The sequence below is a fragment of the Comamonas guangdongensis genome (genome assembly GCF_041079535.1).
Classification (GTDB): Bacteria; Pseudomonadota; Gammaproteobacteria; order Burkholderiales; family Burkholderiaceae_C; genus Comamonas; species Comamonas guangdongensis.
Window position 1 is genome coordinate 1 of sequence record NZ_JBFYGN010000033.1, and the last position, 46,615, is coordinate 46,615.

The window sequence follows — 46,615 nt, forward strand, 5'->3', positions numbered from 1 at the left end:
ATCTCATCCTTCGAGCAGATTGCTTTTCTGCAGCGGCTTTACCGCAACCAACTGCCTTTCCAGGTCGAACATCAGAGACTGGTGAAGGATGTGATGATCAACGAAGCAGGCCCTAACTGGATACTGCGCGCCAAAACGGGCTGGACCGGAACAATCGGTTGGTGGGTGGGTTGGGTGGAGTGGCCCAGCGGCCCCGTCTTCTTCGCCCTGAATATGGACACTCCGAACAGGCTCGGCGACCTAGCCAAACGCCAGAGCATTGCGCGCAAGGTTCTGCGCTCCATTAACGCGCTACCTACTGCGCCATAGATTCCGACTCCGGAGGCGCAAGCCCACCAGAGTTGCGTCTAGAAGAGAGCTTGCGGACTTTCTAGCCTCCGCTCGCGAGGTCCAAAGGACGCTAGGGCAAACACTGGAGAGGCCTTGGGAAGGTCGGGGCCTGGCCGAATGCTGCCAGTTGGCTCAAGCAAGCTTCCCCAAAAAATCGATGCAGGTGTTCAGTTGACGTGGAATGCGCACCAAGTGCGATTCACATAAAGAAAGCGCCGACCTTGCCGCCGGTGCTTGGATTTTGAGGCGTTGCCTACCAGCCCCAGACCAGGCTTTTGGCCACCCAGCCGCTTTGGCCGTTGTCGCGTTGCACCTGGACCCAGCCGCCCTGTTTTTTCAGCGTCCGCAGCAGCTCGTGCTGCTCGAGCCGGCCCACGCGGCCATGCTTCGGACCGGGGCCGGAGCGCAGATTCGCGGAACGCGCGGTCACCATCATATGCGGGGCCTTGCCGGTCAGCGGCGCGTGGACCCAGCCCAGCGTGGCCTCATGGTCCTTGACGCGCAGCCACTGCCCCTGGCGCTGGGTGATCTGCAGCGGATAGCCCCGGCTCAGCTCCCATAAGGTGGCGGAGCGGGTGCTGGGCTTCTCGCGCACGTTCACGCTTTTGCCCTTGATGCTGACGAATTCCCGGGCCTGAGCGACGGCTGGCAGCAGGCTGGTGCTGAGTGCGCCCAGCGCGATCAAGGCGGAGGTGGCGGCTTTGGTTGCGGCGTTACGGATCCAGTGGGCTGTGCGGCGTTGGTTGCAAGGCACGGGGCAGATTCTCCTTTTCTTGGCTTAAAACAGGCTGTAACCCTTATCGGACTTGCGTAGCTAGCTATGGTTCCTGTAGAAAGCTGACAGGGGCTGAACACCAGGCAGCCCGCAAAGGAATGCCATGACCCAGCCACCGAGCGCTTTATTGACCGCCTTGGCCGCAGCGGCCCTGCTGACGGCCTGCCAGAGCGGTGCGTCCGCTAATTTTTCGGCCGCAACGCCTGCCGTCCCGGCAGCTGCAACAGCCGTGGACCAGCAGACGCCGGGCCGGCAACTGCTGGCCGCCGCCGCACAGGGCGATGCCGTTGCCGTGCGCAATCTGCTGGCCGGCAACGCGCCTGTCGATGTGCAGGACGCCCAGGGCAATACCCCGCTGCTGCTGGCCACGGCGGCCAACCATATCGAGGTGGCACGGTCGCTGCTGCTGCATGGGGCCAGCCCCAACATCCAGAACCAGATGCAGGACAGCGCCTATCTGCTGGCCGGTGCCCAGGGCCGGCTGGAGATTGTGCGCATGACCATCTCCTATGGGGCAGACCTCAAGAGCACCAACCGCTATGGCGGCACGGCCCTGATTCCGGCCTGCGAGCGCGGCCATGTGGAAACGGCCCAGGCGCTGATCGCCGCCGGCGTGGATGTGAACCATGTCAACCGGCTGGGCTGGACCTGCTTGATGGAGGCCGTGGTGCTCAGCGACGGCGGGCCTCGTCATCAGTCCATCATCAAGGCCTTGATTGAAGCCAGGGCCGATCTGAATCTGCCCGACAAGAATGGAGTGACGGCGCTGGCCCATGCACGCCAGCGCGGGCAGGTGGCCGTGGTGCAGCTGTTGCAGGCCGCCGGCGCACGCTAGCAGACCTGCCGAAAGCGCTTGCCGGCTAAACGCTGGCGGCTACGGCCGCAGAATTCAAGCGCGTGCCGCGACGGCGCGCTGCTGCAGATTGCGTGTGGCGGCCGCCACCACAAAGGTCAGCACCAGGGTGGGCAGGGCCGCGCCCATGGAGCTGTTCAGCAGCGGCAGCAGGTGGTAGCAGGCGATGCCCAGCAGCCAGAGGGCAACGGCATCCCAGCGCACGGCGGGAGCGTTGTGCATCAGCTCCTGCGCGTTGCCGCCAAAGGCCAGCCGCCCCAGCATCACGCCGAACAGCGGCACAAAGCAGGAACTGAGCAGCAGCAGAAAAGGCTCGAGGCTGTGCATGGGCAGCACCAGCGCCAGCGCCGTGCACAGCGCGGCAATCAGCAGGCCCCAGCGCCGTATGCTCCAGGCCGGCAGCATGCTGTGGGCCGAGATGGCGGCCGAATAGGCGTCGCCATAGGCATTGTCCACTTCGTCGATCAGGACCAGGGATAGCGCGATCAGGCCGCCCTGGGCCAGCAGCAGGGCCGTGACCAGATCTTCGCTGGGCAGGGTCAATGCCACCAGCATGCCCAGTGCATAGCACCAGATATTGGCGACGGCAAAGCCGGTCCAGGTGGCGGTGAGCGCAGCCTTGCCGCTCTTGCCGTGGCGTGCGTAGTCGGCGACCAGCGGCAGCCAGCTGATAGGCATGGCGATCACCAGATCCATGGCCGAGAGCATGCTCAGGCTGCCGTCGCCCTGGCGGCTCGCCAGCGTGGCCAGACCCTGGGCGCCGGCCATGGCCAGAAACTGCCAGCTCAGCCACAGCAGGGACAGCACCACCAGCGGCAGCGCGATGCGCGAGACCAGGCGGCGCACCAGGGTGACCATGGAGCCGCTGATCAGCAGCAGGATGATGCCGCCCCAGAACAGCGTGGCCAGCCAGGGCCAGTAGGCTGCGGCCATGGCACCGCTCTGGCGGCCCAGGGCCACGCTAGCGTCGCGCATCACGACCAGCTCGAAGCTGCCCCAGCCCAGCAGCTGGACGATGTTGAGCACGATGGGCAGGCGCGCGAAGCGGCGGCCGTAGACGCCGTGCATGAGTCCGGCACTCGACAGGCCGCTGTCGCAGCCGAGCTTGGCGACCCAGCCCAGCAGGCCCGCACCCACCAGCGAGCCCAGGGCGATGGCCGCCAGCGCCTGGGTGGGGCTGAGCGCGGGCAGCAGATAGGCACCCATCTGCATGACCAGCAGGCCCACGCCCAGGCTGAACCACAGCGAAGCATGGTCGTGCCAGGCAAAGACGCGGTCGCGCGCGGCAACCGGGGCCAGGGCCTGGTTGGCAGGTTTGGAAGAGGATGAGGTCATGAATGCTGATGGGGTGGAGGTGGCGGCGGTTGGGGCGGGCTGTCCGCCCGGGCAAGGCCTGGCCGATTAAAGCATCTTGTGGCTCGCTTAGGCGGCGTCTGCCGAGGGGGCCGGCCAGGGCGGGCGGCAGGGCCGGGATCTCCGAAGGGGTGGGAGAGCTTTCGCCGCAGCGGCGGCCAGCGGGGATGGGGGGCCGGACGCTAGTTTCGGGTAAATACCTTGTTGGGTGTCGCTGAGCTTACATATAAATTGATCAAGCTACAAATTGACACGTTGGCGCAGGGTCTGGGTCTTGATTTGCTATCAGGAGGCGTACGGAATGGATCGCTTGAAAATCTCCACCCGGCTGGCGCTCGCATTCATGGCCATGATGGCCTTGATGCTGGTGCTGGGAGCCGTGGCACTTCTAGGATCGGCCGCACAGCGTGCGGCGCTCACCGAGATCACCCAGAGCCAGATCCCCATCATCCGGGTCCTGAACAATGTGACGGATGGCGTCAACGAGCAGGTGATCCAGTTCCGCAATCTGGCACTGTTTAACACGCAGAAGATCCAGACTTCCGCGCGTGCCGGCATCCAGAAGGCCCGCGCCCAGGTCCTGGCCGAGATCGAATCGCTGCAGCAGCTGATGCACACGGGTGACGGCAAGGCCCTGCTGGAAGAGCTGAAGCAGCGGCGGATGGCTTTTCTCAAGCTCGGCGATGAATATCTGGCGCTGCTTGACCAAGGACGCAAAGATGAAGCCCTGGCAATGCTGGAGAACCGCTTGCGTCCCACCCAGCTCGAATATCAGCGGGTCATCAGCGACATGCTGAGCCACCAGACGCGGATCTCCGAAGCCGCCAGCCAGCAGGCCGAGGCCGCTGCGGAGACCTTGTGGCACGAGGTATGGGTCGCGAGCGCGATCGCGGTGGCGCTGGCGATTTTCCTGGCCGTCGCGATCACCCGTTCGATCACCCGGCCGCTGGCTCAAGCCATGGTCGCTGCCGACCGGATCGCGGGCGGTGACCTGAGCGGCCAGATTGACGTGAGGTCCAAGGATGAGGTGGGCCAGCTATTGGGCGCGATGCAGCGCATGCAGCAAAGCCTGGTCACGACGGTGACCATGGTGAGGCGCAATGCCCAGGGCGTGGCCTCTGCCAGTGCCCAGATCGCCGCGGGCAACCATGATCTGTCGGGCCGCACGGAGGAGCAGGCCAGTGCGCTGGAGCAAACCGCGGCCTCCATGGAACAGCTGGGGGCCACCGTCAAGCAGAATGCCGACAACGCGCGTCAGGCCAATCAGATGGCGCTGAGCGCATCCTCGGTCGCGGCCCAGGGCGGCGAAGTGGTCGCCGAAGTGGTGGCGACCATGAAAAGCATCGATGAAAGCAGCAGCCGGATCGCCGACATCATCGGCGTGATCGACAGCATCGCCTTCCAGACCAATATCCTGGCCTTGAACGCGGCCGTGGAAGCCGCGCGGGCCGGCGAGCAGGGCCGGGGGTTTGCGGTAGTGGCGAGCGAGGTGCGGGCCCTGGCCCAGCGCAGTGCGGATGCGGCCAAGGAGATCAAGCAGCTCATCGCGACCAGCGCCCAACGGGTGGGGCAAGGGTCGCAGCTCGTGGGTCAGGCCGGCGGGACCATGAGCAATGTGGTCGCAGCCATTCGCCAGGTGACCGACATCATGGGCGAGATCAGTGCCGCCAGCCATGAGCAGAGCTCTGGCATGGCGCAGATCGGCGAGGCCGTGACGCAGATGGACCAGACCACGCAGCAAAATGCCGCGCTGGTGGAGGAAATGGCCGCTGCGGCCAGCAGTCTGAGCCATCAGGCCCAGTCGCTGGTGGAGGCCGTGGCGGCCTTCAAGCTGTCCGAACACGAGCCGGCCGGCCATGCCGCGGCTGTGATGTCCGCCGTCGGCAGGAGCAAACCGGCCGCAAGGCCGGCCTTCGGGGCCGCGGCAAGCGCCAGGCCTGCCGGTCGGCGCGGTCCCTCTGCCATCGCAGGAAAGCCTCAGCCTGCGGCGCAGGCTGATGGTGCCTGGGAGAGTTTCTGACCGGTCGGCCGGTTGAGAAGCCGGCCGCCTAGTCCCGATCGGGCGCGCCCAGCGGGAAGAGGTGGCGATAAGGGCGGGCCTCGTCCACGGCGCGCGCCACCGAGGGGCGGGACAGCAGTCTGGCCCTGTATGCAGCCAGCTTGGGCAGGTGCTCGCCGATAGGGTGTACCCAGTCGGCATAGAACAGCGCCGGCGCGGCCGCGCAATCGGCGATGGTGAATCGGCCGCCGCTCGCCCACGGCCCCGCAGGCAGGCGCTTCTCCAGCCAGAGGTAGCAGCGCTCGATCACGCCATGCGCATATTCCACGCCCGTGGGATCCCGGTCCGCCGGCGTGCGCAGGGCATTGCCGACGATGCGCTGCACCTGTAAATGCACATAGTCGTCGAAAACCTCGGTCAGCATGCGCGCCTCCAGCGCTTCATGCCTGTCCAGCGGCACCATGGGCTCGCCGCGGCCGTGAAACAGGTCGAAATACTCTATGACCGCATTGCTCTCGACGATCTCCCTGTCGCCATCGACCACGGCGGGGAACTGCCCCGTGGGCGTCAGCGTGCCGATGCGGGCCAGGTTCTCGGGATGATCGGGGCCCAGCATCCGGAACTCGAAGGCCACATCGCGCTCGTAGGCTGCGATCAGCGCTTTCCAGGTGAAGGACGACAGGGGGTGACCGTAGAGTGCAGGCGTCATGGATCGCTCCGGTGGCTGGCGGGACGCTGGCCATCATACTCAGGGCGTGCCGCCCTGTCTGCGAGAAATTCGGGCCGTGGCAGTCGCTAGCCGAAAAGCCAAGCCATGGCCCGGGCTCGTACCGAAGCCGAGAATCCCGCGGAGCAAAAAAAAGCCCGCACAAGGCGGGCCGGGTGATGGTCTGACCAGCGCTTTGCAGTGCTGGTGTTAGATCATGTTACTGGATTTTTGCGCTCTTGCGCAGCTGATCCTGGAATTGCTGCAGCTTTTGCTGTTGCAACTGTTGCACGATCTGGGGCTTGACATCTTCGAATTTTGGCAATTCGGCCTGGCGCTCGTCGTCCAGGCGGATGATGTGCCAGCCGAATTGGCTCTTGACGGGGGTGTCCGTCATCTCGCCCTTCTTCAGCTTGACCAGGGCTTCGGTGAACTCGGGCACGTAGTTGTTGGGGTTGGCCCAGTCCAGATCGCCGCCGCGGGCACCCGATCCGGGGTCCTTGGATTCCTTTTGGGCGATGTCTTCAAACTTCTTGCCGCCCTTGATTTCGGCAATGATGGCCTTGGCGCGGTCTTCGGACTCGACCAGGATGTGGCTGGCCTTGTATTCCTTGCCGCCGTTGGCCGCCACGAACTTGTCGTATTCGGCCTTGGCTTCGGCATCGGTCACGGCGTTCTTCTTCTGGAAGTCCTCGAACAGCGCGCGGATCAGCACGGTCTGGCGTGCCAGTTCCATCTGCTGCTTGTAGGCGTCGGTGGCTGCCAGGCCGCGGCGGTTGGCTTCCTGCATGAAGACTTCGCGGGCGATGACTTCGTCCTTGATCATCTTGTCCATCTCGGGCGTGACGGGCTGGCCGCTGGCTTCGATCTGTGCCTTCAGAGCGTTCACGCGGGCCGTGGGCACGGCCTTGCCGTTGACGATGGCCACATTCTGTGCCGAAGCGGACAGGGCTGCAGCGCCCAGGACGGCGGCGGCCACCAGACGGGCCAATTGCTTTTGATTCATGCTCATTCGAATAGAGATTGAGAAAGGTGAATTAGATTTCTTCCCATACGCAACAGGCTCCGTGAAGACGGAGCCTGAAGTCATAGAACTTCAATGGCGATGGCATGAACACCTTGGTCAATGAAGTCATGCAACGCATCATACACAAGGCGGTGGCGCGCTACACGGGTTTTTCCGTCAAAGCCGGCGCAGGCAATGCGGATGCGGAAATGGGTGCCCACGCCGCTGTCGTTGGCGCCGGCATGGCCTGCATGCTTGTAGCTTTCGTCCAGCACTTCGAGCTGGGTGGGAGCCAGGCGCTCGCGCAGCGCGGCGGTCATGGCTTCGGCAGTGATGGCGAGACTCATGGCTGCTTGCCCTCCGAGTCTGCGGGCCGTTCTTCCTGGGGCAGGTAGCGGCTCATATAGATGGCCTGGGCAATCACGAACACCACCATCAGTCCCATGCCGCCGAACAGCTTGAAGTTGACCCAGCTGTCGGTGTCGAAGTGGTAGGCCACCCAGAGGTTGAGTGCGCCCATGAGGGCAAAGAAGGCCGTCCAGGCCCAGTTGAGCTTGAGCCAGATGGCGTCCGGCAGCTGCAGCTGCGCGCCCATGACCGAGCGCAGCAGGTTTTTGCCAAAGCCCAGCTGGCCGATCAGCAGCGCGCCGCCCATGAGCCAGTACAGCACCGTGGGCTTCCATTTGATGAAGCTGTCGTTGTGCGCGAGCAGGGTGGCGCCGCCAAACAGCACGATCACGCCCAGGCTCACCCATTGCATGGGCTCGACCTTGCCGTGCTTGAAGCGCAGATAGGCGATCTGCGCGATGGTGGCGACGATGGCCACGGCCGTGGCGGCATAAATGCCCCAGACCTTGAAGGCCACGAAAAACAGAATGATGGGGAAAAAATCAAGCAGCAGCTTCATGCGTGGAACAGTTGTGGATTCCATGACCTGCGTGCCGCACATGCGGGTGCAGGCCCAAAGACCGCATCATGCACCAAAGCGCTGCCCCTACAGAGGGCAAAGCCTTGTGCTGCGGACGGGATCAGCTATCAAAGAAAGCAGCAATACCGGCCCGGGCCGGGCAAGACCGTTGAAATCCGCTTCGGCCTTGTGCCGGCCTGCAGCGCCAGCCCTTATTCCTGAGGCTGGAAATCCAGCGAGGCCGAATTTATGCAATAGCGCAGGCCGGTATCGCTGGGGCCGTCGGGAAAGACATGGCCCAGGTGGGCGCCGCAATTGCTGCACACGGTTTCGGTGCGCACCATGCCGTGACTGCGGTCCACGATTTCGGTGATGGCACCGGGCACGGCCTGGTCGAAGCTGGGCCAGCCGCAGCCCGCATCGAACTTGGCGCTCGAGTCGAACAGCTTGCTGCCGCAGCAGATGCAGTGGTAGCTGCCATCGGCCCAGAACCGCTCGTACTTGCCGGTAAACGGGCGCTCGGTGGCCGCATGGCGCGTGACCTGAAAGGCCGCGGGCTCGGCCCCCTTGTCCTGCAGCAGGGCTTGCCATTCTGGATCGGATTTCTGGACGGGAAAGCTCATGATGAACAGCTGATTTCGATGGAGGAAGCCCAGTCGGGCGGGAGTCCGGCCCAGTCGGCGTGGTCCGGGTGCGGGTCATAAGGCGCTTGCAGCACGGCCAGCATCTGCTGCACCGGCGCGAAGTCGCCTGCCTGGGCGGCGCGGATCACGGTCTCGCCCAGATGGTTGCGCAGCACGAAGCGCGGATTGGATTTTTGCATCAGATCGACCGCCTGTGCTTTATCCACTTGCGCCAGCTGCTCCGAATAGGTGAGCGACCAGGCATCGAAGGCGGCGCGGTCGAGAATGATGTCGCGCAGCGGCTCGAAATCGGGCCGGGCTTCCTTGGCCTGTGCCACCGCATCGGTCAGGCGCGTGAAGAAGATGGTGTAGTCGACCCGGTTGTCGGCCAGCAGCTGCAGCAGCGGGTTGACCAGCAGCGCAAAGCGGCCTTGCGTGGGCTCCGTGTCCGGCGCATTGGCGGGCAGGCCCAGCTTGGCCAGCATCTGCGCTGCATAGGCGGCGGGAAACACGCTCTTGTAGGACTCCAGGGCCGCAATCGTCAGCTCCTCGTCGCCGATCAGCGGCAGCAGGGCCTGACCCAGGCAGTACAGATTCCAGTAGGCAATCTGCGGCTGGCGGTTGAAGGCATAGCGGCCCTGGCTGTCGCTGTGGTTGCAGATATGGCCGGGGTCGAAGGCGTCGAGAAACTGGAACGGGCCATAGTCTATGGTCAGGCCCAGAATGCTCATATTGTCGGTATTCATCACGCCGTGGCAAAAGCCCACGGCCTGCCACTGGGCCAGCAGCCGCGCCGTGCGCTCGCTCACGGCCTGCAGGAAATTGGCATAGGCATTGCCGGCCAGGGCCTCGGCGCTGCGGCATTCCGGATAGTGCTGATCGATGACCAGGTCGGCCAGGGTCCTGAGCTCGGCCTGCATGTCCCGGGCCGCAAAGTGCTCGAAGTGGCCGAAGCGGATAAAGCTCTCGGCCACGCGGGTCACGACGGCCGCGGTTTCCAGGCTCTCGCGCGCCACGGGCAGGGGCGAGCCTATGAGCGCCAGGGCGCGCGTGGTGGGTATGCCCAGCGCCGCCATGGCCTCGCTGCAGAGGAATTCGCGGATCGAGGAGCGCAGCACGGCGCGGCCGTCGCCCATGCGCGAGTAGGGGGTGCGCCCGGCGCCCTTGAGCTGGACCTCGTGCCCCTGTTCCGTCTCACCGAGCAGAATGGCGCGCCCGTCGCCGAGCTGCCCGGCCCAGACGCCGAACTGGTGGCCGCTGTAGACGCTGGCCAGGGGCTGGCTGCCCGCGGCCACGGCATTGCCGGAGAGCACCTGCAGCGCCTCGTCGCTGGCCAGCCAGTCGCGGCTCAGCTGCATCCAGCGGGCCGTGCTGGTACTGGTCGCGACCCAGTGCGGTGCAGGCACGGGCGCGGGTTGCAAGGAGGTGAAAAAAGCCGGGCCCAGGGCTTCCAGACGGCCGGGCTTGCGCCATTGCGGGGCAAAGGATTCGCTCATGCTGGCATTGTGCTTGAGCTGCGGCGGGGCCGGGGGCAGCAGGGTTGTTGCCAGGGTCCCTGGAGGCGGAGGCGGGTGCGCCCGGCCTAGGTCTTTCCCTGATTGTGGGGCTCTGGTCCAAAGGAGGGAGGCTCAAAAAGGTCGCCGCGATTACGCATTGGTGACAGTCCTCAGATACCGATGCCGGCGTCCGGGCTAGGATGCTGCGCGACTACCACAATGATTATTGAGGAGACATGCCAATGTTGGGTCTGATGCAAAGCCAGCCGCTGCTGATTTCGTCCCTGATCGAATTTGCCGCACGCCATCACAGGGACGCAGAGATCGTCTCGCGTCGTGTGGAGGGCGATATCCATCGCTATACCTACAAGGATCTGGCCGGCCGCGCACGCCAGCTGGCCAATGCGCTGGACGCCATGGGGCTGCAGCCCGGGGATCGCGTGGCCAGCCTGGCCTGGAACGGCTATCGCCATATGGAGATGTACTTCGGCGTCAGCGGCTCCGGGCGGGTGCTGCATACCGTCAACCCGCGCCTGCATCCCGAGCAGATCGCCTGGATCATCAACCATGCCGAAGACCGGGCGCTGTGCTTCGACCTGAGCTTTTTGCCCATCATCCAGGCGGTGCATGCCAAGTGCCCCCTGGTCAAGCAATGGGTGGCGCTGTGCGATGCCGACAAGCTGCCCGCGGACAGCGGCATTCCCGGCCTGGTTAGCTACGAGGCCTGGATAGGCTCCCATTCCGACCAATACCAGTGGCCGCAGTTCGACGAGAACACGGCGTCCAGCATGTGCTACACCAGCGGCACCACGGGCAACCCCAAGGCCGCGCTCTACAGCCACCGCTCGAGCACCTTGCATGCCTATGCCGCGGCGCTGCCCGATGTGATGTGCTTGTCGGCCCGGGACTCGGTGCTGCCCGTGGTGCCCATGTTCCACGTCAATGCCTGGGGCATTCCGTACTCGGCGGCTCTCACGGGCTGCAAGCTGGTCTTTCCGGGACCGGCGCTGGACGGCAAATCCGTCTACGAGCTCATGGAAGCCGAGGGCGTGACCTTTGCGGCCGGCGTGCCCACCGTGTGGCAGATGCTGCTGAGCCACATGAAGCCCGCGGGCCTGCGTTTTTCCACGCTCAAGCGCACGGTGATCGGTGGCTCGGCCTGCCCGCCCGCGATGCTGAACACCTTCCAGGATGAATACGGCGTGAGCGTGTTGCACGCCTGGGGCATGACCGAGATGAGCCCGCTGGGCACGCTGTGCTCGCTCAAGAACAAGCATCTGGAAATGCCCAAGGATGAGCAGATGAAGATCCTGCAAAAGCAGGGCCGTGCCATCTACGGCGTGGAAATGAAGATTGTCGGCGACGACGGCCAGGAGCAGCCCTGGGATGGCAAGAGCTTTGGCGATCTGCTGGTGCGCGGCCCCTGGATCATAGACAGCTATTACAAGGGCAGCGCCAGCCCCCTGATCCAGGGCGACGACGGCCATGGCTGGTTCCCCACGGGCGATGTGGCCACCATCGATGCCGACGGCTATATGCAGATCACCGACCGCAGCAAGGACGTGATCAAGTCCGGCGGGGAGTGGATCAGCTCCATCGATATCGAGAACATCGCCATGGCCCATCCGGCCGTGGCCATGGCTGCCTGCATAGGCATGCCGCATCCGAAATGGGATGAGCGCCCGATTGTGGCCGTGACCAGGAAGCCCGGTGCCGAACTCAGCCGCGAGGAACTGCTGCAGTTCTACGAGGGCAAGGCCGCCAAGTGGCAGGTGCCCGATGACGTGGTGTTCGTGGAGTCCATCCCATTGGGCGCCACGGGCAAGATGCTCAAGACCAAGCTGCGCGAGAGCCTCAAGGACTACAAGCTGCCTACGGCCTGATCGGTGGCCCGCGGCCATTGTCGCCGGACGCTGGCCGCTTTGCGCCTGCCGGCCCGGCCCGCCATGCGGGTCCGGCCGGCTTTGTGCGTTGGATCTTGGATGCTATCGGCGCTGCGTCCTTGGTGAGAAAGTGCATGTTGCTATATTTTCTATAGCCTTCGTGGGCGGGAGAGTGCATAGTCGCAAAGGTGATATCGGCTAGGGCAATCACCAAGCGGTGACGCAGAGCTTGCACCTTAGTCTGGGCGTCCCTCATAACTAGCAACGGAGACGCTCTATGAAGTTTGCAATCAAGGCTTTGACGGCATCGGTGGTCCTGGCTTGTGCGGGTGGCGCGATGGCGCAAAAAGGGGAGACCGTCAAGATCGCCTGGATAGACCCGCTCTCGGGCCTGATGGCGGCCCTGGGCTCCAACCAGCTCAAAAGCCTGCAGTACACGGCCGAAGAGATCAACAAGAGCAATACCTCCGGAGTCAAGTTCGAGATCATCGGCATAGACAACAAGCTCAGCCCGCAGGAGACCACGGCCGCGCTGCGCTCGGCCATGGACCAGGGCGTGCGCTATGTGTTCCAGGGCAATGGCTCGGGCCCGGCGCTGGCCATCATGGATGCGCTGGAAAAGCACAACGCGCGCAACAAGGGCAAGGAGGTGGTGTTCCTCAACTATGCGGCCGTGGACCCGGATCTGACCAACAGCAAGTGCAGCTACTGGCATTTCCGTCTCGATGCCGATACCTCGATGAAGATGGAGGCGCTGACCACCTATATGAAGGACGTTCCGGAGATCAAGAAGGTCTATCTGATCAACCAGAACTACTCCCATGGCCAGCAGGTGTCCAAGTACGCCAAGGACATGCTCAAGCGCAAGCGTCCCGATGTGGAAATCGTGGGCGACGACTTCTCGCCGCTGGCCCAGGTGCGCGACTTTGCGCCCTACGTGGCCAAGATCAAGCAGTCGGGCGCCGACACGGTGATCACCGGCAACTGGGGCTCGGACCTGGCTTTGCTGGTCAAGGCCGCCAATGATGCGGGCCTGAACAACGTCAAGTTCTACACCTATTACGGCATTGCCACGGGCGCCCCCACGGCCATGGGCGCGGCCGCCGCGGGCAAGGTCTATATGGTGGGCTACGGCCATCTGAACATGCCCGGCACCATGGAGAAAATCGTCAAGGGCTTCAAGGCCAAGGTCAACGACGATATGTACACCGGCACCGTGTACACGGGCCTGAACATGCTGGACCAGGCGTTCGCCCGGGCCAAGAGCACCGACCCCGTCAAGGTTGCTGCGACCATGGAAGGCATGAAGTTCCAGAACTACAACGGCGAGGTCGAGATGCGCAAGACCGATCACCAGCTGCAGCAGGGCCTGTACATCACGCGCTGGGAAAAAGCCGGCGGCAAATATCCCATGGACTCCGAGAACACCGGCTACACCTTTGTGCCGGTCAAGTACTTCGAGCCCTATGTGGCCAGCACCCCCACCAGCTGCCAGATGAAGCGCCCGTCCTGAGTCCGGGCCGGAGCATCCGCAGGGCGCCTTGAGGGCGCCCTTTTCATGCGGCATCTGCGCCGCATCGGCTTTCAAGTTCCGGCATGTGTCTCCCAGGCGTCCGCAAACAGCGCTTATCTGCGGCCGCAGTCGCCTGGGCGATAGTTACTAAGGCTTTCCCCAGCGGGAAAAAGTCTACCAGCCGGTAGATTGGCAGCGCGGCAATATCAAAAATGATGAAAGGAGACAAGCATGAAATGGGTTATGCGCGCAGCGGCTGTTTCGGCTATGGCGGTTGGAGCCGGCGCTGCCTGGGGGCAGAAGGGCGAGACCGTGAAGATCGCCTGGATCGACCCCTTGTCCGGCCTGATGGCGGCCGTGGGAACCAACCAGCTCAAGACCTTTCAATTGCTGGCCGAGGAATTCAACCGGAAAAACGCTTCGGGCGTGAAGTTCGAGATCGTGGCGCTGGACAACAAGCTCAGTCCCCAGGAGACCACGGCCGTGCTGCGCTCGGCCATGGACCAGGGCGTGCGCTATGTGGCGCAGGGCAATGGCTCGGGACCGGCGCTGGCCATCATGGATGCGCTGGAAAAGCACAACAACCGCAACAAGGGCAAGGAGGTGGTGTTCCTCAACTATGCGGCCGTGGATCCGGACCTGACCAACAGCAAATGCAGCTACTGGCATTTCCGCCTCGATGCCGATACCTCGATGAAGATGGAGGCGCTGACCACCTTCATGAAGGACGAGGCCGATGTCAAAAAGGTCTACCTGATCAACCAGAACTACGGCCATGGTCAGCAGGTGTCCAAGTACGCCAAGGACATGCTCAAGAAGAAGCGCCCCGACGTGCAGATCGTGGGCGACGATTTCTCCCCGCTGGCCCAGGTGCGCGATTTCGCGCCCTATATCGCCAAGATCAAGCAGTCGGGCGCCGATACGGTGATCACCGGCAACTGGGGCTCGGACCTGTCGCTGCTGCTCAAGGCCGCCAATGACTCGGGCCTGAACAGCGTCAAGTTCTATACCTATTACGCTTTCGGCGCGGGCGCTCCCACGGCCATGGGCGCGAACTCCGACGGCAGGGTCTATGTGGTGGGCTACGGGCACTACAACATGGGCGCGCCCATCCAGCCCGTGATGGATGGCTTCAAGAAGAAATTCCACGACGATCTCACGCAAAGCTCCATCTACCATGTGTTTGCGCTGCTGGATGCGGCTTTTGTGAAGACCGGCTCCACCGATCCGGTCAAGGTCGCGGCCACGCTGGAAGGCATGCGGCTCAAGAGCTTCAACGGCGAGGTGGAGATGCGCAAGACCGATCACCAGCTGCAGCAGGGGCTGTACATCACCAGGTGGCAGAAAGCCGGCGGCAAGTACCCGTATGACGCCGAAAATACCGGCTACACCTTTGCTCCCGTGAAGTACTACGAGCCCTATGTAGCCAGCACTCCCACCAGTTGCCAGATGAAGCGTCCGTCCTGAGTCCGGCCAGCTTTTCCTTCTCGCGCTGCGGCCTGCGCCGCCAAAACACGCCCTACAGGCGCGGTCCGCAGCGGTTCCCTTTGACGTATCTGAGAGCAAGGCAACTCGATGACGCCGGAATTTTTCACCATATCGCTGCTCAATGGCGTGAGCTACGGACTGCTGCTGTTCATGCTCAGCTCGGGCCTGACGCTGATCTTCAGCATGATGGGCGTTCTGAACTTCGCCCATACCAGCTTCTATATGCTGGGTGCTTATTTCGCCTACACGCTCAGCGGCATCCTGGGCTTCTGGCCCGCGCTGTTCATCTGTCCCGTGCTGGTCGGGGTGCTGGGCGCGCTTTTCGAGCGCTACAGCCTGCGCCGTGTGCACAAATACGGCCATGTGCCGGAGCTGCTCGTGACCTTCGGCCTGTCCTATCTGGTGCTGGAGGTGGTGCAGCTGGTCTGGGGCCGCGGCACCGTGCCCTATGGCCTGCCGCCCGCGCTGCAGGGACCGCTGTTCACGCTCTACGGCACGCAGTTCCCCAGGTCGCGCTCCTTCGTGATGCTGGTGGCCCTGCTGATGCTGGTCGCCGTGTGGCTGCTGCTGACCCGCACGCGCATCGGCCTGGTGATCCAGGCCGCGCTCAAGAACCCCGAGATGGTGGAGGCCCTGGGCCACAACGTGCCGCGCGTGTTCATGATGGTGTTCGGCGGCGGCTGCGCGCTGGCGGGCCTGGCAGGCGTGATCGGCGGCAACACCTACGTGACCGAGCCCGCCATGGCCGCATCCGTGGGCTCCATCATCTTCGTGGTGGTGGTGGTCGGCGGCATGGGCTCGCTGGCCGGCGCCTTCGTGGCCTCGCTGCTGATAGGCGTGGTGCAGACCTTTGCGGTGGCGCTCGACTGGTCGCTGGCCGGGCTCTTCACCTCCATGGGCCACCAGGTCAATGAATCCAGCTTCGGCTGGCCGGTGCTGCGGCTCACCCTGTCCCAGGTGGCGCCGATTCTGCCCTATCTGTTTCTGGTGCTGATCCTGATTTTCCGCCCCAAGGGCCTGCTGGGTACGAGAGGGGATTGAGCCATGTCTTCGATTGCAAAACCGACCATGAATTCTTCTTCGGCTGCCCAGGGCCAGGAACAGGCGCATTACCGCTTCCGGCCCATGAACATCGGCCGCATCGTGATCTGGAGCCTGTTTGCGCTGGCGCTGATCGTGGCGCCGCTGGTGTTCACCAGCTCGCTGGCGCTGACCATGCTCAGCCAGATCGGCTATCTGATCATCATCTGCCTGTCCTACAACATTCTGCTGGGGCAGGGCGGCATGCTGAGCTTCGGCCATGCGGTCTATACCGGTCTGGGTTCTTTTCTCGCCATCCACGCGATGAACAAGGCCGGCTCCGGCGAGTTGCCGATTCCGCTGGTGCTGATCCCGATTGTGGGCGGTCTCGCAGGCCTGTTCTTTGCGGCCCTGTTCGGCTATGTGACGACCAAGAAGTCGGGCACGACCTTCGCGATGATCACCATGGGCCTGGGCGAGCTGGTGGCGTCGATGGCGCTGATGTTTCCCGAGTTCTTCGGCGGCGAGGGCGGCATCACCACGGACCGGGTCTACAGCAAGTTCTTCGGCCTGGACTTCGGCTCGGGTCTGCAGGTGTACTACCTGATCGCCGCCTACTGCTTTGTCTGCACGGCCGCCATGTTCGCCTTCACGGGCACGCCGCTGGGCCGCATGCTCAACGCCGTGCGCGACAACCCCGAGCGCGTGGAGTTCGTGGGCTACAACACCCAGCGCGTGCGCTACTTCGCCTTCATCATCTCGGGCTTTTTCGCGGGCATAGGCGGCGGCCTGGCGGCCATCAACTTCGAGATCATCACGGCCATGGACAGCGTGAGCGTGGTGCGCTCCGGCGGCTATCTGCTGTTCACCTTCCTGGGCGGCGCGACCTTCTTCTTCGGCCCCATCATCGGCGCCGTGCTGCTGGTGCTGGCCTCGGTGCTGCTGTCCGAGCTGACCAAGGCCTGGCTGCTGTACCTGGGCCTGGTCTTTCTGCTCATGGTCATGTATGCGCCGGGCGGCGTGGCCAGCCTGATCATGATGAATCTGCGCGTGGCCAAGTTCGGGCATTTCAAGCGCCTGCTCATGCCGTATCTGTGGCTGCTGGCTGCGAGCTGCGTGACGGTGCTGGGCGCGGCCGCGCTGATCGAGATGATCTACCACCTGCAGCTCAATGCTGCGCTGGGCTCCAAGGTGGCGTTCCTGGGAGCGGAGCTGGACACCAGTGCCGCCGCGACCTGGACCCTGGCCATGGTGGTGTTCGTGGTCGGGCTGGGGCTGCTGGAAGTGGGGCGGCGCATGACCGCACGCCGCTGGGGCCAGGCGCAGGAAGCGATTGAAGAGAGCATCAAGAAAGCGGAGGGCTGAGCCATGTCCAGCATTGCCATTCATCAACCGGGCGAGCCGGGGGCGCAGTCCTATGCGCTGGAGCTGCGGGACCTGCGCAAGAACTTCGGCAAGACCGAGATCATCCGCGGCGCGCAGCTGGCCGTGAAAGCGGGCGAGCGCGTTGCCATCATCGGCCCCAACGGCGCGGGCAAGAGCACGCTGTTCAATCTGATCAGCGGCCGCTTCGAGCCCAGCGGCGGCGAGGTGCTGCTGCACGGCCAGCGCATCGACGGCAAAAAGCCCTTCGAGATCAACCGCCTGGGTCTGTCGCGCAGCTTCCAGATCACCAATATCTTTCCCAAGCTCTCGGTGTTCGAGAACCTGCGCTGCAGCGTGCTCTGGAGCCTGGGCTACCGCTACAGTTTCTGGCGCTTTCTGGCCAATCTGCACGACGCCAACCAGCGCGCCAACGAGCTCATGGAGATGATAGGCCTGCAGCGCAAGCGCGACACCCTGGCCGTGAACCTGACCTATGCCGAGCAGCGCGCACTGGAGATAGGCATCACCATAGGCGGCGGCGCCAGCGTGATCCTGCTCGACGAACCCACGGCGGGCATGAGCAACAGCGAGACCGCGCACTTCATCCAGCTCATCAAGAAGGTCACCGAAGGCAAGACGCTGCTGACCGTGGAGCACGACATGGGCGTGGTGTTCGGGCTGGCCGACAAGATCGCAGTCGTCGTCTACGGCGAGGTGATCGCTTTCGACACCCCCGAAGCCGTGCGCGCCAACCCGCGCGTGCAGGAGGCCTATCTGGGCTCGTCCGTGGCGGAGCAACAAGCTGGAGTGCATTGAATGGGGTCACCCCCTGGGTCGCTGCGCGCCTTCCCCCCCTCTCTCTCGCTGCGCGGGTGGGGCGCCAGTTTCAGGCGCCATGGGTGGTGTTCAAAGCGATAGCAATCAAACAGGATATGCGATGCTGAAGATTAGTAATTTGCATGCCTACTACGGCAAAAGCCATGTGCTGCATGGCGTGGACTTCGCCATCAACCCCGGCGAGATCGTGGCCCTGCTGGGGCGCAACGGCTCGGGGCGTTCGACCACGGCCAAGGCCATCATGGGCCTGGTGCATTGGGAGGGGGCACTGGACTGGAAGGGCCAGAACCTGCATGGCAAGAAGGCCTACGAGGTCGCCCATCTGGGCATAGGCTATGTGCCCGAAAGCCGCGAGGTATTTCCCAATCTGACGGTGCACCAGAACCTGCTGCTGGGCCAGAAGGGCAATGGCAAGGGCAGCCGCTGGGGCTTTGACGATATGTATGCGATGTTCCCGCGCCTCAAGGAGCGCCAGCACACCGAGGCGGGCGTGATGTCGGGCGGCGAGCAGCAGATGCTCACGCTTTGCCGCACGCTGATGGGCGACCCGGACCTGATCATCATCGACGAACCCACGGAAGGCCTTGCGCCCAAGATCGTGGAGCTGGTGGGCGAGTACCTGAAGAAGATCAAGGAGCGCGGCGTGTCCGTGCTGCTGATCGAGCAAAAGCTCACCATTGCCATGAACATCTCCGACCGGGCCCTGGTCATGGGCCACGGCCATATCGTGTTTGACGGCACGCCAGACGGCCTGCGCGCCAATGAAAAAGTTCGCAAGGAGTGGCTGGAGGTGTGAAGTTGCCCCCCGGAGCGGCTGTGCCGCTTCCCCTTCTCTGCTGTGCGGAGGGGGAGGACGCCCTCGCTGCGGGGCGGCCCTGGCTCGGCGTCCCTGACCGGGGCTACGTCGGTTTTGCGGCTCAGGGGGTGTCCCGTTCAGGACAAACGCCAGTGGCGCATTGCAGCAAAGTTTCTACAATCAAAAACGCACGATCGTTCTTTTCTATCGCATAGGGGACAACAGCATGACTGCTGAATACAAAGTGGACGGTGCCGTCGCCGTCATTACCTTGAACAACCCGCCGGTCAACGGCCTGGGGCTGTCCACGCGCCGCGGCATTGTGGATGGTCTGAACCAGGCCCTGGCAGACGCCGCCGTGAAGGCCATTGTCATCACGGGTGCCGGCAAGGCCTTCTCGGGCGGTGCCGACATCACCGAGTTCGGCAAGGAAGAGGCTTATCGCGAGCCGCATCTGATCTCCGTGATCCAGCAGCTGGACCTGTCCACCAAGCCCCTGATTGCGGCCATTCACACGGTCTGCATGGGCGGTGGCCTGGAGCTGGCGCTGGGCTGCCACTACCGCATCGCGGCGCCCGGCACGGCCGTGGCCTTGCCCGAAGTCAAGCTGGGCCTGCTGCCCGGCGCCGGCGGCACGCAGCGCCTGCCGCGCGCTCTGGGCGTGGAGACCGCGCTCAACATGATCGTCAGCGGCGAGCCCGTCAAGAGCGAGATGCTGGCCGCCATTCCCGGCCAGAAGCTGTTCACCAAGATGGCCTCGTCGGCCGAAACCCTGCTGGCCGAGGCCAAGGCCTATGCGCTGGAACTGGCCGATGTGCGTCCGCTGCCGCGCGTGCGCGATCTGCCCTGCAAGCATCCCCAGGGCGAGGCCTATTTCGAGTTCGCCGCCACCATGGTGCAGGGCATGTCCAAGAATTTCCCGGCCCCGCTGCGCTGCGTGGAGGCCGTGAAGAACGCCACGACCAAGAAGTTCGATGACGGCATGGTCGCCGAGCGCGAAGCCTTCATGCAGCTGATGATGACGCCCGAGTCGCGTTCGCTGCGCCATCTGTTCCTGGCCGAGCGTGCGGCCTCCAAGATTGCCGACGTGCCGAGCGATACGCCGGTGCGCGATATCCAGACCGTGGGCGTGATCGGTGCCGGCACCATGGGCGGCGGCATCGCGATGAACTTCCTGAACGCCGGCATTCCGGTGACGATTCTGGAGACCAAGCAGGAGGCGCTGGAGCGCGGCGTGGCCACCATCCGCAAGAACTACGAGGCCCAGGTCAAGAAGGGCAAGCTGGCCCAGGAAAAATACGAGCAGCGCATGGCGCTGCTGACCACCACGCTGAACTACGGCGACCTCAAGAATGCCGATCTGATCATCGAAGCCGTGTTCGAGGAAATCGGCGTCAAGGAGCAGGTGTTCAAGCAGCTTGACGCAGTGGCCAAGCCCGGTGCCATCCTGGCCTCCAACACCTCCACGCTGGACGTGGACAGGATCGCCTCCTTCACCAAGCGCCCGCGCGACGTGGTGGGCATGCACTTCTTCAGTCCCGCCAATGTGATGAAGCTGCTTGAAGTGGTGCGCGGCAAGGCCACGGCCAAGGACGTGCTGGCCACGGTGATGAAGATCGCCAAGAAGATCAAGAAGACGGCCGTGGTCTCGGGCGTCTGCGACGGCTTCATCGGCAACCGCATGATCGAGCAGTACTCGCGCCAGGCCGGCTTTCTGCTGGACGAGGGCGCCTCGCCCCAGCAGGTGGACAAGGCCGTCGAGAAGTTCGGCTTTGCCATGGGGCCGTTCCGCATGGGCGATCTGGCCGGCAACGACATCGGCTGGGCCATCCGCAAGCGCCGCTATGTCGAGAAACCCGACATGAAGTACAGCGCCAGCGCCGACCGCCTGTGCGAACTGGGCCGCTTCGGCCAGAAGACCGGCGCCGGCTGGTACGACTATGTGCCCGGCAAGCGCGACGCCATGCCCTCGGACGTCGTGGCCAAGATGATCGACGAGCACCGCAAGAGCATCGGCGTCACGCCGCGCAAGATCTCGGACGAGGAAATCGTGCAGCGCCTGGTCTATGCGCTGGTCAACGAAGGTGCGCACATTCTGGAAGACGGCATCGCGGGCAAGTCCGGCGATATCGACATGGTCTATCTGACCGGCTATGGCTTCCCGCTGTGGCGCGGCGGCCCCATGCACTATGCGGGCGAAGTCGGCCTGTTCAACGTGGTCCAGGCCATGGGCCGCTTTGCCCAGAACCCCAACGACGATGCCAGGTTCTGGCAGCCCGCGCCGCTGCTGGCCAAGCTGGCCGCCGAAGGCAAGCAGTTCAGCTGATCCCGGCCTGTGGACTACCCAGAATACAAGGACACACCATGACATCCGCAGTGATTGTTTCTACCGCGCGCACCCCGTTGGCCAAGAGCTGGAAGGGCGCTTTCAACATGACTTACGGCCCCACCCTGGGCGCCCATGCGGTCAAGGCGGCCGTGGAGCGCGCCGGCATCGATGGCGCCGAGGTCGAGGACGTGATCATGGGCATGGCCCTGCCCGAAGGCACGACGGGCGGCAATGTGGCGCGCCTGATTGCCCTGCGCGCCGGCCTGCCCGTGAGCGTCTCGGGCCTGACGCTCAACCGCTTCTGTTCCTCGGGACTGCAGGCGATCGCGCTGGCGGCCCAGCGCATCATCGCGGGCGAGAACGATGTGCTGGTGGCCGGCGGCCTGGAGAGCATCTCCTGCGTCCAGCCCCATCTGAACCCGCACATGGCTTTTGACCCCGAGCTCACGGCCATGAAGCCCGAGGTCTACTGGAGCATGCTGCAGACCGCCGAGCAGGTGGCCAAGCGCTACCACATCAGCCGCGATGCCATGGACGAATATGGCGCGGCCAGCCAGCAGAAGGCCTGCGCGGCCCAGGCCGCGGGCCTGTTCGACGCCGAGATCGTCCCCGTGAAGACCGTGATGGGCGTGGCCGACAAGGTGCGCGGCCTGATCGCCAAGGAGGTGCTGGTCAGCAGGGACGAGGGCACTCGCGAGGGCACGACCAAGGAAGGCATCAGCGGCCTGCGCAGCGCTCTGCCCGGCGGCGTGGTCACTGCGGGCAATGCCAGCCAGTTCTCCGACGGCGCCGGCGCCTGCGCTGTGGTCAGCGAGGAATATGCGTCGCGCAAGGGCCTGCAGCCCCTGGGCCGCTTCCTGGGCTTTGCCGTGGCCGGTTGCGAGCCCGACGAGATGGGCATTGGCCCCGTCTACGCGATTCCCAAGGTGCTCAAGAAGCTGGGCCTGTCGGTGCAGGACATAGACCTGTGGGAGCTCAACGAGGCGTTTGCGGTGCAGGTCATCTACTGCCGCGACAAGCTGGGCATTCCGGCCGAGCGCCTCAACGTCAACGGCGGCGCGATTGCGCTGGGCCACCCCTATGGCGTCTCGGGCCAGCGACTCACCGGCCATGCGCTGATCGAAGGCAAGCGCCGCGGCGCCAAGCGTGTCTGCGTGACCATGTGCATCGGTGGCGGCATGGGCGCGGCGGGTATCTTCGAAGTCCTGTAAGCGCCGCGATCAAAAGCCGCAGTCCCGCCCGGGATGCGGCTTTTTATTTGCCTGGAATTCATTGTTTTGATAGCTGTCAGCGCTTGTACATAAAGGGCTGCAGCGGATTTTTATGGGGTATTGAGATGCGCCTGCGTTCCACCATTGATTTTTTGCTCTACGACTGGCTGCAGGCCGAGGGGCTGAGCCGTCGCAGGCGTTTCGCCGACCATTCGCGCGACACTTTCGATGCGGTGATGGACACCTGCGAGCGCATCGCGCGCGAGAAGTACGCGCCGTTCAACCGCACGGTGGACCTGCAGGAGCCGCAGTTCGACGGCGAGAAGGTCATCCTGCCCCAATGCACCTACGATGCGCGCCGGGCCTATGCGGAGTCCGGCATGCTCAGCGCGGCCCAGGACTATGCGATGGGCGGCATGCAGCTGCCCTATACGGTGGAGGCCGCGGCCAACTGCTTTTTTGCGGCGGCCTCGATCAGCATAGGCTCGAACATGCTGACCAGCGGCAATGCCAACGCCATCATGGCCCATGGCACGGAGAGGCAGAAACAGGTGTTCGCGGCCAATGAGTTCAACGGCCGCTGGGCCGGCACCATGTGCCTGTCCGAGCCCCAGGCCGGCTCCTCGCTGTCGGACATCGCCACGCGCGCCGAGCCCGACGGAGCCGATTTCGCCAGCGATGCCCTGGGGCCGCGCTACCGCCTCAAGGGCAACAAGATGTGGATCAGCGCCGGCGACCATGAACTGACCGAGAACATCGTGCATCTGGTACTGGCCAAGATACCCGGTCCCGACGGCAAGCCCGTGCCCGGCGTAAAGGGCATTTCGCTGTTCATCGTGCCCAAGAAGCTCGTGGACGCCGAAGGCCGGTTGACCGGCGAGCGCAACGATGTGGCGCTGGCAGGGCTCAACCACAAGCTGGGCTGGCGCGGCACGACCAATACCCTGCTCAATTTTGGCGAGGGAAAATACCCCGTGCGAGCGGCCTCGGGGGCGATTGGCTATCTGGTGGGCAAGCCCGGCGAAGGCCTGAAGTGCATGTTCCACATGATGAACGAGGCACGCATCTCCATCGGCATGGCGGCTTCCATGCTGGGCATGGCCGGCTACCACGCAAGCCTCGAATATGCGCAAAGCCGCCCGCAGGGCCGGCCGATTCAGGGCGCGCCGGGCGGGGGCGGCAAGGACGCGAACCAGCCGCAGTCGCGCATCATCGAGCATGCCGACGTCAAGCGCATGTTGCTGGCGCAGAAAGCCTATTGCGAGGGGGCTCTGGCCCTCAACCTGTTTTGCGCGCGCCTCGTCGACGAGCAGCACACGGGTTCCGAGCAGGAAGCGGCCGAAGCCAGGCTGCTGCTGGAGGTGTTGACGCCCATCGCCAAGAGCTGGCCCAGCGAGTTCTGCCTCGAAGCCAATTCCCTGGCCATCCAGATCCACGGCGGCTACGGCTATACGCGCGACTTCCCCGTGGAGCAGTACTGGCGCGACAACCGCCTGAACATGATCCATGAGGGCACGCACGGCATCCAGGCCCTGGACCTGCTGGGCCGCAAGGTCGTCATGGAAGGAGGCAAGGGCTTGCAGCTGCTGGCCGCACGCATCAACGCCACGGTGCAGAAGGCGCTGCAGCACGAAAAGCTCGCCTGCCATGCGAATCAGCTGGCGCGTGCGCTGGCCGATGTCGGGTCGGCCACCAAGGCCGCCTGGGCCACGGGCAATCCGCAGGAGGCGCTGGCCAATGCCGTGCCCTATATGCAGGCCTTCGGCCATGTGGTGCTGGCCTGGATCTGGCTGGATGTGGCCCTGGCCCTGCTGGCCAAGGACGACGAGCTGGCCATCGCGGCCCACCGTGGCGGCATGGCGGCCATGCGCTATTTCTTCCATTACGAGCTGCCGCGCATAGGCGCCTGGCTGCAGGTGGTCAAGGCCCGCGACATGACTTGCGCGCTGCTGGAAGAAGAAGCGTTCTGATATCGGCTCGAAAAGCAAAGCCCGCCGGTGCGCCGGCGGGCTTTGCTTTATTCTTGCCGGATGACTACGCAGCGCGACAGAAATATCCGGCTGGCCCAGGCGGCGCTGGACTGGAATCGGAAACACCTCAGGCACAACAGCCGGCTGACAAAAGAGCTGGTCGAGGAATGTTTCGGCAGGAGTTTTGTGGTCGAGCCCAATGGCCGGCATTACCGTGCTGATCCCGTTCTGTACCTGGAATTCCCCAATGGAATGAAGAGCTCGATGGCCGGCATCGAGTACCAGGTGCTCAATACCGTGGCCGATGGTGAGGGCGTGGTTCTGGACATGGCGGTGCAGATAGCGCGTCTCAATGGCGAGCAGGAAAGCTTCATTGCCATGCTGCTGATGCGCTTTGACGAGCACGGCAAGCTGAGCCTCTGGAAAGAGCTCTATCTGCCCAGGCCCGCGTAGGCATTTGGCTTCAGACCCAGGCCCGGCTGCGCCCACGCGGCCCATGACTGGGCCTTCATCTGCGGGCAACTGCCCGCAAAATTCACTTCGTCCACTTCGATATGCTCAGTCAGACAATGCGTCATCCCTGGCGCAATCTTGCGAGATTTGCGCTGCTGCTGGTTCTCTCCGTCGTGCTCACTCTGGGGCTGTACCACGGCAGTGAATCCTGGTCGCCCCGGCATGGCGGCACCGGCGACACCACGGGCCTGGCCTCGGGCCTGCTCTTTCTGGCTCAGCTGGCGCTGGTCTGGATTGCGGCCCTGGCGCTGCTGGCCCGCCTGGTAATGCCGCGCGGTCTGCGGCTGCCGAGCTTTGTGGCGGTGCCGGTGCTGCTGGGCCTGCTGCTGCAGCTGCACCAGTCGGGCTTCGGCAAGAAAGAGGTGTACTCCGCGGGCCCGGTGAGGCTCATGGACCTCGAGTTTCCCAAGGGCAGCTTTGCCCGCTACTGGCGCGACGGACGCTTTGCCCCGTGGCGGCTGAGCTTTGTCCGCACCGAGCAGACGCTGGATTTCCATGGCGTGCGCATCCATGCCATGAATGCGGAGTCCGCGCAGATAGGCCTCGTCAGCGTGGCGCTGGCCGGCGAGCAGACGCTGGGCGGCTGGCGCTGCACCACCCGTGGCGATGCGGTGCTGAGCCGGCGCAGCGAGCAGGCCGACGCGGACTGGGAGGTCGATGCCTGCGAACTCGCGCCGGACATGGTGGTCGGGCAGGTGGCGCTGAATGCGCCGTTCTGGATGAATTACGGCAGCTCCGACCGGGTGCAGCTGGTGCCGCGCGAAGGACCCAACGAGGTCCGGAATCCCGTCTGCCAGCGCGTCGAAGGGCTGGATGTGATGCTGACCGAGATGACGGTGGACAGGGACGGACGGGTGGCAAGCTGGCAAGGACTGGCCTGCCACGCCGGGTATGCCTCGGGCTATGGCTATCCCAGGCGGGCGCGCATGGCGCGCGCAGAGGATGACACATACACCATAGAGGCGGACATGAGCCACGAGGGCCAGCCCCTGTATTGCCTGAAGCTGGACGCAGCGCTCTCCCACCCCAGGTCCTGCTATGACTAGCCCGGGCCTGGTTCGCGGCCGGCACGGCGGCGACAGACAACAAAGCCCGCAGGCAGCGGGCTTTGTTGCGGGGGGCGATGGGCTCAGGGCTTTTCGCAGGCGTCGCTCATGCCGGCCATGCCGGCCAGCTTCTGCAGGCTGGAGCGCTGCTTCAGGCATTCCTGGTGCTTGGCGTCTGTCGCTTTCTGCTGGGCCAGCTGCATGGCCTTGGCCCGTTCGGTGCGCAGCTGGGCGATGCGTTCGCGGATCTGCGGCATCAGTGCCGTGGTGGCCTTCTCGCCTTCCACGATGGCGCTGCTGCGCTGGCCGAAGTCGGCCGGGCCTATGTCCAGCACCTTGGGGCGGATGATGATGTCGGCGCGGGCGAGCTCGGCCTGGCCCAGCTTCTGGCCCATGATGGCGATGGACTGGTTCAGCGCGCCCAGCATGTTCTCGGGCGCCTTGCCGCGGGCCTTGTTGGAGATGTCCACGGCGATCACGATGTCGGCACCCAGATTGCGCACCGCATCCACGGGAACGGGGCTGACGATGCCGCCGTCCACATAGTGGTACTTGCCGATGGTGACGGGCTGGAACACGCCCGGCACGCTACTGGAGGCGCGCACGGCCTGACCCACGTTGCCACGCGCGAACACGGTGCGCTCGCCATCCTCGAGGCGCGTGGCCACGGCCACGAAAGGCTTGCTCATCTGCTCCAGGGGTTTGCGGCGCACCTGCTCGTTCACATAGTCTTCGAGCTTCTGGCCCAGCACCAGCCCGCCCGAGGACAGCTGCAGGTCACGGATCTTGGCCTCATCCAGGGCTACCGCGGTTTCCTGCAGCTCAAAAGCGTTCATGCCGCTCGCATAGAGCGCGCCCACCACGCTGCCCGCGCTGGTGCCGGCGACCACGGTGGGCGTGAAGCCGTTGGCCTCCAGCATCTTGATCACGCCGATATGGGCAAAGCCCTTGGCCGCGCCGCCGCCCAGGGCCAGACCGATCTTGATGGGGGGAGCCGATGTCGCGGTCACCGGAGCATCGGCAGGGGCGGTGGAAGAGGGCGGGTTGCTGCCGCAAGCGGTCAGGCCGACCAGACTCAAACACACCAGAGGGCGCAAAAAAGCATTCAGGCGCATGCCGGGAAATCCTGCTGTCATTAGGGCGCCGAGTATAGCTTTGCAGGCAATTTCGCCTGCCGGCGCAGCTATTGATGCTTCCTAAAACATAGCTGCAGGCGCTTGGCAGTCCATGGCTACGGCCCTTTTTACTGCGAAAGTTTCAGCCGCAACCTTGTGCAACCGGCGGCAAACTCGCGGATAATAGTTTTCATGCAAACTAAATCTCAAACCGAGGCGCCGGCGGTGCACGACCTCGCGCAGGTGCGTTCGCGCTTCGGGCGCCTGATCGGCTCGGTCTATCGCCAGTGGCGGCGGCAGGTGGATCTGAGCTTCAAGGCGCAGGGCCTCTCGGACGCCACGCGCATGCCGCTGGTGGTGCTCTATGCCAAGGACCAGGCCCTGCTGCAAAAAGAGCTGGCCCAGGCCCTGCATCTGGAGACCTCGTCGCTGGTGCGCGTGCTGGACCAGCTGCGCCGCATGGAGCTGGTGGACTGGAGCAACGACCCCGACGACCGGCGCACCAAGCGCATTGCGCTGACGCCGGGGGGCCGCGAGGCCGCGGCGCAGATCGTGGACAAGAGCCTGGAGATAGAGCAGCAGATCCTGGCCGGCCTCAGCGCCGAGGAACTGGCCATCACCCGCGCCACGCTGGAGAAGATCGCGCGCCGCTTCGGCGAGCTCTGAGATCAGGAAATCGCGTCCGGTTTCAATTCAATATAAGAAAAGACGGAAATGCAGGAGACAACAGCATTGCAGCCGGCGGCGGGCCTGAGGGTGGACCCCGCCTGGAGCCTGGGTTTTGCGCTGGTGGTGGGCGTGATGGGGGCGGCGCTGATCAGCCCGCTGTATGCGCTCTACCAACAGGCCTGGAATCTGCAGGCCAGCGATATCTCGGCCATCTATGTGCTGTACATGTGCGGCGGGCTCTGCAGCCTGCTGTTCCTGGGGCGGCTGCCGGACCGCATCGGCTTCAGGCGGGTGATGCTGGCCTTCCTGCTGCTCACCCTGCTGGGCACGCATGGTGTCCATGCTGGCCTGGAACATGGGCAGCCTGATCGTGGGGCGCTTCATGGTGGGCGTGTCCTCCAGTCTCATCACCATCAGCGGCACCATAGGCCTGACGGCGCTGGCCGGCAGCGGCCGCGGCTCCTCGCAGCGCCTGGCCATGGTGGCCAGCTTTCTGAACGTGCTGGGCTTTGGCCTGGGGCCGCTGATCGGCGGCATCGTGGGCCAGTGGGGGCCTAGGCCGCTGCTGAGCGCCTATATCCCCACGCTGTTGCTGGGCGCGGTGGGCGTGTACGCGCTGCTCGCGCTCAGGCTGCCGTCGCATGCCCAGCAGGCCGCCCAGGGGCAAGGCGGCCTGCGCTGGCAGGACTGCATGCCGCGCCTGACCTGGCCTGCGCGCGCGGATGGGCAGGCCTTTGTCCTGAGTTGCGGCTACCCGTTTGTGGCGTTTGGCGTATTCGGCCTCTATGCATCGATGGCGCCGCTGTTTCTGAAGCGCATGGTCAGCTGGCATGGACCGTTGGTGAGCGGCACGGCGATTGCCGTGATCCTGCTGGTGTCGGCCGGCATACAGCTGCTGGCCGCGCGCCTGCCCGTGCACCGCTGCGGCCTGCTGGGCATGCTGGCTCTGGCGCTGAGCAATGCCTTGCTGATGCTCAATCTGCAGGCCGGCTCCACGCTGATCTTCATCGTGGGCGTGGCCTTGACGGCTCCGGGCCATGGCATGTCCATGCTGGCCGGCATGACCATGGTGGGGCGTATCGCAGGGCCAGACAACCGTGCGGGCCTGCTGTCCACCTATCAGGTGATAGGGCTGCTGGGCTCCATGCTGCCCATGATGGCCGTGGGCTGGATTGCCGACCACTGGGGCATCAACGCGGCGGTGGCCGCGTTTGCCTGCCTGGTCATGGTGTTGGGAACGGTGCTGGGATTGGCGTTTGCGCGGCATCCGCGCATGCGGGCCGCCGCACAGGAGTGAAGCATGAGAGAGCAAAACAGGGATGCCGGCATGGGCGCCGGCCTGGCAACGGCTGCTGAGGCGCCGGTGTTTGCCGAGCGGGTGCGCGCCCCCATCTGGCTGCTGGTGCTGGTCACGCTGGCCGGCACCATGGCCATGCATGTCTTTGTGCCGGCCCTGCCGGTGGCCGGCGCGGCCCTCCATGCCTCGCCGGCCAGCATGCAGCAGACCATCACCCTGTATGTGATCGGCCTGGCCGTGGGGCAGCTGATCTACGGCCCGATCTCCGATGCCTGGGGCCGCAGGCCCGCGCTGCTGCTGGGGCTGAGCCTGTATCTGGGGGCCAGCCTGGTGGCGCTGTTCGCACCCAGCCTGCAGTGGCTGCTGGCCGCGCGCCTGGTCCAGGCCCTGGGCGGGGCGGCGGGCATCACGCTGGGGCGCGCCATCGTGCGCGATACCTCGGAGCCCGCACGCGTGACGCGCGATCTGGCCCTGCTCAATCTGCTGACCCTGGTCGGACCGGGACTCGCGCCCATCATAGGCTCCTATCTGGCCGAGCATTTCGGCTGGCGCGCCATCTATGTGTTCCTGGTCTGCATGGCCTGTGCCATGGTGGTCTGCAGCTGGCGCCTGCTGCCCGAGACCCATGCGCAGCGCCGCCCCATGGAGCTGGCCGGCATTGCCCGGGACTACGGGCGGCTGCTGCGCAACCCGGCTTTTGCGGGCTTTATGCTGGGCGGCGCCTGCTCGAGCACGGCCCTGTACCCGTATCTGGCGACCGTGCCCTATATCGTGCACGAGCAGCTGGGCTACGCGATCAGCCAGGTGGGCTGGTTTGCGGCCCGAGCTGTTCCTGTATGCGGGAGCGGGCCTGAGCTGCTGCATGGCGCTGTTGCTGCTGCTGGTCCAGGGACTGGGCGGCTTGAACGGCGCGCTGCTGGTGGCCATCACCTTCACCATGACCATGGGGGCGGGCATGGCCAGCCCGGCGGCGCTGTCGCGCGCGCTGACGGCAGCACCCGGGCTGGCGGGCTCGGCCGCGGGACTGTATGGCTTCGGCCAGATGGCCATGGGTGCCATCGGCACCCAGCTGGTGGGCTTGGGCGAGGACCCTGCCATGGCCTGCGCCGTCACGCAGATCGCAATCACCGCGGCGGCGCTGGCCAGCTACCGGTTTGCGGTATCGCGCCAGGCGGCCGGGGCGCAGGGCTAGCGCATGGCGCGGCGCAGCGCCGCGCTGCTCCAGTCCACGGCAATGCTGAGCAGCAGCATGGCCAGGATCACCGTGCTGGCCTGCGCGTAATGGAACAGGGACAGCTCGAAGTACAGCAGCTGCCCCAGGCCGCCGGCTCCCACAAAGCCCAGTATCGCGGCCATGCGGATATTCATCTCCCAGCGGTACAGGGTATAGGCCAGCAGCTGGGGCGCGGCACCGGGCAGGGTGCCGTAGCAGAACGCCAGCAGGCGGCTGCTGCCGCCAAGGCGCAGCGCGAGCGCGGGCGCCTCGGGCGCGTTCTGCAGGGCCTCGGCATAGAGCCGGCCCAGCACTCCTGTCGTGTGCAAGGCCAGGGCCAATGCGCCCGCAAACGGCCCCAGACCCACGGCCAGGGCCGTGATGGTGGCCCAGACCAGCTCGGGCACGGAGCGCAGTATGTTGAGCACCGCATTCCACGGTGTGCGCCAGCGCGGCAGGGCCAGCAACAGCCCGGCGCCGGCGGCGAGCAAGGTGCCGACGATGGAGATCGCCAGCGTCTCCCATATGCCCTTGAGCACCTTGAGCAGCCAGGGCTGGCTCAGGTCGGGCGGGAAAAAGCCGCGCACAAAATCGCCCATGCTCTGGGCCGCATCCGGCGTGAACAGGGCCGCCAGATCCATGTCCAGCAGGCGCAGACTGCCCCACAGGCCCGCGCAGAAAGCCGTCAAGAAGGCAGCGGTGCGCCAGCCAAATGGCAGGGCCCGAGCCGCGGGCCGGGTGTCGAGCGCGCGACGCAGCCACCAGGACAGCAGGTCGGCCGCGGCCACCAGCAGCATAAAGGCCAGCAAAATGCTCGCGGCCTCGCCGCCGTTGAGCATCTTCATGGCCTGATCCATGAGCTGGCCCAGGCCACCCGCGCCCACAAAACCCATGACCACCGAGGCACGGATCGCGCATTCCCAGCGGTAGACGGTGTACGAGGTCAGCTCCTTGGCCGCCTGCGGCAGCAGGCCATAGAGCAGGGCCGGCAGGCGGCCGGCGCCGCAGGCCGCGAGCGCGCGGGCCGGCGCCGGGTCGGTGGATTCCAGGATCTCGGCATAGACCTTGGCCAGCATGCCGCCATAGGTCAGGCCCAGGGCCAGCACGCCGGCGGCCGGACCCAGGCCGAACACGCGCACAAAGACCAGGGCCCAGACCAGCTCGGGAATGCCGCGCAGCACGGTAAGCAGACCGCGTGCGACGGGGTTGAGCGTGACGCGCTCGCGCGCTGCGCCGCTGGCCAGATAGGACAGCGGCGCAGCAAGCGCGAAGGCCAGAGCCATGCCGGCCGTGGCGATGGCCAGGGTTTCCAGCATGGCCTGGCTCAGATAGCCGAGGAATTCGGCGCCGGTTTCGGGCGGCAGAAAGCCGGCGAGAAAACCGCCTATGACCTTGAGGTTGCTGGCGTCGAAGAAGGGCCGCAGCGAGAAGCCCGAGGTCTGCAGCATGGGCCACAGCAGCACCAGCGCCAGGATCAGCCAGCCCAGGCGGCCGCGTGCGGCGGGGTCGCGGTGTGCTGCGGCGCTCTTTACGCCACGCGATGTCGCGTCTACCGGCATGCAAGCACCGGGGGTATGGCGGCCGCGTCGGCTTCCGGCGTGGCCGCAACCATGCTGTGCAAGCCGGGCAGTGGCACGGCGCTGCCGTCCGCATTGCCATACAGGGCTTGCAGCTGCGCGTCGCCAACCCGGGCCGCAGGCAGATCGAAGGCGATGCGGCCGTCGCGTATGCCGACGATGCGTGCAAAGCAGGACAGGGCCAGGTCCACCGCATGCAGGCTGGCCACCAGCGTGGCCCCGCGCGCGGCGGCTTCCTGCACCAGCAGCTGCACCGTGGCCAGGGACAGGGCCGGGTCCAGCGCGGAGACGGGCTCGTCGGCCAGGATCAGCTCGGCCTGCTGGTAGAGCACGCGGGCAATGCCCACGCGCTGCAGCTGGCCGCCCGAGAGCTGGTCGCAGCGCGCGAACAGCTTGTCCTCGAGCTGCACGCGCTCCAGTGCCTCGCGCGCGCCCGCTATGTCCTGAGGATAGGCCAGCGAGGCCAGCGCCTTCCACAGCGGCCATTGGCCGAGCCTGCCGGCCAGCACTGCGGTGACCACGCGCTGGCGCAGCGGAATCGGCGCGGCCTGGTGCACGCTGCCTATGCGGGCACGCAAGGCCTTGAGTTCGCGCGCCGTCGACTGCGCGGATACGGCCTGCCCCAGCACCGTCATCCGGCCCGCGCTGGGCAGGTAGGCGGTGGCCATGGTGTTGAGCAGCGAAGTCTTGCCAGCGCCCGAGGGGCCGATCAGCGCAATGCTCTCGCCCTGGTTCACGGACAGCTTGATGCCCGAGAGGGCGGCAAAGCCGTTGGCGTGGGTCAGGCCCACATCGTCAAGCATGAGGCTCATGAGCCGAGTACTCTGAAAACAGTAGCTGCCCGCGCTTATGCAGCAAGCGTAGGCAGTCGAAAAGGCCGGGAGCCTGGCTTATTTGAGCAGGCCTGCCGACTTGGCTGCCATCTCCGTGCCCTCGTAGTTCTCGGGCTTGGTCGGGATGAACTTGGAGGCGCGTTGCAGCTCCATGATGGCCTTGTGCTCGGGCTTGGACGGGTCCAGCGCCAGGAAGGCATCGGTCAGCTTCTTGACGATTGCCGGGTCCAGGTCGCCACGCACGGTCCAGTTGTAGTCAAAGTAGGTGGGAGTGGTGGCGAACACGTGCACCTTGCTGGTGTCCACCTTCTTGGACTCGACCAGCTTGTCCCAGACCGAGGTGTTGAGCACGCCGGCCTCGGCCTTGCCTGCGGCCACGAAGGCCACGGTCGCATCGTGTGCGCCCGAATAGGCCACGGTCTTGAAGTCCTTCTCGGGGTTGAGGCCGTCCTTGAGCAGGAAGTAGCGCGGCATCAGGCTGCCCGAGGTGGACGAGGGCGCGCCGAAGGCAAAGGTCTTGCCCTTGAGATCGGCCAGGGTCTTGATATTGGGGTCGGCGGTGATGAACTTGCTGGTGAACACCGCGTCCTCGGCGCGCTGGACGATGGGAATGGCCGTGCCATGGGTGCGGATCTTGGCCTGCACATAGGTGAAGCCGCCCAGCCAGGCCAGGTCCAGCTTCTTGGTGGCCAGCGACTCGACCACGGCCGCATAGTCGGAGACGGGGGTGAACACCACCTTCATGCCCGTGGCCTGCGACAGGTATTCGCCCAGGGGCTTGAACTTGCGCTGCAGCTCGGTAGGCGCTTCGTCGGGGATGGCCGAGACGCGCAGCACGGCGGGCGTGTCGGCATGGGCCAGGGAAGCCAGAGACGAAGCGGCGAGCGCGGCAACGGCCAGGCCGCGCAGCGCCGTGCGGCGCGCGAAGGAATGCGTCATAAATACTCCGTTCAAAAAGCCACCGCCGTCCGGGTACACGGCGGTTTAATGAAGTGGCGGCCCACGGTGGGTGGCGCAGCCGGGATGGGAGCGGTACGACAGACCGCTGGGGCGCATTGTGCGGCAGCGGGCAAAGCCCCGTCGCCGGGTTTGGATAGAGCGCGCATGCAGTCCGGCCGCGGGCCTATGTTTTCTTTGCGCAACAGTGCCGCCAATGCCGGCTTGGCAAGCCGCTGCATAAACGCCTACACTCGCCAGCCTTTACTCCACCTGCGTTATCCGCTCTCATTTTCGAGGTGCATCATGTCCCACCGCCATCGTTTCTGCTAAACGACTTTGTCGCACGCCGATCTCCGGAATCCCCCCGGAAACCGCGTGCGTGCTGCGGTGCGTGGCTGCGCGGCGGCCCAGGTCCTCTCGCTTGGTGCCTCCCCCATGTGCGCTGCATGCCTTTGCCGGCATACGGCCGCTGATCTCCCGCCACTCTGTTTCACGAATGACCTGACCCGTCCTCGACGGGATGGCCGGCATTCGCTGTCTTCGCTGCATCGCGGCGCTGGGTAACCAGACCCTGGTCGTTGGCTTTCTTGTCCTGTGCTGCTTGCAGCGCAGGCGTTTCAATGCCTGAAAGCACAACATGACTTCACAACATCTATTCAATCTGGAGATTCTCAAATACCCGCGTACGCCACATCTGCGCGGCTCGCGCCTGCAAGCCGGCGACCAGGGCGATGCCGTGCCCTATGAAGCGCTGGCCGGCCGCCATATCGTGGTCGAGGAAAAGCTAGACGGCGCCAATGCGGCGCTGAGCTTTGGCGGCGACGGCAGCCTGCTGTTGCAGTCGCGCGGCCACTATCTGCAAACCGAGCAGATGGGCGGGCGCGAGCGCCAGTTCAATGCCTACAAGCAGTGGGCCAGGGCTCACGAGGCCGCGCTGATGGCGCTGCTGGACGAGCGCTACATCATGTACGGCGAGTGGCTGTACGCCAAGCATTCGCTGTTCTACGACGCGCTGCCGCACTGGTTTTGCGAGTTCGACATCTGGGATCGCAGGGCGCAGCAGTTTCTGGACACGCCGCGCCGCCACGCGCTGCTGGCCGAGGTCCCCGTGGTCTCCGTGCCCGTGCTCTACAGCGGCATCGCTCCAAGGCGCATCCAGGACCTGCTGGCGCTGCTCGCACCCTCGCTGGCACGCAGCGCGCGCTGGAAGTCCGTGTTCGAGGAGCAGGTGCGCAGGCAGAAGCTGGATCTGCCGCTGGCCTGGCGCCAGACCGACGGCTCCGATCTGGCTGAGGGCCTGTACCTCAAGGTCGAGGAGGGCGGCCGGACCGTGGCGCGCTACAAGTTCGTGCGCTGCGACTTTGTGCAGACGATTCTCGAGTCGGGCTCGCACCACAGCGAGCGGCCCATCGTCGCCAACGGCCTGCGCGCCGGCGTCGACATCTTTGCCAATGCGATTCAAAAAAGCTGGTAGCGCTTGTCCATCAAGCGCTGGTAGCTATCAAAACCATGGTTCACAAGACTGTGGAGAGGAGATTTTTATGTGGAGCTGGAAACAGATCGCGGCCCTGGTGCCGCATTCCGCTCGTGACATGGTGGACTGGGCGGCCTGCCTGGACGCCTTTGCGCAACTGGAGCTGGCCAAGACCACGCCGCAAGACCCGGTGTTCCATGCCGAGGGCGATGTCTGGACCCATACGCAGATGGTGGTGCGCGAGCTGCTGCAGGACAGCGACTATGCGCTGCTCACGGATGAGGAGCGCGAAACGGTCTTTCTGGCTGCGCTGCTGCACGATGTAGCCAAGTGCTCGACCACGCAGATAGCCGACGACGGCCGCATCTCGCAGCCCGGACATTCGCGCCGGGGAGCGCTGGATGCGCGGCTCATGCTCTGGGAGGCGGGGGCTCCCGTGGCCCAGCGCGAGGCCATCTGCCGCCTGATTGCCGTGCATCAGGTACCGTTCTTCGCGTTTGCCGATTCGCGGCGCGGCGTTTCGCCCGAGTTCATGGTTCGCGAGCTGTCCTGGCAGGTGGACCTGCATCTGCTGGCCCTGCTGGCGCGGGCCGATATTCGCGGCCGCATCTGCCCCGATGTGGGCAAGGTGCTGGTGAATATCGAGCTGTTCCGGGAGCTGGCGCTGGAAGAGGGCTGTCTGCGTTCGCCACGCAGCTTTGCCTCGGCCGAGACGGCCGTGCGCTATTTCCGCGGCGCCGAGCTGCATCCCGATTACGCGCTGCATGAGGAGCCGGGCTCGCGCGTCATCGTCATGTGCGGCCTGCCCGCGGCGGGCAAGAACCGCTGGGTGGCGCAGCATCATAGCGGGCTGCCCGTGGTCTCGTTTGACGATGCGCGCACCGAACTGGGCCTGCACCATGGCGAGAACGAGGGCGCTGCCGCTCATCGTGCCATGGACAAGGCCAAGAGCCTGCTGCGTGCCAAGGCTTCGTTTGTCTGGAATGCCACGCATCTGTCCAGGCAGATGCGCGGCAAGACGCTGGACCTGTGCCTGGCCTATGGGGCGCGGGTGGAGCTGGTGCATTTGGAAGCGAGCAAATCGGTGCTGCTGGCACGCAACAGCCGGCGCGACACCACACTGAGCAATGCGGCCCTGCTGCGCATGCTGCCGCGCTGGGAGGTGCCGCTGCCCACCGAGGCGCATGGGCTGCAGCTGCTGCTCAATGAATAGCCGGGGCGGAAAACAAGGGGCCGGCCCGAAGGCCGGCCTCTTGTCACCAGCGTTTAATTCCCCAACGGCTCCGGCTTCAAGTGCCTTGTGCCGTGGACATCTCCGTGCGGAGCCCGCGCCATGGCCTGCCTGAGGGCTGCAGAATCGAGGAGAACGCGTGCGACGTACCCTCCGATGTGAATGAAGGAGGCTGCCCTGGCGATATCAAAAACCAGTTTCTCTCCAGAAAACACTGGCAGCTGTTTTCGCAAACTGCGCTGCCGGCGCTTCCCAGCGCCCTCGTATGCTGACTCTGCCGCGCCAGCGGTGTTGCAGCGTCGCATGGTCCGCCGGCTGCGGCGTTGTCACATCGAGCACGACGCGATAGACCGGGCGTTCAGGGTATAGAAAGCCTTGCATGCTTCTGACCGGGATATTTCCCCCGGCCATGGTGGCCAGGGCAGCCTCTGTGAGCGTGCGAGTCGCATCCTGATCGATGCTGCGCACCTTGAGATCAAGCGCCGGCCCGGTCCCGCCGTCGGCGATGAAGATGGCGCTGTCTCCCGGGCTGATGCGTTGAAGGTCTTCTTCCTGCACATAGGCCAGAATTTCGAGCCGTTCGTTCCCCACGACTTTGCCCAGCAATTCGCGGCGGGCCAGCCATTCTCCCGGTCTGAGGTCCGGATCGACGTCTCTGAGCGAGCCTATACCTGCAGCATTCAGGTGATAGCGGCTGGCTTCGGTCTCCACCGCCGATTGCTGAGCGGCCGCCTGGGCTTGGCGCTCCTGAAGGACCTGCCAGTCCCGGCGCAGCTCCGTGTCAAAACCTGCAGCGGCCATCTGCTGCGAGTACTGCGTCCACTGAGCGTGGCTTTGGGCCTGTGCGGCCAGCAAAGAGGGCGAGTCCAGGACAAACACGGAGGCATCGGTCACGACCGGGTAAGCATCCTGCACCAGCTGCTTTTGCAGCTGCGATGCTTCCAAGGCATGCAAAGGCCAGACATCGCTGGATTGCAGCATTCCTTCGGTGCGCACCGGGGCGGGCCAGGGCGCGCAGAACAGGCTGACGAACAGCAGCAACGCGATGGCGCTCCAGCGCGCCCGGCGGCTGCGCATAATCCGTGGCCAGCGCAGATGCCAGGCCGAGATCTCGGACCATAGGGGCTTGGCCACAAACCACACAATCTCCACCAGGAACAACAGAATGCCCAGGGCCTTGATAAAGAAGTGATAGACCAGGGCGGCAATCCCCAGAAACAGCACCAAGCGGTAGATCCAGGTGGCCCAGGCAAACAGGATCAGGCTTTGGCGTTTGGGCGTGGAGAAGGATTCCGGCGCGGGCTCGCCGAGCTTGAACAGCCGTTCTCTCAAATCCCAGCGCGCAAGCGCAAAGGCTCTGGCATGCAGATTGGGCATCTGCAGCCAGTCCGACAGCAGAAAATAGCCGTCAAAGCGCATGAAGGGACTGGCATTGATGGTCAAGGTGCTGACCCAGGTTGTGGTGGCCAGCAGAAAAGCCATGGACTTGGGAGTTCCTTCGGGCAGCCATACCCAGGCCAGCAGGGCCCAGGCGGCAATGAGCAGCTCGGTCAGAATGCCGGCTCCTGCCACCTTGAGGCGCTGGTCGCGCCGGGTGAGCTTCCAGACTTCGTTGGTGTCGGTATAGGCGACCGGCCACATCACCAGAAAAGCCACGCCCATGGTCGGTACGCGGCAACCAAAACGCTTGGCGGTGAATCCATGGCCGAGTTCATGCAGCACTTTCACCAGGCCCAGAGTCATGCCATAGGCAAGCAGCCCTTGCCAGGTGAGCGAGTCGACGAGCGTGGCCGTGAACTCCCCCCAGGAGCGCGAAACGCCCCAGAGGCCTGCGATCAGTGCCAGCGCGCTCAGCCGGAGAAAGGTGCTGCCGAACAGAAACTCCAGGCGGGGTTCCCATCGTCCCAGCCAGCGGTCGGGCTTGACGAGTGGAATTCTGAGGAACAGGTAGTTGTGCAACAGCCACTGCATCCATGTCGAGCGCCTGGATTGCCATTGCTGTGCCAGCTTGCCCGCGCTATGCGGTGGCGGCTGGAGCAGCTCATTCCGCTGAGCGAACTGCAGCAGGGCATTGATGTCGTCCTTGCCGACCGACAAGGTTGTGTGATTCGCGATGTCTTGCGCAATGGCCTCCGGGGCTCTCATATGCCAGCGCTTGAATATCTCGAAGCTGGCCCAGTCCAGCTGAAAGAAGAGATTCCGCACCGGGTCATGCAGGGTCCAGCTGGGCTGGCCGTCGGGCAGCACCGGACCGGGCAGCAGATCCAGTTCCTCGCGCAGAAGCGCCCAGTCCGAGTTCATGCCTACCATGCGATGAACTGGCGTACCACAGCCAAGGGTTTGCGCAGAATCCAGTAAGCCAAAGGTACCCAGCTGCCCTGCAGCTTGGCAGTGCCCTTGAGCCCGATACGGGCCTGCTGTCCGGGCGCCATTGCCGCGCGCATTCGATAGGCATAGCTGCCATCCGGCCTGGCACTGGCGTCATAGGCCATGTATCGGAGCTTGCCTTCCAGGTTCGACATGGGGTTAGCGGCAAGATATAGCTGTACCGGAGCATCGGCCGCCAGTGGAATGGCATCGCCTATGGGCACCCAGGCCTCGATCTCCACTTCTTCGGGGCGGGCGATGCGCATGACGCGTTCGCCGGTCTGAACCGGCTTGCCAATCCATTCGGTGGGCGAGTCAAACAGCACCATGCCGTCTTCGGGCGCGAGCACACGGCTGCGGCTGCGCTGATCCGCAAGGTATTCCAGCTCTGCACGCTTTTCGCCGATGCGCCCCACCAGCGCCGCGAGCTGGGACTTGGAGCGCGCATCGCCCAATGCCAACTGGGCAGATTGCCGGTATTCGGCCTCTGCCGTCAGGAGCGCCTGCTGGGCAACCTCCAGGCGGCTGCCGATCTGGGCCTCGTCCAGGCCAAACAAGGGCTGGCCTTTGCGTACCATCTGGTTGGGTTGGACGTGAACCTTGTCGATGACGCCGTCCAGTGGGGCCCTCAGCACCACGGGTTGGGCGGCTACCAGCTCACCGGGGGCCAGAACGGTCAGATGCACGGGCAGCGCACTCGCCAGAGCGATGGCGGCAAGGGCCAGGACGGATTTGCGGTGCCACCACTTCTTAGAGACTGCGGGTGATGCCGGCGGCTTCCACCAGAACCTGGGCCGTCTGGCCGATATCGCCTCATGGGCGTGAAGCCAGATGCGCCCCCATTCGGCCAGAAGTGGGAAGCGCTGGGCATCGAAGGCCTGAGGTCCCGAGAGCAAAAGCCCGCCATGCGACAGGCCTTGCTCGGTATCCTCCTGCAACGGAACCCATATCGCATTGGCAGCGAGCCATTCGCCCCAGGGCTTGGCCAGTTCGGGAGGCAGCTCGGACGGCTCTATGGCTCGAACCGATGTCTGCTCCTGCGCATGCAAAAATTTGCACAAGCGGCCCAGCCATTGGGCATACGGCGTGTTTGCATCGGGTTCAATGACACCGGAGAGTGCCATGATCCCGCCTTGATGCAGCCAAAGGCAGGACTGCCGATAGGGCGTCAGCAAACGGCTGTCGTTGACCAGCAAAAAATTGAGTTCGGCACTGCTGCCAGCGGCTCGGGCCCGGTGTCCGAGCTCCAGCAGCAGCATGGCCGGGTTCACGTTCTGAGGCGAAACAGCTGCATTCATCGTCGCAGTTCCGCATTCGATGCGGGCTCCAAATACTTAGCCATGGGCGTACATCGGCAGTCGATCCCCGGCCTGCCGCTTGGCCGCATTTGCCATTTTTTCGCTCAACCCGGCGCGCCCAGGAGCCGGTGAAGAGGTGGTGCGTGCATCGCCAATCACCAGCTTGACAGTCTTGATCGACTCATGTCCTTGTCCGTCAATGACCTTGATGTGCAGAACCAGTGTGGTGTGGAGGTTCTTTGGTGCATTGACGGACAGCTTTCCCGTGCTCGGGTCCAGTTGAATCCAGCCCGGTATGAGTTGTTGCCCGACAAAGTTGAACTGGAGCGACAAGTCCTTCGAGGTGGACTCCGGGCCGAGGAACAGTGCGTGCAGATTCAGTGTCGAAGCGGAGCCTGCCGACACGGGGAGGAAATAGAGGGGTGTCTCCGCTGCTGATGGAAGCATCCCTGTGGCCTGCATGCCGGAAAGAGCCATCCTGTCATTGAGATCGCCCAAGGGAAGAATGGAGGGCAGTCCATATCCCATGGCACTGGTCGAGCGAAGAAATGCCTCGTTTTGTGCAGGGGAGTTGGGACGCAGCGAGGTTGGTTCGACGTGCAGAAAATCGGCTCTGGAGAGAGGGACTTCAGAAGGTTGAAACGGTGTGGTTGGCAACCCCAGGGGGGCTGCGGCCACCGACTCCTGCGGTTGCAGAGCGGGAGGAATCAAAGACTCAACCGTGAAATTCAGCGTGACCGGGCCCGAGGCATTTCCCGCCGCATCTATTTGCCGGACCACCAGGTTGTGCGCTCCCGGTCCCGAAAGCTGCAGAGCATTGCCTTGGCCCGTCATCCACGAGGTGCCACCGTCCAGCGAATATTGCCAGCTGGATCCGGCTTCAAGCCCGGAGATGTGGACCAGGCCTGTGAGGGAAACCTGGCGCCCGTTTGCCTGCGTGGATTGATCCAGCTCGAGCTGTGGAGTTGCCGGTGCGCTGGTGTCCACGGTGATGCTGTGCGAGGTGGACTGGCCGCTGACATTACCGGCCGCATTCGTGGCGGTGGCGCGCAGGCTGTGGTTGCCGTCGGCCAGCGGGCTTTCAACGCTGTAGCTCCAGGCGCCGCTGCCATTGGCCGTGGTGCTGCCTACCGCCACGCCATCGATATAGACCGTCACCGTGCTGCCGGCTTCGGCCGTGCCGATGATCGTCGGCCGGTTGTTGGCGGTGATACCGTCGCTGTTGCTGCTACCGGTATCGGTGGCGCTGCTCAGGCTGACGCCGCCGGGCGCAGCCGGCGCGCTGGTGTCCACGGTAATGCTATAAGCCGTCGACTGACCGCTGGCGTTGCCGGCCAGGTCGGTCGCCGTGGTGCGGATGCTATGATTGCCGGCTCTCAAGGGCGTGGCGATGTTGTAGCTCCAGGCGCCGCTGCCGTCTGCCGTCGCGGTGCCCACCGCCGTTCCATCCACATACACCGTCACCGTGCTGCCGGCTTCGGCCATGCCGATGATCGTCGGCCGGTTGTTGGCGGTGATGCCGTCACTGTGGTTGCTACCCGTATCCGTCGCCGTGCTCAAGGCCACGCCGGAAGGCGTGGACGGCGCGCTGGTGTCGATCACTACGTTATAGGCGCCGGACTGGCCGCTGCTGACGCCGCCACTGCTGACCACGGCGGTGATGGCATGCGCGCCGGGCGTCAGGCCGGAAACGAAACTATAGCTCCAGGCCCCGCTGCCATCGGCAGTCACCCCGTCGATCAACACGCCGTCGACATAAATCTGGACGGTGCCGTTGGCGATTGCGGTGCCGGTAACCGTAGGCGTGGTGTTGCTGGTGATGCCGTCGCTATGGCTGCTGCCGGTATCGGTGCCAGAGGTCAAACCGCTGACGCTAGGTGGAAGCAACTGCACCGCTATCGCCCGGCTTGCTGTCGCGCTGGTTTTAGTGCCGTCACTGACGCTGAAACCGATGGTGCGGGTGGCGGTATTGGGCGAACCCGAGGTGTCGTTGTAAGTGACCGCACGCAGGGCCGCCTGCCACTGCGCCAGCGTCGCCGTGGCGCCGCTGGAGGTCAGCGTCAGCACTCCGGTGCCGCTGTTGTAGCTGGCCGCGATATTGCCCATGGTGCTGCCGTTGTTGGTGAAGGCCAGCACATCCTCGCCGCTGTGGAAATTGCCGGTGATGGACACCGTGGCGCTGGCCAGCGTGCTGTTGTCAAGGTCGGATACGGTCAGGCCGCCGTCCACCGGTGTGGCTCCGCTGCCTACTACATACGTGCCGGCGCTGCCAGTGGTGGTGGTGATCGGTGTTTGGTCGGTCGCCGCCACCGTCACCGTGCGCGTGACCGTGGCACTGTCCTTGCTGCCGTCGTTGACGCTGAAGCTGATGGTGCGGGTGGCCGTGTTGGGCGTGACTGCGCTGTCGGTATAGGTGACCGCGCGCAGCGCCGCCTGCCATTGCGCCAGCGTCGCCGTGGCGCCGCTGGAGCTCAGCGTCAGCACCCCGGTGCCGCTGTTGTAGCTGGCGCTGATGTTGCCAAACAAGGTGGTGTTGCTATTGGTAAAGGCCAGCACATCCTCACCGCTGTGGAAGTTGCCGGTAATGGCCACCGTGGCACTGGCTAGCGTGCTGTTGTCCAGATCGCTGACCGTGATGCCCGCGTCCACCGCCACCGGCGTGGAGGTGGTATTGTCGCCGGCGGTGAAGGCCGCGCTGCCGCCGCTGGTGGTGGTGATCGGCGTCTGGTCGGTGGCGGTCACCGTCACGCTGCGCGTTGCCGCCGCACTGTTTTTGCTGCCGTCGTTGACGCTGAAGCTGACGGTGCGGGTGGCGGTATTGGGGCTCACCGCGCTGTCGGTGTAGGTCACCGCGCGCAGCGCCGCCTGCCATTGCACCAGGGTTGCGGTCGCGCCGCTGGAGGTTAGCGTCAGCACCCCGGTGCTCGCGTTGTAGCTGGCGACGATATTGCCGTAGACGCTGCTATTGGTATTGCTGAAGGCCAGCACATCCTGGCCGCTCTGGAAGTTGCCGATGATGGCCACGGTGGCACTGGCCAGCGTGGTGTTGTCCAGATCGCTGACCGTGATGCCTGGGTCCACCGCCACCGGGGTAGAGGTGGTGTTGTCGCCGGCGGTGAAGGCCGCGCTGCCGCCACTGGCGGTGGCGACAGGCGTCTGATCGGTGTCGGCTACCGTCACGCTGCGGCTCACCGTGCTGCTGCTGGCGCTGCCGTCGTTGACCTGGAAGCTGATGGTGCGGGTGGCGGTGTTGGGCGTCACCGCGCTGTCTGTGTAGGTCACGGCACGCAGCGCCGCCTGCCACTGCGCCAGCGTGGCGCTGCCGCCGCTGGAGGTCAGCGTCAGCACCCCGGTAGCGGCGTTGTAGCTGGCAACGATATTGCCCATGGTGCTGCCATCGTTGCTGAAAGCCAGCACGTCTTCGCCGCTGTGGAAGTTGCCGGTGATGGACACGGTGGCGCTGGCCAGGGTGGGGCTGGCGCTGTCGGTAACGGTCAGGCCGCCGTCCACCGCCACCGGGGTGGAGGCGGAGTTGTCGCCGGCGGTGAAGGTCGCGCTGCCGCCGCTGGTGGTCACCACCGGTACCACGCCGATGGTGACGGTGGAGGCCAAGGCCAGTGTGGTGGTGTCGACCCCGCCATTGCTGGTGCCGCCGTTGTCCCTGACGCTGGTCAGCGTCACCACGCGGTTGCCGGCGGTGGGGCTGCCGCTGCTGTCGCGGTAGCTGATGCCGTTGATCACGCTGGCCGCGGTGCTGGAGGAAATGCCGCCGCTGCTGCTGATGGATACGGTTGCGGTGCCGCCACTGAGCGACACGGTAGCGCTCAGACCGTTACCGCTGGTGGTCACCGCGTTGCCGTTGGTCAGCGCCACATTGCTGCCGTCTATGGACAGGATTTCGCTGCTGCCGTCATGCAGGCCGGATACGGTCAGCGTCAGCAGGATGATGCTCTGGCTGGACTCGACGGCACTGACGCTGGCGCCGCTGAACACCGCTACCGCGGAGCCGCCCATGGTGAAGGTGGGATTGCTGGCGGTGGCGCTGGCGGTGGGCGGGTCATTCACTGCTGCCACCGCCACCGTCACATTGCTGGAGCCGGTGCCGCCGCGGCCGTCGTTGACGCTGACATTGATGGTGCGGGTGGCGGTGCCGGGGTCGTTGCTGCTGTTGTTGTAAGTCAGCGCCGCCACCAGCGTGCTCACCCGCGACGCGGTGGCGTTGCTGTTGAAAGTGACGATCAGATCATGGCCGCTGACGCCATCGCCATTGCTGGCGATCACGCCTATGGACACGCCTCCGACCGTCACCACGCTGCCCACGCTGGTGCCGCTGGACAGGCTCACCGTGCCGCTGGTGTCCACGCCCAGCACGTCCTGGCCGCTCTGGCCGTTGGCGGAGATGTGCACGGTCAGGTTGCCGCCGTTGAAATTGGAGGTGTCGCTATCCGTCACCGTGGCCGCGGTGCCGGTGTCCAGCTTCACCGCGCCGCCTTTCTCGGTGAAGGTGGGGTTGTCGCCGTTGAGGTTGCCTATCACCGGTGCGGCATCCGGCGCCACCGTCACCGTCTTGGTCACCGCGCTGCTGTTGATCGCGCCGTCGTTGATCTGGAAGCTGATGGTGCGGCTGCTGGTGTTCGGGGTCAGCGAGCTGTCGGAGTAAGTCACCGCGCGCAGCGCCGCCTGCCATTGCGCCAGCGTCGCCGTGGCGCCGCTGGAGGTCAGCGTCAGCACTCCGGTGCCGCTGTTGTAGCTGGCCGCGATATTGCCCATGGTGCTGCCGTTGTTGGTGAAGGCCAGCACGTCCTCGCCGCTGTGGAAATTGCCGGTGATGGACACCGTTGCGCTGGCCTGGGTGCTGCTGTCGGAGTCGGACAGCGTGATGCCGCTGTCCACCACCACCGCGCTGCCGTTGCCGCTGCTATAGGCGCTGGAGCCGCCGCTGGTGGTCAGCGTCGGCGCAAAACCGAAGTTGATGGCGTTGATGGCGCCTATGCCTATCATGCCGGTCACCGTATGGCCGTTGGCCGCCAACACCCGGAAGGAATCAATGCCCTGGAAGGCGCTGTTGCCGGATACATCGAAAGTCACCAAGCCGCCGCTACCCTGCCACACGTCACCCACGTTCAGCGTCAGCGTTGCGCCACTGACTGCGGTGCCGTTGATATAGCCGACCAGTTGCAAATGACCGCCGGAGGAGCCGGAATCGTAGCCGTTCAGCACAACCCCGATGGAGTTCAGGGTGAAGCGGCTGTTGTCGTTGGACTTGACGCTGAAATAGGAGATGGGGTTAGAGCCATCACTGGTACCATCCACCGTTACCGTGTTTGGCACGTCCCGTCCGACAATAATGGACTGATTGCCGTTAACCGGTAAAGCCAATTGCAGCGAGAAATCCCAGCCTTGGACATCACTGGCACTGAGCACGCTACCGGAAGGGTAGTAGTACGTGTTGCCCTCCAAAGCGGCGAAATCGGTGGTACCCGTCATTGGCCGCGCCAGCAGGGCGTCGTAGCTCAAATGCAGGGCCTCCACGTCGATATGGCCGCTGCTGCGCTCCAGCGTCCAGTTGCCGCCCAGGCTTGCTGCGCCGGTGGCGTCGGTGGATGCGGCCACATCGGCATGGGTGTAGCGCGCCAGTTCGCTGACGAAGCGCGCCCCTTCGGTGCCTTCGCCGATGTTGCAGCCGTAGAGCAGTATGTCGCCGTCGGGCTTTAACGCGTCCCCAATGGCGGCCAGCTCTGTGCTCCGGCCGTCCAGGCTGGAGAGGGTCAATTCGGTGCGCCCCAGCATCAGGTCTGCACGCTGGCCGTGGGAGAGGATATGGATGGCGTCTATGCCATGGCGTCCCTGGAGGTACTGAGCAATCTGGCTCAGGCCATCCTTGCTGCTGTCGAGCACCACGACTTCCGCATTGGCCGGAAGTGCGTTGACCAGCTGCTGGTAGTTCTGCACATTGCTTTCAACGAAAACCACCTCGTGGCGCTCTGTGGAACCGGAGGCGCTCGCTTTTGCGGCTTCGGCCATCAGCGCGTGCAGCGGTAGCGGGGCTGCGTGCTCTGCTTGGTCGGCTGGGTGGCTGTCAGGTACAGCGTGCGTTGCATCGGCGGCCGCGGAGACTGCTGCGCCATCGAACATGAAGCGCTGCTCCAGCGCCAGCGGGCGTGCCACGCTGGTCCGAGGCAACGCCCTGGGGGCAGATTCCGGTTGCAGGGGCAGCGCCTGTGCCAGGCGACTCCAGAAGGGGCGGTGTTCGCGGTTCATCAAAATGTCCTTCCTGTGCGCTGGTGAGGAGGCACCGGGGTGCTCTCAGGTCCGGCCCAGTGCTGCCTGTCCGGCTTGTGTCACCCACGCGGGTTGCGGTCTTGCCTGTGTGACTATCGAAACATGAGCTGCCTGCGTACTGATTTCCTTGGCTGCAATGGAGAAATGCGTCAGAACCATTTCAATGACAGTGCAGGCAGCTCCTGAATTTGTGGTGCTTAGGGCTTGTTTGCCTGGGGCGGAGCCATCAGCACCTGCCCGCTCATGCCGGCGATCAGCTCCGTAAACTTGCCGTGGATGGCCGCATTGACCTTCACGGACT

General features: G+C 64.7%; 35 protein-coding genes and 2 pseudogenes. 22 read left to right on the forward strand and 15 right to left on the reverse strand.

The window, feature by feature from the left end; translation table 11 throughout:
* Positions 1-309: penicillin-binding transpeptidase domain-containing protein (locus AB6724_RS19885; RefSeq protein ID WP_369340277.1), on the forward strand; the 309-nt coding region annotated here is incomplete at its 5' end.
* 274 nt (positions 310-583) lie between these two features.
* Here the strand turns inward: AB6724_RS19885 and AB6724_RS19890 are convergent.
* Positions 584-1,084: an SH3 domain-containing protein gene (locus AB6724_RS19890; protein ID WP_369340278.1), complete on the reverse strand. Its 501-nt coding sequence runs from the start codon at positions 1,082-1,084 to the stop codon at positions 584-586.
* A 124-nt stretch (positions 1,085-1,208) separates the two neighbouring features.
* Here AB6724_RS19890 and AB6724_RS19895 point away from each other — a divergent pair, with 124 nt between their 5' ends.
* Positions 1,209-1,940 (forward strand): ankyrin repeat domain-containing protein, encoded by a 732-nt coding sequence (locus AB6724_RS19895; protein WP_369340279.1) that lies wholly within the window; start codon positions 1,209-1,211, stop codon positions 1,938-1,940.
* Positions 1,941-1,994: 54 nt separating this feature from the next.
* Here the strand turns inward: AB6724_RS19895 and AB6724_RS19900 are convergent, their stop codons facing one another.
* Positions 1,995-3,293, reverse strand: a complete 1,299-nt coding sequence (locus AB6724_RS19900; protein WP_369340280.1) for a purine-cytosine permease family protein — start codon at positions 3,291-3,293, stop codon at positions 1,995-1,997.
* Between the two features lie 319 nt (positions 3,294-3,612).
* On the opposite strand from AB6724_RS19900, the gene AB6724_RS19905 reads away from it, so the two are divergent.
* A complete protein-coding gene (locus tag AB6724_RS19905; protein ID WP_369340281.1) occupies positions 3,613-5,331 on the forward strand; it encodes a methyl-accepting chemotaxis protein in 1,719 nt (572 codons plus the stop codon).
* Positions 5,332-5,359: 28 nt separating this feature from the next.
* Here AB6724_RS19905 and AB6724_RS19910 read toward each other — a convergent pair whose 3' ends face one another.
* The 6 genes from AB6724_RS19910 to AB6724_RS19935 form a co-directional block, all read right to left on the reverse strand.
* Complete coding sequence (locus tag AB6724_RS19910; RefSeq protein WP_369340282.1) at positions 5,360-6,019, reverse strand: glutathione S-transferase family protein; 660 nt, start codon at positions 6,017-6,019, stop codon at positions 5,360-5,362.
* A 217-nt stretch (positions 6,020-6,236) separates the two neighbouring features.
* Positions 6,237-7,028, reverse strand: a complete 792-nt coding sequence (locus tag AB6724_RS19915; RefSeq protein ID WP_439329901.1) for a peptidylprolyl isomerase — start codon at positions 7,026-7,028, stop codon at positions 6,237-6,239.
* A gap of 74 nt (positions 7,029-7,102) precedes the next feature.
* Positions 7,103-7,369 carry a BolA family protein gene (locus AB6724_RS19920; protein ID WP_369340284.1) on the reverse strand — a complete coding sequence of 89 codons (267 nt, stop codon included), beginning with the start codon at positions 7,367-7,369 and terminating at the stop codon, positions 7,103-7,105.
* Complete coding sequence (locus AB6724_RS19925; protein ID WP_369340311.1) at positions 7,366-7,929, reverse strand: septation protein A; 564 nt, start codon at positions 7,927-7,929, stop codon at positions 7,366-7,368. Before AB6724_RS19925 ends, AB6724_RS19920 begins: the two co-directional genes overlap by 4 nt.
* 212 nt (positions 7,930-8,141) lie before the next feature.
* On the reverse strand, positions 8,142-8,552 hold the full coding sequence (gene msrB / locus AB6724_RS19930) for a peptide-methionine (R)-S-oxide reductase MsrB (RefSeq protein ID WP_369340285.1): 411 nt from the start codon (positions 8,550-8,552) through the stop codon (positions 8,142-8,144).
* Positions 8,549-10,048, reverse strand: a complete 1,500-nt coding sequence (locus tag AB6724_RS19935; RefSeq protein ID WP_369340286.1) for a protein adenylyltransferase SelO — start codon at positions 10,046-10,048, stop codon at positions 8,549-8,551. Before AB6724_RS19935 ends, msrB begins: the two co-directional genes overlap by 4 nt.
* Positions 10,049-10,290: 242 nt before the next feature.
* On the opposite strand from AB6724_RS19935, the gene AB6724_RS19940 reads away from it, so the two are divergent.
* From AB6724_RS19940 to AB6724_RS19995, 12 genes are all read left to right on the forward strand, one after another.
* Positions 10,291-11,931 (forward strand): 3-(methylthio)propionyl-CoA ligase, encoded by a 1,641-nt coding sequence (locus tag AB6724_RS19940; protein ID WP_369340287.1) that lies wholly within the window; start codon positions 10,291-10,293, stop codon positions 11,929-11,931.
* 277 nt (positions 11,932-12,208) lie between these two features.
* Positions 12,209-13,444, forward strand: coding sequence for a branched-chain amino acid ABC transporter substrate-binding protein (locus tag AB6724_RS19945; protein WP_369340288.1), 1,236 nt, complete (start codon positions 12,209-12,211; stop codon positions 13,442-13,444).
* 231 nt (positions 13,445-13,675) lie between these two features.
* Positions 13,676-14,911: a branched-chain amino acid ABC transporter substrate-binding protein gene (locus tag AB6724_RS19950; protein ID WP_369340289.1), complete on the forward strand. Its 1,236-nt coding sequence runs from the start codon at positions 13,676-13,678 to the stop codon at positions 14,909-14,911.
* Positions 14,912-15,019: 108 nt separating this feature from the next.
* Positions 15,020-15,973: a branched-chain amino acid ABC transporter permease gene (locus tag AB6724_RS19955; protein ID WP_369340290.1), complete on the forward strand. Its 954-nt coding sequence runs from the start codon at positions 15,020-15,022 to the stop codon at positions 15,971-15,973.
* Positions 15,974-15,976: 3 nt separating this feature from the next.
* A complete protein-coding gene (locus AB6724_RS19960; RefSeq protein ID WP_369340291.1) occupies positions 15,977-17,317 on the forward strand; it encodes a branched-chain amino acid ABC transporter permease in 1,341 nt (446 codons plus the stop codon).
* Between the two features lie 3 nt (positions 17,318-17,320).
* On the forward strand, positions 17,321-18,133 hold the full coding sequence (locus AB6724_RS19965) for an ABC transporter ATP-binding protein (protein WP_369340292.1): 813 nt from the start codon (positions 17,321-17,323) through the stop codon (positions 18,131-18,133).
* 121 nt (positions 18,134-18,254) lie between these two features.
* Positions 18,255-18,950, forward strand: coding sequence for an ABC transporter ATP-binding protein (locus tag AB6724_RS19970; RefSeq protein WP_369340293.1), 696 nt, complete (start codon positions 18,255-18,257; stop codon positions 18,948-18,950).
* A 226-nt stretch (positions 18,951-19,176) separates the two neighbouring features.
* Positions 19,177-21,276: a 3-hydroxyacyl-CoA dehydrogenase NAD-binding domain-containing protein gene (locus AB6724_RS19975; protein ID WP_369340294.1), complete on the forward strand. Its 2,100-nt coding sequence runs from the start codon at positions 19,177-19,179 to the stop codon at positions 21,274-21,276.
* Between the two features lie 38 nt (positions 21,277-21,314).
* Positions 21,315-22,490 carry an acetyl-CoA C-acyltransferase gene (locus tag AB6724_RS19980; protein WP_369340295.1) on the forward strand — a complete coding sequence of 392 codons (1,176 nt, stop codon included), beginning with the start codon at positions 21,315-21,317 and terminating at the stop codon, positions 22,488-22,490.
* 125 nt (positions 22,491-22,615) lie between these two features.
* On the forward strand, positions 22,616-24,460 hold the full coding sequence (locus AB6724_RS19985; RefSeq protein ID WP_369340296.1) for an acyl-CoA dehydrogenase: 1,845 nt from the start codon (positions 22,616-22,618) through the stop codon (positions 24,458-24,460).
* 60 nt (positions 24,461-24,520) lie between these two features.
* Positions 24,521-24,913 carry a nuclear transport factor 2 family protein gene (locus tag AB6724_RS19990; protein WP_369340297.1) on the forward strand — a complete coding sequence of 131 codons (393 nt, stop codon included), beginning with the start codon at positions 24,521-24,523 and terminating at the stop codon, positions 24,911-24,913.
* A gap of 116 nt (positions 24,914-25,029) precedes the next feature.
* Positions 25,030-26,019, forward strand: coding sequence for a hypothetical protein (locus AB6724_RS19995; RefSeq protein WP_369340298.1), 990 nt, complete (start codon positions 25,030-25,032; stop codon positions 26,017-26,019).
* 83 nt (positions 26,020-26,102) lie between these two features.
* Here the strand turns inward: AB6724_RS19995 and AB6724_RS20000 are convergent, their stop codons facing one another.
* Positions 26,103-27,134, reverse strand: coding sequence for a patatin-like phospholipase family protein (locus AB6724_RS20000; protein ID WP_369340299.1), 1,032 nt, complete (start codon positions 27,132-27,134; stop codon positions 26,103-26,105).
* Between the two features lie 192 nt (positions 27,135-27,326).
* Here AB6724_RS20000 and AB6724_RS20005 point away from each other — a divergent pair, with 192 nt between their 5' ends.
* The 5 genes and pseudogenes from AB6724_RS20005 to AB6724_RS20025 all read left to right on the forward strand — a co-directional run bounded on the left by AB6724_RS20005 (position 27,327) and on the right by AB6724_RS20025 (position 30,292).
* On the forward strand, positions 27,327-27,800 hold the full coding sequence (locus AB6724_RS20005; RefSeq protein WP_369340300.1) for a MarR family winged helix-turn-helix transcriptional regulator: 474 nt from the start codon (positions 27,327-27,329) through the stop codon (positions 27,798-27,800).
* A 135-nt stretch (positions 27,801-27,935) separates the two neighbouring features.
* Positions 27,936-28,082, forward strand: a pseudogene (locus AB6724_RS20010) (MFS transporter); the annotation flags it as partial.
* A 52-nt stretch (positions 28,083-28,134) separates the two neighbouring features.
* Positions 28,135-29,100, forward strand: a complete 966-nt coding sequence (locus tag AB6724_RS20015; RefSeq protein WP_369340301.1) for an MFS transporter — start codon at positions 28,135-28,137, stop codon at positions 29,098-29,100.
* 135 nt (positions 29,101-29,235) lie between these two features.
* Positions 29,236-29,856: pseudogene (locus AB6724_RS20020) on the forward strand (MFS transporter); the annotation flags it as partial.
* A 106-nt stretch (positions 29,857-29,962) separates the two neighbouring features.
* Complete coding sequence (locus tag AB6724_RS20025; RefSeq protein ID WP_369340302.1) at positions 29,963-30,292, forward strand: hypothetical protein; 330 nt, start codon at positions 29,963-29,965, stop codon at positions 30,290-30,292.
* Here AB6724_RS20025 and phnE read toward each other — a convergent pair.
* The 3 genes from phnE to AB6724_RS20040 form a co-directional block, all read right to left on the reverse strand.
* Positions 30,289-31,872, reverse strand: coding sequence for a phosphonate ABC transporter, permease protein PhnE (gene phnE / locus AB6724_RS20030; RefSeq protein ID WP_369340303.1), 1,584 nt, complete (start codon positions 31,870-31,872; stop codon positions 30,289-30,291). The two genes, AB6724_RS20025 and phnE, sit on opposite strands and share 4 nt — an antisense overlap.
* Entirely contained in the window at positions 31,863-32,702 is an 840-nt protein-coding gene (locus tag AB6724_RS20035; RefSeq protein ID WP_369340304.1) for a phosphonate ABC transporter ATP-binding protein, read from the reverse strand. Before AB6724_RS20035 ends, phnE begins: the two co-directional genes overlap by 10 nt.
* A 78-nt stretch (positions 32,703-32,780) precedes the next feature.
* Positions 32,781-33,662: a putative selenate ABC transporter substrate-binding protein gene (locus tag AB6724_RS20040; RefSeq protein ID WP_369340305.1), complete on the reverse strand. Its 882-nt coding sequence runs from the start codon at positions 33,660-33,662 to the stop codon at positions 32,781-32,783.
* A 637-nt stretch (positions 33,663-34,299) separates the two neighbouring features.
* Here AB6724_RS20040 and AB6724_RS20045 point away from each other — a divergent pair.
* Together AB6724_RS20045 and AB6724_RS20050 are read left to right on the forward strand one after the other, a co-directional pair.
* The gene (locus AB6724_RS20045; RefSeq protein ID WP_369340306.1) at positions 34,300-35,136 is read left to right on the forward strand and encodes an RNA ligase family protein; all 837 of its coding nucleotides are present in this window, start codon (positions 34,300-34,302) and stop codon (positions 35,134-35,136) included.
* Positions 35,137-35,203: 67 nt separating this feature from the next.
* Positions 35,204-36,349 (forward strand): AAA family ATPase, encoded by a 1,146-nt coding sequence (locus AB6724_RS20050; protein ID WP_369340307.1) that lies wholly within the window; start codon positions 35,204-35,206, stop codon positions 36,347-36,349.
* 204 nt (positions 36,350-36,553) lie between these two features.
* Here AB6724_RS20050 and AB6724_RS20055 read toward each other — a convergent pair whose 3' ends face one another.
* From AB6724_RS20055 to AB6724_RS20065, 3 genes are all read right to left on the reverse strand, one after another.
* Positions 36,554-38,668 carry a site-2 protease family protein gene (locus AB6724_RS20055; RefSeq protein WP_369340308.1) on the reverse strand — a complete coding sequence of 705 codons (2,115 nt, stop codon included), beginning with the start codon at positions 38,666-38,668 and terminating at the stop codon, positions 36,554-36,556.
* Between the two features lie 2 nt (positions 38,669-38,670).
* Positions 38,671-39,993 carry an efflux RND transporter periplasmic adaptor subunit gene (locus tag AB6724_RS20060; RefSeq protein WP_369340309.1) on the reverse strand — a complete coding sequence of 441 codons (1,323 nt, stop codon included), beginning with the start codon at positions 39,991-39,993 and terminating at the stop codon, positions 38,671-38,673.
* A 75-nt stretch (positions 39,994-40,068) separates the two neighbouring features.
* Entirely contained in the window at positions 40,069-46,293 is a 6,225-nt protein-coding gene (locus AB6724_RS20065; RefSeq protein WP_369340310.1) for a DUF4347 domain-containing protein, read from the reverse strand.
* Positions 46,294-46,615 lie beyond the last annotated feature (322 nt).

What these genes read in the sequence shown, in the direction of transcription:
- AB6724_RS20050 (WP_369340307.1), top strand. Translation starts at nt 35,204, where the DNA reads ATGTGGAGCTGGAAACAGATCGCGGCCCTGGTGCCGCATTCCGCTCGT.
- AB6724_RS19955 (WP_369340290.1), top strand. Translation starts at nt 15,020, where the DNA reads ATGACGCCGGAATTTTTCACCATATCGCTGCTCAATGGCGTGAGCTAC.
- AB6724_RS19990 (WP_369340297.1), top strand. Translation starts at nt 24,521, where the DNA reads ATGACTACGCAGCGCGACAGAAATATCCGGCTGGCCCAGGCGGCGCTG.
- AB6724_RS20035 (WP_369340304.1), bottom strand. Translation starts at nt 32,702, where the DNA reads ATGAGCCTCATGCTTGACGATGTGGGCCTGACCCACGCCAACGGCTTT.
- AB6724_RS20040 (WP_369340305.1), bottom strand. Translation starts at nt 33,662, where the DNA reads ATGACGCATTCCTTCGCGCGCCGCACGGCGCTGCGCGGCCTGGCCGTT.
- AB6724_RS20055 (WP_369340308.1), bottom strand. Translation starts at nt 38,668, where the DNA reads ATGAACTCGGACTGGGCGCTTCTGCGCGAGGAACTGGATCTGCTGCCC.
- AB6724_RS20015 (WP_369340301.1), top strand. Translation starts at nt 28,135, where the DNA reads ATGGTGTCCATGCTGGCCTGGAACATGGGCAGCCTGATCGTGGGGCGC.
- AB6724_RS19940 (WP_369340287.1), top strand. Translation starts at nt 10,291, where the DNA reads ATGTTGGGTCTGATGCAAAGCCAGCCGCTGCTGATTTCGTCCCTGATC.
- AB6724_RS19905 (WP_369340281.1), top strand. Translation starts at nt 3,613, where the DNA reads ATGGATCGCTTGAAAATCTCCACCCGGCTGGCGCTCGCATTCATGGCC.
- msrB (WP_369340285.1), bottom strand. Translation starts at nt 8,552, where the DNA reads ATGAGCTTTCCCGTCCAGAAATCCGATCCAGAATGGCAAGCCCTGCTG.
- AB6724_RS19995 (WP_369340298.1), top strand. Translation starts at nt 25,030, where the DNA reads ATGCGTCATCCCTGGCGCAATCTTGCGAGATTTGCGCTGCTGCTGGTT.
- AB6724_RS19950 (WP_369340289.1), top strand. Translation starts at nt 13,676, where the DNA reads ATGAAATGGGTTATGCGCGCAGCGGCTGTTTCGGCTATGGCGGTTGGA.
- AB6724_RS19920 (WP_369340284.1), bottom strand. Translation starts at nt 7,369, where the DNA reads ATGAGTCTCGCCATCACTGCCGAAGCCATGACCGCCGCGCTGCGCGAG.
- AB6724_RS19965 (WP_369340292.1), top strand. Translation starts at nt 17,321, where the DNA reads ATGTCCAGCATTGCCATTCATCAACCGGGCGAGCCGGGGGCGCAGTCC.
- AB6724_RS19945 (WP_369340288.1), top strand. Translation starts at nt 12,209, where the DNA reads ATGAAGTTTGCAATCAAGGCTTTGACGGCATCGGTGGTCCTGGCTTGT.
- AB6724_RS19985 (WP_369340296.1), top strand. Translation starts at nt 22,616, where the DNA reads ATGCGCCTGCGTTCCACCATTGATTTTTTGCTCTACGACTGGCTGCAG.
- phnE (WP_369340303.1), bottom strand. Translation starts at nt 31,872, where the DNA reads ATGCCGGTAGACGCGACATCGCGTGGCGTAAAGAGCGCCGCAGCACAC.
- AB6724_RS20060 (WP_369340309.1), bottom strand. Translation starts at nt 39,993, where the DNA reads ATGCTGCTGCTGGAGCTCGGACACCGGGCCCGAGCCGCTGGCAGCAGT.
- AB6724_RS19915 (WP_439329901.1), bottom strand. Translation starts at nt 7,028, where the DNA reads ATGAGCATGAATCAAAAGCAATTGGCCCGTCTGGTGGCCGCCGCCGTC.
- AB6724_RS19900 (WP_369340280.1), bottom strand. Translation starts at nt 3,293, where the DNA reads ATGACCTCATCCTCTTCCAAACCTGCCAACCAGGCCCTGGCCCCGGTT.
- AB6724_RS19935 (WP_369340286.1), bottom strand. Translation starts at nt 10,048, where the DNA reads ATGAGCGAATCCTTTGCCCCGCAATGGCGCAAGCCCGGCCGTCTGGAA.
- AB6724_RS19980 (WP_369340295.1), top strand. Translation starts at nt 21,315, where the DNA reads ATGACATCCGCAGTGATTGTTTCTACCGCGCGCACCCCGTTGGCCAAG.
- AB6724_RS20000 (WP_369340299.1), bottom strand. Translation starts at nt 27,134, where the DNA reads ATGCGCCTGAATGCTTTTTTGCGCCCTCTGGTGTGTTTGAGTCTGGTC.
- AB6724_RS19925 (WP_369340311.1), bottom strand. Translation starts at nt 7,929, where the DNA reads ATGAAGCTGCTGCTTGATTTTTTCCCCATCATTCTGTTTTTCGTGGCC.
- AB6724_RS20005 (WP_369340300.1), top strand. Translation starts at nt 27,327, where the DNA reads ATGCAAACTAAATCTCAAACCGAGGCGCCGGCGGTGCACGACCTCGCG.
- AB6724_RS19910 (WP_369340282.1), bottom strand. Translation starts at nt 6,019, where the DNA reads ATGACGCCTGCACTCTACGGTCACCCCCTGTCGTCCTTCACCTGGAAA.
- AB6724_RS19970 (WP_369340293.1), top strand. Translation starts at nt 18,255, where the DNA reads ATGCTGAAGATTAGTAATTTGCATGCCTACTACGGCAAAAGCCATGTG.
- AB6724_RS20065 (WP_369340310.1), bottom strand. Translation starts at nt 46,293, where the DNA reads ATGAACCGCGAACACCGCCCCTTCTGGAGTCGCCTGGCACAGGCGCTG.
- AB6724_RS20045 (WP_369340306.1), top strand. Translation starts at nt 34,300, where the DNA reads ATGACTTCACAACATCTATTCAATCTGGAGATTCTCAAATACCCGCGT.
- AB6724_RS19960 (WP_369340291.1), top strand. Translation starts at nt 15,977, where the DNA reads ATGTCTTCGATTGCAAAACCGACCATGAATTCTTCTTCGGCTGCCCAG.
- AB6724_RS20025 (WP_369340302.1), top strand. Translation starts at nt 29,963, where the DNA reads ATGGCGCTGTTGCTGCTGCTGGTCCAGGGACTGGGCGGCTTGAACGGC.
- AB6724_RS19975 (WP_369340294.1), top strand. Translation starts at nt 19,177, where the DNA reads ATGACTGCTGAATACAAAGTGGACGGTGCCGTCGCCGTCATTACCTTG.
- AB6724_RS19895 (WP_369340279.1), top strand. Translation starts at nt 1,209, where the DNA reads ATGACCCAGCCACCGAGCGCTTTATTGACCGCCTTGGCCGCAGCGGCC.